At 66.5% G+C, this 55920-nt stretch carries 56 protein-coding genes and 3 pseudogenes (1 of these 59 cut by a window edge); 29 read left to right on the top strand and 30 right to left on the bottom strand.

Translation table 11 applies throughout. From position 1 onward, the window contains the following. The 5 genes from MBENS4_RS25795 to pspF all read right to left on the bottom strand — a co-directional run. On the bottom strand, window positions 1-128 hold the start of the coding sequence (locus MBENS4_RS25795) for a JAB domain-containing protein (protein ID WP_052322182.1). 271 nt of this gene lie to the left of the window's left edge; the window shows 128 of its 399 coding nt (coding positions 1-128); the start codon lies at window positions 126-128; the stop codon falls past the left edge of the window. Window positions 129-139: 11 nt separating this feature from the next. Then, window positions 140-616 carry a hypothetical protein gene (locus MBENS4_RS25790; RefSeq protein WP_159108044.1) on the bottom strand — a complete coding sequence of 159 codons (477 nt, stop codon included), beginning with the start codon at window positions 614-616 and terminating at the stop codon, window positions 140-142. A 20-nt stretch (window positions 617-636) separates the two neighbouring features. Next, on the bottom strand, window positions 637-990 hold the full coding sequence (locus tag MBENS4_RS10205) for a hypothetical protein (RefSeq protein ID WP_199904368.1): 354 nt from the start codon (window positions 988-990) through the stop codon (window positions 637-639). Between the two features lie 112 nt (window positions 991-1102). Continuing rightward, window positions 1103-1639, bottom strand: coding sequence for a sigma factor-like helix-turn-helix DNA-binding protein (locus MBENS4_RS10200; RefSeq protein ID WP_242404862.1), 537 nt, complete (start codon window positions 1637-1639; stop codon window positions 1103-1105). Window positions 1640-1847: 208 nt separating this feature from the next. Next, entirely contained in the window at window positions 1848-2909 is a 1062-nt protein-coding gene (gene pspF, locus MBENS4_RS10195; RefSeq protein WP_039390527.1) for a phage shock protein operon transcriptional activator, read from the bottom strand. 167 nt (window positions 2910-3076) lie between these two features. Between pspF and MBENS4_RS10190 the strand changes: the two genes are divergently transcribed. From MBENS4_RS10190 to MBENS4_RS10155, 8 genes are all read left to right on the top strand, one after another. Then, window positions 3077-3283 (top strand): hypothetical protein, encoded by a 207-nt coding sequence (locus tag MBENS4_RS10190; RefSeq protein ID WP_039390526.1) that lies wholly within the window; start codon window positions 3077-3079, stop codon window positions 3281-3283. After that, window positions 3280-4134, top strand: coding sequence for a phage shock protein PspA (gene pspA / locus MBENS4_RS10185; RefSeq protein WP_039390524.1), 855 nt, complete (start codon window positions 3280-3282; stop codon window positions 4132-4134). Before MBENS4_RS10190 ends, pspA begins: the two co-directional genes overlap by 4 nt. A 154-nt stretch (window positions 4135-4288) precedes the next feature. Beyond that, complete coding sequence (locus MBENS4_RS10180) at window positions 4289-4675, top strand: PspC domain-containing protein (protein ID WP_039390522.1); 387 nt, start codon at window positions 4289-4291, stop codon at window positions 4673-4675. A 43-nt stretch (window positions 4676-4718) separates the two neighbouring features. Beyond that, a complete protein-coding gene (locus MBENS4_RS10175) occupies window positions 4719-5009 on the top strand; it encodes a hypothetical protein (RefSeq protein WP_039390520.1) in 291 nt (96 codons plus the stop codon). A gap of 13 nt (window positions 5010-5022) precedes the next feature. Next, window positions 5023-5361 (top strand): hypothetical protein, encoded by a 339-nt coding sequence (locus MBENS4_RS10170; protein WP_052322181.1) that lies wholly within the window; start codon window positions 5023-5025, stop codon window positions 5359-5361. Between the two features lie 32 nt (window positions 5362-5393). Continuing rightward, window positions 5394-5753: a hypothetical protein gene (locus MBENS4_RS10165; RefSeq protein ID WP_239026244.1), complete on the top strand. Its 360-nt coding sequence runs from the start codon at window positions 5394-5396 to the stop codon at window positions 5751-5753. After that, entirely contained in the window at window positions 5750-6031 is a 282-nt protein-coding gene (locus tag MBENS4_RS10160) for a hypothetical protein (protein WP_052322180.1), read from the top strand. Before MBENS4_RS10165 ends, MBENS4_RS10160 begins: the two co-directional genes overlap by 4 nt. A gap of 12 nt (window positions 6032-6043) precedes the next feature. Further along, a complete protein-coding gene (locus tag MBENS4_RS10155; RefSeq protein WP_039390519.1) occupies window positions 6044-6295 on the top strand; it encodes a hypothetical protein in 252 nt (83 codons plus the stop codon). 231 nt (window positions 6296-6526) lie between these two features. On the opposite strand, the gene MBENS4_RS10150 is transcribed toward MBENS4_RS10155, so the two are convergent. Continuing rightward, complete coding sequence (locus tag MBENS4_RS10150; protein WP_039390517.1) at window positions 6527-8605, bottom strand: NAD(+) synthase; 2079 nt, start codon at window positions 8603-8605, stop codon at window positions 6527-6529. A gap of 306 nt (window positions 8606-8911) precedes the next feature. On the opposite strand from MBENS4_RS10150, the gene MBENS4_RS10145 reads away from it, so the two are divergent. Together MBENS4_RS10145 and MBENS4_RS10140 are read left to right on the top strand one after the other, a co-directional pair. Continuing rightward, a complete protein-coding gene (locus tag MBENS4_RS10145; protein ID WP_039390515.1) occupies window positions 8912-9328 on the top strand; it encodes a SufE family protein in 417 nt (138 codons plus the stop codon). Between the two features lie 31 nt (window positions 9329-9359). Then, window positions 9360-9719 (top strand): YbaN family protein, encoded by a 360-nt coding sequence (locus tag MBENS4_RS10140; RefSeq protein ID WP_039390513.1) that lies wholly within the window; start codon window positions 9360-9362, stop codon window positions 9717-9719. Window positions 9720-9741: 22 nt separating this feature from the next. Here the strand turns inward: MBENS4_RS10140 and MBENS4_RS10135 are convergent, their stop codons facing one another. Beyond that, the gene (locus MBENS4_RS10135) at window positions 9742-10701 is read right to left on the bottom strand and encodes a formate/nitrite transporter family protein (protein WP_239026245.1); all 960 of its coding nucleotides are present in this window, start codon (window positions 10699-10701) and stop codon (window positions 9742-9744) included. A 79-nt stretch (window positions 10702-10780) separates the two neighbouring features. Beyond that, window positions 10781-11299: a sterol desaturase family protein gene (locus MBENS4_RS10130; RefSeq protein WP_039390512.1), complete on the bottom strand. Its 519-nt coding sequence runs from the start codon at window positions 11297-11299 to the stop codon at window positions 10781-10783. 193 nt (window positions 11300-11492) lie between these two features. Between MBENS4_RS10130 and leuC the strand changes: the two genes are divergently transcribed. From leuC to MBENS4_RS10100, 7 genes are all read left to right on the top strand, one after another. Then, window positions 11493-12932 carry a 3-isopropylmalate dehydratase large subunit gene (leuC, locus tag MBENS4_RS10125; protein ID WP_039390511.1) on the top strand — a complete coding sequence of 480 codons (1440 nt, stop codon included), beginning with the start codon at window positions 11493-11495 and terminating at the stop codon, window positions 12930-12932. Between the two features lie 14 nt (window positions 12933-12946). Further along, the gene (locus MBENS4_RS26115; protein ID WP_199904367.1) at window positions 12947-13114 is read left to right on the top strand and encodes a hypothetical protein; all 168 of its coding nucleotides are present in this window, start codon (window positions 12947-12949) and stop codon (window positions 13112-13114) included. 13 nt (window positions 13115-13127) lie between these two features. Next, on the top strand, window positions 13128-13730 hold the full coding sequence (gene leuD / locus MBENS4_RS10120) for a 3-isopropylmalate dehydratase small subunit (RefSeq protein WP_039390510.1): 603 nt from the start codon (window positions 13128-13130) through the stop codon (window positions 13728-13730). A gap of 191 nt (window positions 13731-13921) precedes the next feature. Continuing rightward, window positions 13922-14257 (top strand): DUF1476 domain-containing protein, encoded by a 336-nt coding sequence (locus tag MBENS4_RS10115; RefSeq protein WP_039390509.1) that lies wholly within the window; start codon window positions 13922-13924, stop codon window positions 14255-14257. A 130-nt stretch (window positions 14258-14387) separates the two neighbouring features. Further along, window positions 14388-14621, top strand: coding sequence for a BolA/IbaG family iron-sulfur metabolism protein (locus tag MBENS4_RS10110; protein ID WP_039390508.1), 234 nt, complete (start codon window positions 14388-14390; stop codon window positions 14619-14621). Window positions 14622-14651: 30 nt separating this feature from the next. After that, window positions 14652-14981, top strand: coding sequence for a Grx4 family monothiol glutaredoxin (gene grxD / locus MBENS4_RS10105; RefSeq protein ID WP_039390507.1), 330 nt, complete (start codon window positions 14652-14654; stop codon window positions 14979-14981). Between the two features lie 411 nt (window positions 14982-15392). Then, window positions 15393-16178: an NUDIX hydrolase gene (locus MBENS4_RS10100; RefSeq protein WP_039392198.1), complete on the top strand. Its 786-nt coding sequence runs from the start codon at window positions 15393-15395 to the stop codon at window positions 16176-16178. A gap of 22 nt (window positions 16179-16200) precedes the next feature. Here the strand turns inward: MBENS4_RS10100 and MBENS4_RS10095 are convergent, their stop codons facing one another. The 4 genes and pseudogenes from MBENS4_RS10095 to MBENS4_RS10080 form a co-directional block, all read right to left on the bottom strand. After that, window positions 16201-16524, bottom strand: a complete 324-nt coding sequence (locus MBENS4_RS10095) for a PilZ domain-containing protein (RefSeq protein WP_084592033.1) — start codon at window positions 16522-16524, stop codon at window positions 16201-16203. 59 nt (window positions 16525-16583) lie between these two features. Continuing rightward, on the bottom strand, window positions 16584-17891 hold the full coding sequence (locus MBENS4_RS10090) for a sugar MFS transporter (RefSeq protein WP_039390506.1): 1308 nt from the start codon (window positions 17889-17891) through the stop codon (window positions 16584-16586). A gap of 131 nt (window positions 17892-18022) precedes the next feature. Continuing rightward, a pseudogene (gene glpK, locus MBENS4_RS10085) lies at window positions 18023-19511 on the bottom strand (glycerol kinase GlpK). A gap of 42 nt (window positions 19512-19553) precedes the next feature. After that, window positions 19554-20387: an MIP/aquaporin family protein gene (locus tag MBENS4_RS10080; RefSeq protein WP_039390504.1), complete on the bottom strand. Its 834-nt coding sequence runs from the start codon at window positions 20385-20387 to the stop codon at window positions 19554-19556. A gap of 171 nt (window positions 20388-20558) precedes the next feature. Between MBENS4_RS10080 and MBENS4_RS10075 the strand changes: the two genes are divergently transcribed. From MBENS4_RS10075 to MBENS4_RS26605, 3 genes are all read left to right on the top strand, one after another. Continuing rightward, window positions 20559-22100 (top strand): glycerol-3-phosphate dehydrogenase, encoded by a 1542-nt coding sequence (locus tag MBENS4_RS10075; RefSeq protein ID WP_039390502.1) that lies wholly within the window; start codon window positions 20559-20561, stop codon window positions 22098-22100. Between the two features lie 65 nt (window positions 22101-22165). Next, a complete protein-coding gene (locus MBENS4_RS26610) occupies window positions 22166-22555 on the top strand; it encodes a DeoR family transcriptional regulator (protein WP_242404861.1) in 390 nt (129 codons plus the stop codon). Beyond that, window positions 22441-22971, top strand: coding sequence for a DeoR/GlpR family DNA-binding transcription regulator (locus tag MBENS4_RS26605; RefSeq protein WP_340140833.1), 531 nt, complete (start codon window positions 22441-22443; stop codon window positions 22969-22971). Before MBENS4_RS26610 ends, MBENS4_RS26605 begins: the two co-directional genes overlap by 115 nt. A gap of 327 nt (window positions 22972-23298) precedes the next feature. On the opposite strand, the gene MBENS4_RS25785 is transcribed toward MBENS4_RS26605, so the two are convergent. The 9 genes from MBENS4_RS25785 to MBENS4_RS10030 all read right to left on the bottom strand — a co-directional run bounded on the left by MBENS4_RS25785 (window position 23299) and on the right by MBENS4_RS10030 (window position 34661). Then, the gene (locus tag MBENS4_RS25785) at window positions 23299-23442 is read right to left on the bottom strand and encodes a hypothetical protein (RefSeq protein WP_159108043.1); all 144 of its coding nucleotides are present in this window, start codon (window positions 23440-23442) and stop codon (window positions 23299-23301) included. Between the two features lie 11 nt (window positions 23443-23453). Beyond that, window positions 23454-24080, bottom strand: coding sequence for an FMN-binding negative transcriptional regulator (locus MBENS4_RS10065; protein ID WP_039390500.1), 627 nt, complete (start codon window positions 24078-24080; stop codon window positions 23454-23456). 51 nt (window positions 24081-24131) lie between these two features. Continuing rightward, the gene (locus tag MBENS4_RS10060) at window positions 24132-25706 is read right to left on the bottom strand and encodes an amidase (protein WP_039390498.1); all 1575 of its coding nucleotides are present in this window, start codon (window positions 25704-25706) and stop codon (window positions 24132-24134) included. A gap of 31 nt (window positions 25707-25737) precedes the next feature. Continuing rightward, window positions 25738-27753, bottom strand: coding sequence for a S9 family peptidase (locus tag MBENS4_RS10055; protein ID WP_052322179.1), 2016 nt, complete (start codon window positions 27751-27753; stop codon window positions 25738-25740). 93 nt (window positions 27754-27846) lie between these two features. Then, window positions 27847-30789, bottom strand: coding sequence for a TonB-dependent receptor (locus tag MBENS4_RS10050; protein ID WP_242404860.1), 2943 nt, complete (start codon window positions 30787-30789; stop codon window positions 27847-27849). Between the two features lie 189 nt (window positions 30790-30978). Next, window positions 30979-32040 (bottom strand): FecR family protein, encoded by a 1062-nt coding sequence (locus MBENS4_RS10045; protein ID WP_052322178.1) that lies wholly within the window; start codon window positions 32038-32040, stop codon window positions 30979-30981. Then, window positions 32037-32597 (bottom strand): RNA polymerase sigma factor, encoded by a 561-nt coding sequence (locus tag MBENS4_RS10040; RefSeq protein WP_052322357.1) that lies wholly within the window; start codon window positions 32595-32597, stop codon window positions 32037-32039. The genes MBENS4_RS10045 and MBENS4_RS10040 overlap by 4 nt, the downstream gene beginning before the upstream one ends. Continuing rightward, window positions 32530-33597 (bottom strand): citrulline utilization hydrolase CtlX, encoded by a 1068-nt coding sequence (gene ctlX / locus MBENS4_RS10035; RefSeq protein ID WP_199904366.1) that lies wholly within the window; start codon window positions 33595-33597, stop codon window positions 32530-32532. Before ctlX ends, MBENS4_RS10040 begins: the two co-directional genes overlap by 68 nt. Window positions 33598-33629: 32 nt before the next feature. After that, entirely contained in the window at window positions 33630-34661 is a 1032-nt protein-coding gene (locus MBENS4_RS10030; protein WP_039390497.1) for an ornithine cyclodeaminase, read from the bottom strand. 117 nt (window positions 34662-34778) lie between these two features. On the opposite strand from MBENS4_RS10030, the gene MBENS4_RS10025 reads away from it, so the two are divergent. After that, window positions 34779-35207 carry an Lrp/AsnC family transcriptional regulator gene (locus tag MBENS4_RS10025; RefSeq protein ID WP_039390495.1) on the top strand — a complete coding sequence of 143 codons (429 nt, stop codon included), beginning with the start codon at window positions 34779-34781 and terminating at the stop codon, window positions 35205-35207. A gap of 406 nt (window positions 35208-35613) precedes the next feature. On the opposite strand, the gene MBENS4_RS10020 is transcribed toward MBENS4_RS10025, so the two are convergent. The 3 genes and pseudogenes from MBENS4_RS10020 to MBENS4_RS10010 form a co-directional block, all read right to left on the bottom strand. After that, the gene (locus MBENS4_RS10020; protein ID WP_052322177.1) at window positions 35614-37194 is read right to left on the bottom strand and encodes a carboxylesterase/lipase family protein; all 1581 of its coding nucleotides are present in this window, start codon (window positions 37192-37194) and stop codon (window positions 35614-35616) included. 75 nt (window positions 37195-37269) lie between these two features. After that, window positions 37270-38265, bottom strand: coding sequence for a bile acid:sodium symporter family protein (locus MBENS4_RS10015; RefSeq protein ID WP_039390493.1), 996 nt, complete (start codon window positions 38263-38265; stop codon window positions 37270-37272). A gap of 15 nt (window positions 38266-38280) precedes the next feature. After that, a pseudogene (locus tag MBENS4_RS10010) lies at window positions 38281-38901 on the bottom strand (gamma-glutamyltransferase); the annotation flags it as partial. On the opposite strand from MBENS4_RS10010, the gene MBENS4_RS26600 reads away from it, so the two are divergent. Both MBENS4_RS26600 and MBENS4_RS10000 read left to right on the top strand, forming a co-directional pair. Further along, window positions 38857-39516: an LLM class flavin-dependent oxidoreductase gene (locus tag MBENS4_RS26600; RefSeq protein ID WP_340140812.1), complete on the top strand. Its 660-nt coding sequence runs from the start codon at window positions 38857-38859 to the stop codon at window positions 39514-39516. The pseudogene MBENS4_RS10010 and the gene MBENS4_RS26600 overlap by 45 nt on opposite strands. An 88-nt stretch (window positions 39517-39604) precedes the next feature. Beyond that, window positions 39605-40864, top strand: a complete 1260-nt coding sequence (locus MBENS4_RS10000; protein WP_039390491.1) for an MFS transporter — start codon at window positions 39605-39607, stop codon at window positions 40862-40864. Between the two features lie 134 nt (window positions 40865-40998). On the opposite strand, the gene MBENS4_RS09995 is transcribed toward MBENS4_RS10000, so the two are convergent. The 4 genes from MBENS4_RS09995 to MBENS4_RS09980 all read right to left on the bottom strand — a co-directional run bounded on the left by MBENS4_RS09995 (window position 40999) and on the right by MBENS4_RS09980 (window position 44028). Then, window positions 40999-41496 (bottom strand): flavin reductase family protein, encoded by a 498-nt coding sequence (locus tag MBENS4_RS09995; RefSeq protein WP_039390490.1) that lies wholly within the window; start codon window positions 41494-41496, stop codon window positions 40999-41001. Between the two features lie 4 nt (window positions 41497-41500). Continuing rightward, window positions 41501-42265 (bottom strand): SDR family NAD(P)-dependent oxidoreductase, encoded by a 765-nt coding sequence (locus MBENS4_RS09990; protein WP_052322356.1) that lies wholly within the window; start codon window positions 42263-42265, stop codon window positions 41501-41503. A gap of 197 nt (window positions 42266-42462) precedes the next feature. After that, window positions 42463-42825, bottom strand: coding sequence for a hypothetical protein (locus MBENS4_RS09985; protein ID WP_039390487.1), 363 nt, complete (start codon window positions 42823-42825; stop codon window positions 42463-42465). Window positions 42826-42846: 21 nt separating this feature from the next. Further along, a complete protein-coding gene (locus MBENS4_RS09980; protein WP_084592027.1) occupies window positions 42847-44028 on the bottom strand; it encodes an acyl-CoA dehydrogenase family protein in 1182 nt (393 codons plus the stop codon). A 355-nt stretch (window positions 44029-44383) separates the two neighbouring features. Between MBENS4_RS09980 and MBENS4_RS09975 the strand changes: the two genes are divergently transcribed. Next, on the top strand, window positions 44384-44851 hold the full coding sequence (locus tag MBENS4_RS09975; RefSeq protein ID WP_039390485.1) for a MarR family winged helix-turn-helix transcriptional regulator: 468 nt from the start codon (window positions 44384-44386) through the stop codon (window positions 44849-44851). A gap of 123 nt (window positions 44852-44974) precedes the next feature. On the opposite strand, the gene MBENS4_RS09970 is transcribed toward MBENS4_RS09975, so the two are convergent. Together MBENS4_RS09970 and MBENS4_RS09965 are read right to left on the bottom strand one after the other, a co-directional pair. Continuing rightward, window positions 44975-46012 carry a FecR family protein gene (locus tag MBENS4_RS09970; protein WP_039390484.1) on the bottom strand — a complete coding sequence of 346 codons (1038 nt, stop codon included), beginning with the start codon at window positions 46010-46012 and terminating at the stop codon, window positions 44975-44977. After that, on the bottom strand, window positions 45927-46523 hold the full coding sequence (locus MBENS4_RS09965) for an RNA polymerase sigma factor (RefSeq protein ID WP_159108042.1): 597 nt from the start codon (window positions 46521-46523) through the stop codon (window positions 45927-45929). The genes MBENS4_RS09970 and MBENS4_RS09965 overlap by 86 nt, the downstream gene beginning before the upstream one ends. 195 nt (window positions 46524-46718) lie before the next feature. Here MBENS4_RS09965 and MBENS4_RS25345 point away from each other — a divergent pair, with 195 nt between their 5' ends. The 5 genes and pseudogenes from MBENS4_RS25345 to MBENS4_RS09945 all read left to right on the top strand — a co-directional run. Further along, window positions 46719-48551, top strand: a complete 1833-nt coding sequence (locus MBENS4_RS25345; RefSeq protein WP_052322174.1) for a TonB-dependent receptor — start codon at window positions 46719-46721, stop codon at window positions 48549-48551. A 24-nt stretch (window positions 48552-48575) separates the two neighbouring features. Then, window positions 48576-49993, top strand: a pseudogene (locus tag MBENS4_RS27575) (TonB-dependent receptor domain-containing protein). A gap of 103 nt (window positions 49994-50096) precedes the next feature. Beyond that, window positions 50097-52556, top strand: coding sequence for a DPP IV N-terminal domain-containing protein (locus tag MBENS4_RS09955; protein WP_039390482.1), 2460 nt, complete (start codon window positions 50097-50099; stop codon window positions 52554-52556). 78 nt (window positions 52557-52634) lie between these two features. After that, a complete protein-coding gene (locus tag MBENS4_RS09950; protein ID WP_052322171.1) occupies window positions 52635-54188 on the top strand; it encodes a M20/M25/M40 family metallo-hydrolase in 1554 nt (517 codons plus the stop codon). Between the two features lie 287 nt (window positions 54189-54475). Then, window positions 54476-55920, top strand: a 1445-nt coding sequence (locus MBENS4_RS09945) for an amidohydrolase family protein (RefSeq protein WP_242404858.1), incomplete at its 3' end; no start/stop codon positions are given.

Here is a 55920-nt window from a genome sequence, read left to right as displayed (position 1 = left end):
TCCTCGCCCCCCAGAAACACGTGGCCAAGCGCATGCCCGTGCGTATCGAGATAGGCGATCAGCAGGACCTCACGCGCCAAGGGCCCCATCATGTCGGCAAGGAGCGGCGGGAAATCACGGCTCAGCACCCGCACCCGGGCTAGCTGGTCGGCCAGCTCTGCCAGGCGATGTCCGTCCCCTCGCGGCGCACACGGCGCATGTGGCACAAGGTGCCGATCAGGAGCGCGATCATGACCACGAAGGTCGGACCATCGCGCATCAGCGCGTAGACAATCGCGGGAATGTCGAGGTCCGCCCAGCGGGCGAAGTGCGCGCTCAGACTCAGCAATTGCAACGCGGCTGCCCATAACGGCCAGACCCTCCTTGCATTGAGCGCGATGATGCCAAAGCCCAGCATACCGACCACGTCGGTCAGGAAGGCCACGGGATCGACCGCGTAATACTGGCTGGGAAGAACGAATTCTCCGACCGACTGGAGCGCCCACATGGCCAGTATGACCATGCCGCCCCAGCGTTCCGGCTCGCCCCCCTTCCAGGCCGCCAGTCCGGGACTGACGACCAGAAGCAGGAAGAACGCGGGCAGGAAGATGCCCGAGAGCATCGCAGATTCCCCCATTACAGCCGCACCCGTGGGTGTCAGGCGGCGCGCTCCACGGCAACGTCACCTTCCAGATCCTCGCCCGCGGTGCTGGCAAGGCTTCCCTCTTCAGGGCACCCGGCTACCGGAATACCCATGGTTTCGGCAAGCTGCGAGAGGTCGCCGTGGGCGCGCAGCAGTTCGCCGCGGGCAGCCATGAGGTTCTTCTGCATGGCGGCAATGCGCATCATCGGGCGCTGGCCGGCGTGCGCGGCTTCGGCGGTGGCGACACGGGCGCGGGCCATTTCGGCCATGAGATCGCCCGAGCGGGCAAGCAGTTCGTCCATGGCATCCTCGAGCGAGGTCACCGAACGGCCGATACGCAGGCTGGCAACTTCAGGGGTCATGGTCATGTCGTCGTCTCCGGTCCTAATGCCGGGGCCACACGAGAAAGCAGGGCCGCGGCGCGAGCGGCCGACCTGAAGGAGGTCGACCAGGGTCTGGCGAAGACCCCGGCACGAACTGTCAGATAAGGCGCTCCAACGCGTCGGCTACCGCCAGCGAGGTGGCCAGCGTCATCGCCATGACCATCGCAAGAACGAGGATCGCGGCAACGCGGCCAATACGCCCGAACTTCTGGTCCAGGGTCTCCAGGCCCACCGGAGCGGTCACGACAGGCTCGCGCTCCTCCTCCAGCCACTCGGGAAACCCCATCATGGGGCGGGCATCGGAGAGAACGAACTGCGGCGTTTCCGGCAGGTCCTGGAGCAGACTTTCAACGTCTGCCCCCGGTTCGTCGACACGCGAAAAATCACATGTGGGTTTTCCACATAGGTCGCACAGACGGGCGTAGAAACGCGCGGTTTCCTTGCGGTTGGAGGTCCCCCACTTGTCGCGCACCCCGGCAATGCGCTGGTCGACCGTGTTGGGCGCGATACCCAACTCGCGCGCGATCTCCTTGGTCGTGCGGTGCAGGACCAGCAGATCGAGCACCTCGCGCTGCTTGGCGGTCAGGCCATCCAGCAGCGCCCGGGCGCGGTGTTCATCCATCTCAGCAGGCATGGCTCACGTTACAATCGCTCATCGTCGGGGCACGGACTGTAGCAAAATCGCCACGGGACCGAAATTCCCCATGTGTCCGATATTGCAACAGAGCCATCAACAAGAACAGCCGCCCCTGCCCGATCATCGTCAAAACGGCTATCCCTATCGACAAAGTGCGCGGATTCGCCCCCTGCTACGATCCACCCCGGCCCACAACCGCCCTGCGCTAGGTGCCCGGAGCAAGCGCATGACGCTTCATCGCGTGGCGCAGCTGGTCGTAACTGAGCCCCAGCGCTTTGGCCGCGCGCCGCTGGTTCCAGCGATTCGCCTCGAGCCCCCGGCGCAGCAGATCGCACTCGAAGGCATCGACCGCGGCGCGCAGGTCGTCCGGGAGCGGGCCGGAGGCGAGCACCCTTTCCTCGGCGCTCCGGACCACCGCGCCTGGAGCGGCAGTCGGCACCTGCAGGGAAGATGCAGGCGCAAGCTGGCCGGGCTCGGACGCGTCCTCCACCCGCCAGGGGCTGCCGAAGGGGTCGAAGACGACCTGCCCGATCGGCTCCTCCGGGATATCCCAGCGGTAGACCGCGCGCTCGACCACGTTGCGCAGTTCGCGCACGTTGCCCGGCCAGGCGTAGGCCTCCAACTCGTCCAGCGCCGGGCGGGCAAAGCCGGGCCACCCCTCCCAGGCCAGTTCGGCCGCCATGCGCCGCCCATAGTAATCCGCCAGCTCGAAGACATCGCCTTCGCGCGCGCGAAGCGGCGGAAGCGTGATCACCTCGAAACTCAGCCGGTCGAGCAGGTCGGAACGGAACGCCCCCTCGCGCGCCATGCGCGGCAGGTCCGCATTGGTGGCCGCAACGATGCGCACGTCAACCGTGATCGGACGCGAGGCGCCAATGCGCGCAACCTCGCCATATTCGATCGCGCGCAGGAGGCGCTCCTGCGCGGCCATCGAGAGATTGCCCAGCTCATCGAGGAACAGCGTGCCCCCGTCGGCCTCCTCGAAACGACCCGCCCGGGCGCGCGTCGCGCCGGTAAAGGCGCCCGCCTCGTGACCGAACAGCTCAGCCTCGATGAGAGTTTCGGGCAGCGCGGCACAGTTGAGCGTGACGAGCGGCTCACCCCAGCGCGGCGACAGGCGGTGCAGGCGCTGGGCGATCAGTTCCTTGCCCGTGCCGCGCTCCCCGATGACCAGCACGGGACGGGTGATCGGAGCCGCGCGACTGGTGCGCTCCACCGCATCGAGAAAGGCGACCGACTGGCCCACGAACTGAACATCACGATCCATTGCCAATATTTGGCGTATTTTGCCATTATTTGGCAATATACAAAATGTGGTTCATCGGCCAGACAGTTAGCAAAGGCTGCAATTCAGCCATTTTTCGCATTTGGCACGGCTCCTGCAATGTCTTGGGCGACACGCCGAAAGGCACACTGCAACAGGGATTTTTCGCCATGCCGCTGCGTACCGCCAGCTCCGACCAGACCGGTTCCGACCTCGCCGCCCGCCAGCCGCGTGCGACCCTTGCCCGCACCAAGCTCGACTGGGCAATCATTGCCAGCCTGCTGGCGATGGGCGCTCTCAACCTGATGGCGATGGCCGACCAGCTCGGCCCGGCCAAGGCCTATGCTGCCCCCATCTGCGGAGTACCCCTCGCATGAGCCGCCTCGACACCGAAATCGAAATCCTTCACGCCTCCGGCGATGCGTGCGATGATCGCGGACAACGCCAGGGCGGTCGCACCTGGCACGCCGCCAACGACAGCCACGCCTCGTTCACCACCACCACCCGCCGCCCGAGCCACAACAAAGGAATAGCCAGCATGGGTATCTTCTCGCGCACCCGCGATATCATCGCCGCCAACTTCAACGACATGCTCGACAAGGCGGAAGACCCGGCCAAGATGATCCGCCTGATCATCCTGGAAATGGAAGAGACCCTCGTCGAGGTGCGCACCAGCTCGGCCCGCACGATTGCCGACCAGAAGGAACTGCGCCGCCACGCCGACAAGCTCGACGCGCTCCAGGCCGACTGGGCCGACAAGGCGCAGCTGGCGCTGAGCAAGAACCGCGAGGACCTTGCCCGCGCCGCCCTCCTTGAAAAGAAGAAGGCCTCCGACATGGCCGAGCAGCTGCGTTCCGAGATCGCGGTGCTCGACGATTCGCTCGGCGCCTACGAACAGGACATCGAGAAGCTGCAGAGCCGCCTGCGCGAAGCCCGCAGCCGCCAGAGCGCGATTGCCGCGCGCCTCAAGAGCGCGGAGAACCGCGTGAAGCTGCGCACCCTGCTTGCCAGCGAGCGCGTCGACGAGGCGCTGGCCCGCTTCGACCAGCTCGAACGCCGGGTGGACTATGCCGAAGGCCGCGCCGAGGCGATGAACATCGGCGACGACAGCCGCCAGCCGACGCTCGCCGATGAAATTGCCGCGCTCGCCGATGGCGACTCGATCGAGGCCGAATTGGCGCAGATGAAGAAGACGATGGGCCAGGGCTCGGACACCACCGGGCAGTAGACCAAAGGCCACCGGGCCCGCGGCAGACACCCGGATCGCCGCGCGAGCCCTCATCAAGGGCCCTCAGCCATCCGTGGCAAGGGGCCATGGTCCGGGGGCGCGGGAGACACGAAGGTCTCCTGCAAGGGACAACCCAAGGGAAGGGACCAGCACAGTGTCACGTGGACATTTCTATCTCGACAAGTCGAACGCCAAGCTTGCAGGCGTTTGCGCGGGCATCGCCGACTTCACCGATGTCGATGCGCTCTGGATCCGGCTCGGCGCCGTGCTCCTGCTGCTCTTCGGCTTCCCCATCGTCATCGCGATCTACATCGCGGTCGCGCTCATCGCCGACAAGCGCCCGCTGTCCGACTACAGCGCGCACGAGGAAGAGCGCCTGCTGCGCCGCATGGAACGCCGCCGCGCGAAGAAGGCCGGGATCGGCCGCGGCGAACGCCTGCGCGGCGAGCTGAGCGACATCGACCGGCGCGTCGCCGACATGGAAGCGCACTACTCCAACAGCAACTCGCGCCTCGCGGCCGAGATCGAGAGCCTGCGCTAAGGCGCATCTCTTCTACCGGGCATCAGACAGGGACACGATCATCATGGACACCAGCTCACTCGCGCTTCTCATTCCCCTTGCACCGTTTCTGGTCGGCGCCCTCGTCGTCTGGACCAAGCACCAGCGCAAGATGGCCGAGATCCAGGTCGAGGCGACCGCGGAGAAGGCCGCCCAGTACGCCTCGAACGCGCGCGAACTGGAAGAACGCGTCCGTGTCCTCGAACGCATCGTGACCGATGGCAGCTACGACACCGCGCTCCAGATCGAAGCCCTGCGCGACCAGCGCGAGGCCGACGCCCAGCGTGCGCCCGCCCCCGCCAAGCGCGTGAACTGAGGGGAGAGCGAGCATGAACTGGGGAAGCCCCGAATTCGTCCTTGCCATCATCGCCCTTTCGACCGGCGGATGGATCTTCAACAACTGGATCCGCGCGCGCCACGGCTACGCGCTGGAGGATGAATGGTTCGGCAAGACCGAGAAGACTGACCCGGCTGCCGCACGGCACCAGACGCAAGCCCATGCCAAACTCCTCGAACGCGTGGAGTATCTCGAAAAGCGGACCGCCGCGCTCGAAACCATCGTCACCGACAGCGGCTACGACCTCGCCCGCCAGATCGAGGCGCTGAGCGCGCTCGACACCGCCCGCAGCCCGGCCGCAACGCCCGCCCCTGCCTCCCGCGCGCGCTGACGCCGGCCACCGTTTCCCGAAAGGACACCGTCATGGCTCTCGATATCGCGACCATCGAAATGCTCAGCCCGGTCATCATCGTGGGCACCGCCGTCGCCACGGCGGGCTGGATCTTCAACAACTGGCTGCGCATGCGCCACGGCTATCCGCTGGAGAATTCCTGGGGCAAGAGCATTTACCCCAGGACCGACGGCGAGGCGCAGGCCCGCGTTCAGCTGCTCACCCAGGAAAACGCGGAACTGCGCGCGGAGATGAGCGCGGTGAAAGACCGCCTCGCCGCAGTCGAGAGCATCGTCACCGACAAGGGCTATGACGTGGCGCGCCAGATCGAATCGCTGCGCGAAGCGCGCGATCTCGCCCGCGCCGACGTGCCTGTGGAGACGCGCCAGTGAATCTGGGAGACCTTCTTACCGTCACCATTGTCATGGGAACGGTGGTGCTGCTCTTCGCAACGCTCGCCAGCGCCTACAAGCGCTACCTCGCCTACCTGGAACGCAAGCTGGAACTGGCGGCGGACACCCACGCCCTCAAGGCCCGCGAAAGCGACCTTGAAGAACGCCTGCGCCACCTCGAAAACCTTGCCTCGCCCCGCCGCGATGCGCAGGATAGCGAGCACCAGCTGACCCACCCGACCGAGGAGCAGGCCATGCCCCTCCTCGCGCATACATAAGGTACCACGACAATGAGTTTCTGGACGGCCGTGGTGGTCATGTTCGTCATCGGCTGCATTACCTGGCTGCGCGCCAAGAAGCTGCACCTGCCCTCCGAACGCTCGGACCATGGTCGCACCATCGGTCGGCGCGATCCCCACGAGCAGGAACTCGAGGACGAGATCGCCCAGCTGCGCGAACGCATCAATGTCCTTGAACGCATCGCCACCGACGAACGCCGGGGCAAGGATCTTGCGAAAGAGATCGAGAGTTTAAGGGATTGAAGGTAAAAGAGTAGGTCCGAGGGCCATCGCCCTCGGGCTCCCCGAACTGTCTGGGACCGTTCACGCCGCCACCTGGCGTCGGAATGGTGAGGTCGGGGAAAAGGTATTGGGGGCGAAGCCTCTTTTTCTTATCCTGTGGCTTCGTCTTTCAACGCCGCACTGCCCGCAAAGCCCCCCTCACCGATTCCGGGAGCCCGAGGGCGATGGCCCTCGGAACCTCCCCTTATCTTCCTACCCTTCCAAAGGCACCTTCGCATCCAGCTCTGCCAGCCACACCTCGGCGCGGGCATCGGACGGCGCGCGCCAGTCGCCGCGTGGGCTGAGCGCTCCGCCCGAAGAGACCTTGGGTCCGTTGGGGATCGCCGAGCGCTTGAACTGGCTGAAGGCGAAGAAGCGGCGCAGGAACTTCTCCAGCCATGCGCGGATCACCGGCAGGTCGTAGGCCACGCGCCGGTCGGCGGGATAGCCGTCGGGCCATTGGCCCTGGGCGGCATCGTGCCAGGCGTGCCAGGCGAGGAACGCGACCTTGGAGGGCGTCTGGCCGTAGCGCATGATGTGGTGGAGGAAGAAGTCGTTGAGCGCGTAGGGCCCGATCTTCTCCTCGGTGCTCTGGATCGCGCCGTCCGCGCCGGCGGGCACGAGTTCGGGCGAGATCTCGGTATCGAGGATGGCGTGAAGGATCGCCCCGGCCTCGGCCGCAAAGTCCTCGCCATCCGCGCACCAGCGGATGAGGTACTGGATCAGCGTCTTGGGCACGCCCGCATTGACCGCGTAGTGGCTCATCTGGTCGCCCACGCCGTAGGTGCACCAGCCCAGCGCCAGTTCGGAAAGATCGCCCGTCCCGATCACGAATCCACTGTGCTGGCTGGCGAGGCGGAAGAGATAGTCGGTGCGAAGCCCCGCCTGAACGTTCTCGAACGTGACGTCGTAGACCGGCTCGCCATCGGCAAAGGCGTGGCCGATGTCCTCCAGCATGCGCGTTGCGGCCGGGCGGATGTCGATTTCCTCGGCCGTGATGCCCAGCGCATCCATCAGCTTCCAGGCGTTCGACTTCGTCCCCTCGCTCGTCGCGAAGCCGGGCATGGTGTAACCCCGGATGAAGGTGCGCGGCAGGCCCAGGCGATCGCAGGCGCGTGCGGCGACGATCAGCGCGTGGGTGGAATCGAGCCCGCCCGAGATCCCGATCACCATCGACTTGGAGCCCGTCGATTCCAAGCGCCGCATGAGGCCATCAACCTGGATGTTGAACGCCTCGTAGCAGTCCGCATCGAGCTTTTCCGGGCGGTTGGGCACGAAGGGGAAGCGGCGGATCGGACGCTGGAGGCCGATATCCCCGCGCACCGGCGCATGACGGAAGGGAACGGTTCGGAACGTCTGCGCGGGCGATCCGGCAAGTTCGGCCGCGTCGGCGAAGGTCGGCAGGCGCAGCCGGTCACCGACGATACGTTCGCAGTCGATATCGGCGATGCACAGCTGCGGCTCCAGCGCAAAACGCTCGGACTGCGCGAGACATTCGCCCAGTTCGTAGACGATGCCCTGCCCGTCCCAGGCCAGATCGGTCGTGCTCTCGCCGTGCCCTGCGGCGCAATAGACATAGGCCGCGGAGGTGCGCGACGACTGCGCCTTGCACAGCGCGTGGCGTTCGTCCGACTTGCCGATGGTGATGTTGGAGGCCGAGAGGTTGCACAGGATCGTCGCCCCGGCGAGCGCGCCCAGCGTGCTTGGGGGGGTGGGCGCCCAGACATCCTCGCAGATCTCGACGAAGAAGCGGAAATCCTTGAGCACTTCGGATGCAAAGACGAGGTCGACGCCGAACGGCACGTTCTGCCCGGCCACCGTGATCGACTGCCCGCGCACCGCCTTGCCGCTTGCGAACCAGCGCTTCTCGTAGAACTCGCGGTAGTTGGGCAGGAACGACTTGGGCACCACGCCCAGGAGCTTGCCGTGCGCGATCACCACCGCGCAGTTGTAGAGGCTGGAGCCGTGGACCAGCGCGGCCCCCACCAGCAGCACCGGCGAAAGCGAGGCGCTGGCCGCGACGATCTCGGCGAGCGCGGCATCCACCGCCGCGATCAGCGCGCCCTGCAGGTGCAGATCATCAATGGCGTAGGCCGAAAGGCACAGCTCGGGAAAGACCAGAAGATCGACATGCGCTTCATGCGCGCGGCGCACTTCGGCCAGAATCGCATCGCGGTTGAAGGCGACATCGGCGGGCCGCACGTGCGGGGTCGAGGTCGCGACGCGCACGAAACCATGCTCGTGCAGCGAGAAGAAGGGATGGCTGCGGTCGGCGGCGGCAGAAGCGTTCATGGCCTTTTCCCTGACAGGAACCGCGCGCCGGTGCAATTGGCGTGATGCCGAAAAACAGGAGGAAGCAGGAAGATAATCCCGAGGGCCATCGCCCTCAGGCTCCCCATACCGTCGACCTCACCTCCCACACGCCACCCTGGCTGAGCAAGGTGAGGTCGCCCGTTTGGGGGTCAAGAGGTGATGCCCCCTTGAATCAGTCCTTTCTTTGTCTCTGCCTGTCTCTTTATTTCGATTGCAGCCCTATCGGACCGCGCCCCACGCCCAAGCCCCCTTGCCCTGTGGCGACACGGCCCTAAATGACGTTGCATGCGCAGCCTTGATGACATCCGCGAAGAGTATGAATTCCTTGAGGGCGATGAACGCTATCGCCTGCTGATCGAGTTGGGACGCGAGCTCGACCCGATGCCCGACGCGCTCAAGACCGACGCGACCAAGGTGCGCGGGTGTTCGGCCTCGGTCTGGGTCTACCCCACCGAAGCGGAAGGTGGCACGCTACATTTTCTGGCGGACAGCAACGCGGCGATCACCAAGGGCATCGTCGCACTCGTCATTGCAGGCGTGCAGGACAAGCCTGCCGCCGAAGTCGCCGAGACCGACATCGTCGCCGCGCTCGAGCCCTTCGACCTCAGGAACCAGCTCTCCTCGAACCGCACGCAAGGCGTTCCCAACATGATCGCTCTGATCCGGGAAACCGCGGCGCGCTACGCGGACCCGCAGTCTTGACCCAGCCTTCCTCCGACCGGAGCGCGCGAGCTTGAAGAAGGTCAAGCGCTCGGTCTGGATGCTTGGCGGCGTACTGTTCGTGGCGCTGGGCACCATCGGCATCTTCCTGCCGGTCATGCCCACCGTCGTCTTCTACATCGCGGCGGCCTGGTGCTTTTCCAAGAGCCACCCGGAATGGGCCGAGCGGCTCTACAACCATCCCAAGCATGGCCCCCATCTCGTCGCCTGGCGCGACCGGCGGGCGATCAGCCGCAAGGGCAAGGTCTCGGCCATCCTCGCGATGAGCGCGAGCATTCCCTTCACCTGGTTCGTGGTGGGCTTCCCGCTGGCCTTCATCCCGGTTGGCGTGCTCGCCCTACTGGGCCCGTGGATCTGGACCCGGCCCGAGTAATCCCCCGGGCCGGTGGTCCTGCTCAGATCTCGGCGTGGATCTGGCCGTAGGAGAGCATCGCGAAGAGCCCGGTGCCCCCGATCACGTTGCCCGCGAACGTGGGCAGGAGATAGCCGGTAAAGGCGGCCTCGATGGACTTCTGCCCGTCGATCACGAGCATGAACATCTCGGTCGATCCCGCGATGACGTGGGTAAAGCCGCCCGCCGCGATGAGCGCGGTGAAGACCATGATGACCCACAGCTCGAAACCCTTGGAGCTGGGCAGCATCCAGACAAGGCCGGCAATGAAGAAGCCTGCCGGAATGCCCTTTACCAGCGCGGTCCAGCCTTGCGACTGCGCGGCGTGTTTCGAGACCTCGAGCATGGCGGTCACATGGCTGCTTGCCTCGGCATCGCCCCCATCCGACATCACCATCACGAAGAAGGCGGTGAGGAAGGTGCCGATGAAATTGGCGGTGAGAACGATCGCCCAGAGCCGGGCGGAAAGGCCCAGCTTCCCCCAGCTCGGCTCGGAGAGCATCGGCAGGACCACGCTCAGCGTGTTCTCGGTGAACAGCTGGAGGCGCGAGAGGATGACGAGGATGAAACCCACCGAATAGCCCAGGCTCGAGACAACCCAGCGGTTGGGGCTACCTTCCAGCGCCTCGTAGAGAAGCGCCTGGGCGAAGACCGAGGTCGAAATGCCGATGCCAGCGGCAATGCCCGACCACCACAGTGAGGAGGTCGGACGGCGCAGTTCCTCCTCGCCCTCGCTGCGGATGATCGAAAAGACGGTGAGAGCGGACAGGCGGCTGTGCGCGGACACACGGCGGCGTTCGCGGCGGGTCAGGGTGGAATTGCCGCTTTCGATTTCACGCTCGACGTTCTCGCGCTCGGCCTTCTGTTCGGCGCGGCGCAGTTCCTCCTCGCGTTCTTCTTCGGTTTGCTCCGCCTCGGCAGGACCGGAAGAGGTCCCTGCACCGGAGCCGGCGGTATCGATCACGTTCGGATGTCTCCTGAAAGATCTGGAACGCCTGTAACGCGCCAGATCGTGGCAGGTTGCCGCTTGTGTGACCTTCTGCTCAGTCCTCCACCGCCTCGCGCACCACCGCGATGCCCCGGCGGCGCTGCTCCTTGAGCTCCTGCTTGAGCCGGACCGGATCGCGCGCGACGACGAACCCGAAGCTGACCCCGCCCTCCTTGCCGATCGTCGCATGGTGCAGCTTGTGCGCCTGGACCAGACGCTTGGCGTAGCCGCGCTTGGGCACCCAGCGGAAGTAGCGCTGATGGACGAGGCCATCGTGGATCAGCGTATAGATGATGCCATACACGAGGATCCCCAGCCCGATCCACGTCCCCGGCCACCAGGCGTGCTGGCCCATGACGAGCGGCGAGCCGAGCGCGAACATCGAAATGCTCATCCCCGCGCCGACCAGCGCGTAGAGGTCGTTCTTTTCCAGGAGCTTGTCATGGGGCTCGTGGTGGTCGCGGTGCCAACCCCAGCCAAAGCCGTGCATGATGTACTTGTGGCTCGACCAGGCGACCAGCTCCATGGCGGCGGCGCTCGCAAGAACGATGAGAATGGCGATAAGAACAGTCACCCCCTTCTCCTAGACCGATGCGGCGCCCGTGTCAGCGCCTGATCGCACGCCGTTCACCGCATCTTCGTGGCGCAACTTGCCCCCTTACCGGGTTGAAAAATACGCCGTTCGTCCTCCTGCCGGATAAATCGAACACATGCCCTGCGCTGTACTGCTTGAATTGCAAAGCGCAGGGGCCTAATCGGCTCGCATCATGACCACACAGCCGCGCACACTCTACCAGAAGATCTGGGACGCCCACGTTGTCGACACCCGCGACGACGGTACCTGCCTCATCTACATCGACCGGCACATCGTGCACGAGGTGACGAGCCCGCAGGCCTTCGCGGCGCTACGCGCGAACGGGCGCAAGGTGCGCCGTCCGGACCTGCACATCGCGGTCCCCGACCACAACCTGCCGACCACCGCGCGCCGCGATGCAGCCGGCAAGCGCGTTCCCATCGCCGACCCGCAGAGCGCGCAGCAGCTCGACATGCTGGAGAAGAACGCGCCTGAATTCGGCATCCGCTACATTGGCGATGCCGACCCCGAACAGGGCATCGTCCACGTCGTGGGCCCCGAACAGGGCTTCTCGCTGCCGGGCGCCACGATCGTGTGCGGCGACAGCCACACCGCCTGCAACGGCGGCCTGGGCGCGCTGGCCTTCGGCATCGGCACCAGCGAGGTCGAGCACGTCATGGCGACGCAGACCCTGCTCCTCAAGCAGTCCAAGACCTTCCAGGTCAACGTCGAGGGCACCCTGGGTGCAGGCGTCTCGCCCAAGGACGTGATCCTGCACATCATCGGCAAGGTCGGCACCGCGGGCGGCACCGGCTACGTCATCGAGTACACCGGCAACGTGTTCCGTGAAATGTCGATCGAAGGCCGCCTGACGGTCTCGAACATGTCGATCGAGGCGGGCGCACGCGCGGGCCTGATCGCGCCCGACGAGACCACCTTCGCCTACGTCCAGGGCCGCCCCTATGCGCCCAGGGGCGCGGACTGGGACAAGGCCGTCGCCTGGTGGAAGAGCCTCGCGAGCGATCCGGGCGCGACGTACGACAAGTCGATCCACATCCGCGCCGAGGACATCGAGCCGACCGTGACCTGGGGCACCAGCCCCGAGGACACCGCCCCCATCGGCGCGGTGGTCCCCTCGCCGGACGATTTCGCCGACGCCTCCAAGCGCCAGGCGGTCCAGCACAGCCTTGACTACATGGGCCTGACGCCCGGCACCAAGCTGACCGACATCGAGGTCCAGAACGTCTTCATCGGCTCGTGCACCAACAGCCGCATCGAGGACATCCGCGCCGCAGCCCAGGTCCTCAAGGGCCGCAAGAAGGCCGACAACGTGACCTGGGCGATCGTCGTGCCGGGCTCGGGCCTGGTCAAGGCGCAGGCCGAGGCCGAAGGGCTCGACAAGATCATCATCGAGGCAGGCCTGGAATGGCGCGAGCCGGGCTGCTCGGCGTGCCTTGCGATGAACCCCGACAAGGTGCCCGCCGGTGAGCGCTGCGCGTCCACCAGCAACCGCAACTTCACAGGGCGCCAGGGTCCGGGTGCGCGCACCCACCTCGTCAGCCCCGCCATGGCGGCCGCAGCCGCCGTCACCGGACGCCTCGCCGACGTGCGCGAGCTGGCCGAGAACGCCTGAAGGACGAACGCAAGATGGCAGACGAACCCGATACCTCGCTCGCCGGACGCGCCGCGATCGCGGCCGGTGCGGCCATTGGCTCGGCGGCGGTTGCCGCTGCGCTGCTCTTCGTGAAGCGCCGCAAGTCGCGCGCCGAGAAGAACGCGCCTGCGCACCCCGAACAGGCCCACGAGACGGATTGAGACGAGCACACCCATGAACCCGATTTCCCAGGTTTCCGGCCGGGCCTACCCGTTCGGCCGCAAGAACGTCGACACCGACGTCATCATCCCTGCCCAGTGGCTCAAGACCGTGACCCGTGAGGGCCTTGGCCAGGGCTGCCTCGAATCGGTCAAGGCCGAGCCGGGCAACGTCTTCACCGACCCGACCTACGAAGGCGCGCCGATCCTGATCGCGGGCGACAACTTCGGCTGCGGCTCGAGCCGCGAGCACGCGGCCTGGGCGCTCCTGGACATGGGCGTGACCTGCGTGATCGCGCCCAGTTTCTCGGACATCTTCTCGGGCAACGCGTTCAAGAACGGCATCCTCACCGTGGCCATCCCGCAGGAAGCCATCGACCGCCTGATGGAGGTCGCCACGACCGATCCGATCAGCGTGGACCTGGAAACCCAGACGGTGACCACCCCCTTCCAGGATCGCTTTACCTTCGAGATCGACCCGTTCCGCAAGCACTGCCTGCTGAACGGCCTCGACGAGGTTGGCCTGACGCTGGCGCAGGACGCCGAGATCGGCACCTACGAGGCCAAGGCGCGCGAGGATCTGCCCTTCCTGGCCAGTCCGAAGCTCGCCGAGGCCTGAGCGCTTCGCATCCCCTTTGGGATACTTTTTCCGGCCCGGCGGGACCCTCCCGCCGGGCCGGTTGCCTTTGGGCCCCGCGCACGATGCCGGAATCGGGATTGAACCCGGCCCCGCTCGGCCCTATCGCAATGGGAACGAACCGTGACGCGGCGCGCAGGTGCGCCGGGCTCACGCTTTTGCGGGATTGTGTGATGAAGAGTTTCAGCAGCAAGGGGCACGGCGCAGATGGCGGCGAGCCGACCGGGCTCGAACATGACGCCGAGGTGCTTTTCCGCATCCAGGCGCGCCGCAACCGCCTCGTGGGCGAATGGGCCGCTGCGCGCATGGGCCTTTCCGAGGCCGAGACCGAAGCCTACGCCAAGGCCGTGGTCCAGGCCGACTTCGAGGAAGCGGGCGACGAGGACGTGATCCGCAAGCTCCTGGGCGACATCACCGCCGCCGGTGTCGATACGACCGAGAGCGAAGTGCGCGCTGCCCTTGAAGCCAAGCAGGTCGAAGCGCGCCGCGCCTTTCTCGGCACGGCCTGACCCCTCCCCGCCTTGCAAGCGCCGCGCCCGAAACGGCTCGAAACCGTGCGCCAGCGGTGCTAGGGCGAGGCGCAAGACCAAGGTGCCGGCCGCACCCTGCCCCCCAACGACGGCCATAGGAGAAGCCCATATGGCGATGCCCGCCAGCGAGATCGAGCGCCTCATTGCAGAGGCCCTGCCCGGCTGCGAAATCACGATCACCGACCTTGCCGGCGACGGCGACCATTACGCCGCGCACGTTATCGCGCCCCAGTTTGCGGGCAAGATGCGTGTCGCGCAGCACAAGATGGTCTATGAAGCGCTTGGAGGCCGCATGGGAGGCGAGCTCCACGCCTTGCAACTCACCACCGCCGTTCCCAAGTGACGCGCATACGCTTTTGAGGATTTGAATCAGATGTCCGACGTTAACGCCCGTATCGGCGACCTCGTGAAGGCCAACGATGTTGTCCTGTTCATGAAGGGCACGCCGCTCTTCCCGCAGTGCGGCTTCTCGAGCCGCGCCTGCGCCATTCTCGACCACATCGGCGTCCCGTTCGAATCGGTCGACGTCCTGCAGGACCAGGAAATCCGCCAGGGCATCAAGGCCTACTCGGATTGGCCGACGATCCCGCAGCTCTACGTGAAGGGCGAGTTCGTGGGCGGCAGCGACATCATGATGGAGATGTACGAGGCGGGCGAACTGCAGCAGCTCGTCACCGATGCGGGAATCGCGCCCCAGGCCTGATTCGCGTTCGCAAGCACCGTCACCCGACGCAAGAAGGGCCCGGAGACCACTACGGTGTCCGGGCCCTTCGTGCGTCTGTCGGGGAGGCAGGGCCAGGAGACATGATGGCCCTGCCCCATCGAGACTGCTTTGGGTACAATGGATACAAAGCATGGTCCGTGCCAAACTCGCGAAATTACGCAAAACCCGCATTCGAGCCTCCGACGCGATCATGCCTCAAGGCCGATGTGTAAGAAATCTCGACACAACGGAGACCCGTCCTGGCTCCGGGAGGCGCATCGGGACCAACGCACCTGCGGCCAGCGCCGCCGCCTTCTCCCTGGGACCCGGAGGGCGTCAACCGTGCGCGCGCCTTACCTGCAAGGCAACCGCCCTCTTGCCCCCGGCGGCACGGCGCGCGAAAGCTGTTCCATGACCGCGTCCCACGCTCCCACCGACCCGCCCGAGGACATGGTCCCCGCCGCGACCGTCGTCATCTTCCGGCGCAGCCCCCGGCCCGGCGGCCCGCCCGAACTGCTGATGGTCAAACGCGCGCCGAAGATGCGTTTTGCCGCAGGCGCGCTCGTCTTTCCGGGTGGGCGCGTCGATGCCGAGGACACCGCCCTTGCGCGCCGCCTCCTGCCAGATGAGGACGAAACGCTGGGAGCGGGGCGGATCGCCGCCATTCGCGAGACACTGGAAGAGACCGGCCTGCTCATCGCCAACCCGGCCGCCGTCTCGCCGCAGGCCGTGCGCGAGGGCCGCGAGCTGCTGCTGCGCGAGGGCGCCCTTGCCCCGGTGCTCGAACGGATGGGCTGGGAGCTCGATCCCGGGCGCCTGACATTCTACGCCCACTGGTGCGCGCCGGGGACCAGGCCCTTCGACACCCGTTTCTTCCTGACCGATCTTGGCCGCGGGCAGGTCGATATCGCGGTCGACGAGACCGAAAACACGTACCTGTTCTGGGCCAGCGCGCGCGACACCCTGGCGCTGTGCGAGCGCGGCGAGGGACGGGTCATATTCCCCACCCGCCGCAACCTGGAGCGCCTCGCCGGACATGCCACCTTTGCAGAGGCCAAGGCCGACGCGCAGGCCCATCCCCCGCGCCGGATCCGGCCCGTGATCGAGCACCGCGAGGATGGGGACTGGCTGACGATTCCGGAAGGACGTGGCTACCCGGTCTGCGCCGAGGCCATGGCCAGCGTCCAGCGCGGCTGAGCGCCGCGCCCATACGCGCGGATCAGAAGCCGCGCGGCATGCCCTTGGACGGGTTGTGCAGCGCCAGGTGATCAACCACCGGGCCATAGAGCGGCCGGTCGAACTCGACCCCGGCAAAGTCGCCGCTGATCCAGCGCACGACCCCGCTGAAGGCTTCCAGCCCGGCCGGGCGCAGCACGATGCGCCCGCCCACCTTGAAGAACATGCCCGTGATCTGGATGCAGCACCCCTCGGGCGAAAGATCGTAGATCTCGCCTGTGTCCCGCAGACCGCTGTGGGTCCGGCACTGTACGGTCATGGAGACCGGCTTGCGCACGGAGCGCCGGGGGATGATCGGACGGCTCATTCAGGTATCAATAACCCTGTTTTCTTGACCTTCCATTAACCTCTTGCGACGCGCCCGGTTCAGGCCGGACGGCGTGCGTAGAGGCCAAAGCCGGCGATCACCGCATAGCACAGCGCCGGGATGATGAAGGCGATCGAGAGGTTGCCGCCCGTCGCATCGGCCAGCGCGCCGGTAAGGACCGGGATCACCGCCCCGCCGCAGATGGCGACATTGATGATGCCCGAACCATCGGCCGCGCGCGTGCCCAGCTTCTCGCAGGCAAGGCTGAAGATGGTGGGGAACATGATCGAGTTCATGAGGCCCACGGCCAGCAGGGTGTAGCCCGCCAACGGTCCGGTGCCAGTGGTCGAGACCGCGATCAGGACGATGGCCGCGCAGGCGTTGAAGGCCAGCACCTTGCCCGGGCTGATGAGGCGCAGCACCGCCGAACCGAGGAAACGGCCGACCATCGCTCCGCCCCAGTAGAAGCCCAGGAGCTTGCCCGCGCTCGCCTCGGGCAGCGCCATCACGTGGTCCTGCATCAGGTAGTTGACGATGAGCGAGCCGATGGTGACCTCGGCGCCGACGTAGAGAAAGATGCAGAGCGCGCCGTAGCCAAAGCGCAGGCGCGCAAGGAGATCGAGACCGAAGCGTTCTAGCATACCCTTGCTGGCGTGCGCCTCGTGCTTCTCGACGGGAAGACGATTGCGGAACATCCAGACCGCGAGGGCAACCAGCGCCAGCGCCGCGGCAATGCCGAGGTAGCCATGGACGATCGCCTGGCTTTCCTGCCGGCGGTAGGTGTCGAGCGCCGCGCCGGTCAGTTCACCGGCCGAGACATTGGCGAGGCTTCCCAGGATCAGCACCGAACCGGCAATGGGGAAGAGCGTGGTACCCAGCGAGTTGAAGGCCTGCGCGAACGTCAGGCGCGAGGACGCGGTCTTGCGCGGGCCCAGCAGGCTGATCAACGGGTTGGAGACGACCTGGACGATCACCACGCCCGCGGCCAGCACGAAGTAGGCGGCCAGGAACAGCGGGTAGTAGGCCGTCTGCGAGGCCGGAATGAAGGCAAGGCAGCCCGCAATCATCACCACCAGGCCCACTACGGCGCCGCGCATGTAGCCCAGCTTGCGCACCAGCATCGCGCCCGGAATGCCGATCACCGCATAGGCAGTGAAGAAGCAGAACTGCACCAGCATCGCTTCGGTGAAGCTGAGCGTGAACAGCTCCTTGAGCTTGGGAATGATGACATCGTTGAGGCTGGTGATGCCCCCGAAGATGAAGAACAGTGCAAACACGAAGTAGCGCAGCTCGGGCGCGTCGACGTGGCCGCCCGGGACTTCTTCCCCGAACGTTTCAGCATCGCCACTGGGGCTGGTATCGATCATTGCGGCCACGGTGCTCTTCTCCCGGTGGGGTGGCTGTTCAGGGCGCAACGATCTGGTGCATTTTTTCACTCAGGGCAAGAAATTGCGCACGTCTGAGAGATACATGCCGTGATGGCTCATTTCGGGCCAGATCATTTGGAGATCGTGCGGCGCACAGCATCTTTCCAGCCAGCGGCAAGATCCCGGCGGCGCTCGGCTTTCATCGCCGGGCGGAACAGCTCGCCCTGCCGCCAGGTGCGCGAGAGCGCGTCGAGATCGCTCCAGACGCCTGTCGCAAGGCCAGCGTGAAAGGCCGCGCCCAGCGCCGTCGTTTCCAGGTGCACCGGACGCTCGACCGGCACATCGAGCATGTCGGCGAGGAACTGGCACAGCCAGTCGTTCGCGGCCATCCCGCCATCAACGCGCAACCGCTTGGGCGTGCGACCACCATCGGCGACCATCGCATCGGCCAGATCCATGGTCTGGTAGGCCACCGCCTCCAGCGCCGCGCGGGCAAGATGCGCCTGCCCGGCCCCCAGCGTCAGCCCGTAGATCGCGCCGCGCGCGTCGGGGTCCCAGTGCGGAGCCCCCAGACCGACAAAGGCCGGGACCATGTAGACGCCATGGTTATCGGGCACCTGCGTCGCCATGTCGTTGGTCTCGCGCGCATGGGTGATGACCCCGATGCCATCGCGCAGCCACTTGATGGCCGCCCCCGCCACGAAGATCGAGCCTTCGAGCGCGTAGGTCATCTGGCCATTCAGGCGATAGGCGGGCGTGGTGATCAGGCGGTTGTCCGAGGCCAGCGCCTCCTCGCCCGTGTTGAGCAGCATGAAGCAGCCCGTGCCGTAGGTCGACTTGGCCATGCCCGGCGCGAAACAGGCCTGGCCGAACAGCGCGGCCTGCTGGTCGCCCGCCATTCCCGCGATGGGAATCTCGGCCTCGAACAGGCCAGGCGCGGTCGTACCGAAAACGTGGCTGTTGTCGTGGACCTCGGGCAAGATCTGCATCGGCACGCGGAACAGGCGGCACAGTTCCTCGTCCCACCCTTGCGTGCGGATGTTGTAGAGCATCGTGCGTCCGGCGTTGGTGACGTCGGTCGCGTGGACCTTGCCGCCCGTCAGGCGCCACAGCAGGAAGCAGTCGATGGTGCCGAAAGCAAGCTCCCCGCGCTCGGCCGCGGCGCGCGCCCGCCACGTTGTCGAGGATCCAGGCGAGCTTGGTCGCCGAGAAGTAGGGATCGACAAGGAGCCCGGTGCGCGCCCGCACGTCGGCCTCCACCCCCTCGGCCTTGAGATCGGCGCACAACCGCGCGGTGCGCCGGTCCTGCCACACGATGGCCTTGTGGATCGGCGTGCCCGTCGCCTTGTCCCACACCACCACGGTCTCGCGCTGGTTGGTGATACCGATCCCGGCGATGTCGCGCGGCGCGACGCCGCTTTGGGCCATGGCCTCGCGCGCGGTCTTCACCACATCACGCCAGATGTCCTCCGGGTCGTGCTCGACCCAGCCCAGTTCCGGGTAGTGCTGTTCGAACTCGCACTGCGCGGTTGCGACTGCGCGCGCCTCGGCGTCGAAGACGATGGCGCGGGTCGAGGTCGTCCCTTGGTCGATAGCAAGTAGATGGCCGGGCTGGGACATGCGGGAACTCTCCGTCGGGGTAACTGGGGTAACGGGGCCGGCTTATTCAGCGCCGGTTTCAGATGCGGTTTCGGTTTTCGCGTCGGGGCGCAGGTAGGGCTTGATCGCGAAGTGATAAAGACCTGCGCCGACAAGGCCGCCCACGAAGGGCCCGGCAATCGGGACCCAGAAGTAGAAGCCCGCCCCCGGCAGCGCCGAGGATCCCCATCCGGTAAACGTCGCGAAGAGGCGCGGCCCGAAATCGCGTGCAGGGTTGATCGGCCAGCCTTCGAGATAGCCGCCCGAGGCGCCGATGGCCGCGACGAGCAGGCCGATCATCAACGCCCCCGAATTCGCCCGCGGGGCCATCTCGTTGTACTCGTCGGTGATCGCAAAGATGCCCAGCAGCAGGAACGCGGTCAGGATGACCTCGTCCCAGAAGGCGTGCCAGGGGGTGATGTGCGCGCCGGGCAGCGTGAAGAAGACCCCGGCCGCGCCGCCTTGCGCCCGGGTCAGGCCCTGCGCGGCGTTGAACGCGTCGATCACCGGATGCCACAGCTGAAGGACGAGCGCAGCGCCGATCACGCCGCCTGCGACCTGCGCGGCCATGTATGGAAGAACCTTGCGCCGGGGAAAGCCGCGATAGACCATCAGCGCCAGGGTCACCGCCGGATTGGCGTGGGTCCCCGAGACCGAGCCGGTCACGTAGATCGCCAGCGTCACGGCAAGGCCCCAGGCGATGCACACGCCCCAGTAGGCCTGCGCATAGGGGCTGGGGTCATAGAGCGTGATCATGGCCGCCGCGGAATCGCCCAGCGTCACGATGATCATCACCGCGATCATCTCGGCAATCAGTTCGCCGCGCAGCTTGCGCGAATCTTCGGTCCCGGCAGGCACGATCCGAGATCTCCCCTCTATTGGTCTTCGTTTTCGGCCCCTCCCTGCACGCACCTTCATACGAAGGTCAAGACTTTCGTTTGAATTTTCGTTTTTGGCAAACTATACGATGAAACGAAATTCACCGGGATGTGTTTCCCGACCCGGCCACACCGAAGTGGAGTCCCCACCTTGCCATCTGCAACGCCCCTTCCCTCGCAAGAGCCCACCTACGACCTGCTGATCGTGGGCGGCGGCATCAATGGGGCTGGCATCGCGCGCGATGCGGCCGGGCGCGGGCTCTCGGTGCTGCTGGTCGAACAGGACGACCTTGCCAGCTACACCTCATCTTCCTCGACCAAGCTGATCCACGGCGGGCTGCGCTACCTCGAATACTATGAATTCCGCCTCGTGCGCGAAGCGCTGATCGAGCGTGAGCGCCTGCTGTCCATGGCCCCGCACATCATCTGGCCGCTGCGCTTCGTCCTGCCCCAGTCGCAGTCCCCCCGCCCGGCCTGGATGGTGCGCCTCGGCCTTTTCCTCTACGACCACATCGGCGGGAGAAAGAGCCTGCCGGGCACCGAGACGCTCAACCTCGACACCGCGCCGCAGGGACGCGGCCTCTCTCCCGTGTCGGACACGGGCGCTCACAAGGGCAAGGGCAAGGCCTTCGTCTATTCCGACTGCTGGGTTGAGGACAGCCGCCTCGTCGTCCTCAACGCAATGGACGCGGCCGCGCGCGGCGCGCGGATCGAGACGCGCACCCGCCTCACGGGCGCGACCAGCGCAAATGGCACCTGGAACGCCACTGTCGAAGGCCCCGATGGCGCGCGCGAGGTGCGCGCGAAGATGCTCGTCAACGCGGCCGGCCCCTGGGTCGACAAGGTGCTCCAGCGCCTGGGCCGGGCCAAGAACGATCGCGGCGTGCGCCTCGTCAAGGGCAGCCACATCGTCGTGCCCAGGCTCTACGAGGGCGATCACGCCTTCATGCTGCAGAACCCGGACCGCCGCATCGTCTTTGCCATTCCCTACGAACGCGACTTCACGCTCATCGGCACGACCGACGAGCCCTGGACGCAGGAGCCCGGCAAGGCCGAGATCAGCGAGGCCGAGACCGCCTACCTGTGCGAGACCGCCAACCGTTATTTCGATCGCGCCATTACCCCCGCCGACATCGCCTGGAGTTACGCCGGGATCCGCCCGCTCTATGACGATCACGCCGCCAACGCCTCGGCGGTGACGCGCGACTACGTGCTCGACTTCGACCGGCCGGAGAGCGGCGCGCCGATGCTCAGCATCTTCGGCGGCAAGATTACGACCTTCCGAAAGCTCGCCGAACACGCGCTGGAGCATATCGCGCAGGTCTTCCCGCAGGCGAAGACCGCCTGGACCGGCGGCGCAGTGCTGCCCGGCGGCGATATCCCGAACGGCGACTTCGCCCGCTTCGTGCAGGACCTTACCCGCCGCTTTCCGCAGATGCCCGGCGCCCTTCTCCACCGCCTCGCGCGCGCCTACGGCACCTGCGCCGAGACGATCCTGTCGGGCGCGCAGAGCCCTGCAGACCTGGGCGAGGATTTCGGCGGCGGCCTGCATGCTGCCGAGGTCGACTATCTGGTCGCCCACGAATGGGCCCGCAGCGCCGAGGACATCCTCTACCGCCGCTCCAAGCTGGGCCTGCATGTTCCTGAAGGTACCGCCGCCAGGCTTGCCACCTATCTTTCGCAGGACGCCTGAGCGCCTGCGCTTTGCACGGCGCGTGCGCGCCGCTAGGGTGGCGCCATGACGGGGGCAGCAGGCGCATGAGCGCGCACACGAGCATCGAGGACAGCCAGGGCGATATCGTGACGCGCCGGCGCACGCGCATCCTGGAGATCGCGCGCGGCGCGGGCCGCGTCGAGGTCGACGATCTCGCCACACGGCTCGATGTGACCCCCCAGACCATCCGCAAGGACCTCAATGTGCTGGCCGAGCAGGCGCTGCTCTCGCGCGTGCACGGGGGCGCGGTGGTCACCTCGGGCGCATCAACCTGGAATACGAGGCGCGCCGTTCGGTCGCCTCGGACGCCAAGGCCCGGATCGGCGCAGCTGCCGCCGCGCTGGTACCCGACGGAGCCTCACTGTTCGTCAACATCGGCACCACGACAGAGGCGGTCGCGGCCAGTTTCGGCAACCACCGTAACCTCATGGTGATCTCGAACAACCTCAACGTGATCGACACGCTCTCGGTCCACCCGTCCATGGAACTGGTGTGCGTGGGCGGCAAGGTGCGCACCGCCGACCGCGCGGTGGTGGGCGCCCTTGCCATGCGCTTCATCGAGAGCTTTCGCGTGGACTACGCGCTCATCGGCATCTCCGCGCTCGATCCCGACGGCAGCCTGCTCGACTTCGCCATCGACGAGGTGGAAGTCTCGCAAACGATCATCCGCAACGCGCGCAAAGTGATCCTCGTTGCCGACAGCTCCAAGGTCGGCCGCTCGGCCCCGGTGCGGGTCTGCGGAATGGAAGCGATCGACTATTTCGTGTGCGACACCCTGGCCGACCCGGACCTGCGCCAGGCCTGCGCGGACAACGGCGTCACCCTGATCGAGACCCTGACGCACCCCTGATCGATGAGGGGCTGAGATTTCAGCTTCAAATTTTTACGAATGAACGATTTTTATAATCGCATTCCGCAAAGCACCCCCCCCATTTGCCCCCCAAGTCCATGAAGTGGCACCAACTTCCGTCACAGCAGAGGCCGCCGCCTTGCTTGCCGACAAAGGCCATGATGGCGACCGCTTGCGCGAGAACCTGCTCCGGAGCATCCGAACTATCGACACGATCGCAATCGCGTCGAGCGCATGTTCGGCTTCCTCACGCACCAAGCAATGAGAAGAATTGTCGACCTGCCCGGTATCCGCAGGATGTGGTGGCGATGGTAGGCTAGGCTGGCCTCAATCACGCAGGTGCGGTGCGATGCCCTCGAGGCCCTTCAGCGGGACATCGTTGCCGGCTGCGGTTTCGGCCTGCAATCTTGGCAGCCAGCGGCGATGCCGGTGGCGACGGCGCAGCAACCGGTGACGCGCCGCGTTTTCCAACGGAGGCTCCTTCACCAACGGGGCGAGCCCTGCAGGTCAGTGCCGAGGCGCCCCGCGTTCGCGCGCTGCATCGCGGCGGCAAGCCTGGTCCCTTCCAGCCCGGCGAGGATTTCACGCAAGGTGGGCAGGTCCTCGTCCTGCCCCAGCTTGAAGCGCAGGTCCCGGTCGGTGATCGCGGCGCGAAAGCCGATGATCCGTGACAGCATCTGCGGCGCGCGCGATCCCGCATCCTCCATGCGCCAGGGCCCGGGCCGGTCGGCCTCGGCCTCGTCGACCAGCTGGCGCACGGCCTCCTCGGTGCCCTCCTCGCGCAGTTCGACCTCAAGCGTGAGCACGGCGACGGCGTAGTTCCAGGTCGGAACCCAGTGGGCCCTCGACACATGGCCGGGCGAGACATAGCCCTGCGCCCCCATGAACAGCGCCCAGGCGCGGGGCTGCTGGCGCAGGGCCGCGACCTGCGGGTTCGTGCGCGCGCAATGGCCGATGAGCGCACTGACCTCTCCGTCCGGGCCGGTCTCGGCGACGAGCGGAAGCGCAGATGCATCGAAACCCTCTGCGCCCGAAGTGACGAGCCAGGCCAGCGGGTGGGAGCGGATGAGGTCGGCAAGGTCGCCCGGGGCGCCTGTCGGAAAGGTCATGTCGAAAGCCTTGTCGGGAAGGGGCGCGCGGGCGCGTCCCGCATGGGAAGATCAGGCGCGCAGCACGGGCGGGCGGGCCTGCGCGATCCAGGCGCTGGCCTGCTCGTAGGCGTGACCCAGTTGCAGGACGGCCAGGTCGGCGTTGCGCGGGCCGATCAGCTGGATGCCGATGGGAAGCTTCCCCGCGCCGCCGAAACCGGCTGGAATGGCGAGGACCGGCAAAGCGGCCATGGTGGCAGGCAGGGTAACTTCCATCCAGCGGTGGTAGGAATCCATGCGCCGTCCGGCGATCTCATGGGGCCAGTGCTGGTCGACATCGAAGGGGAAGACCTGCGCGGTCGGAAGTGCAAGGAAATCATGGCGGGTGAACGCCTCCTGGAACGCCTTGGCGATGCGGGTGCGGCCTTCGCTCGCGGCGACCAGCTGCGGCGCGGTCTGGCGTTTGTAGCCTTCGACTTCCCAGATCGCCTCGGGCTTCATCAGACGGCGCGTTTCGGGATCGTCGTAGAAGCCCTGAAGGTCGGCGCCTACTGACCAATGGCGCAGCGTGACGGCGGTCTGCCACATCGCCTCGGCGTCTTCGGACAAGCTCGCCTCGCCCACCTCCATACCCAGGGATGCGAAGGCACCCAGCGCCTTCTCGCAGGTCTCCAGCACACCCGCTTCCATGGGTAGTGCTCCGCCCAGATCGCCCAGCCATCCGATGCGCGCGCCCTTCCAGTCGCGCGCGAGCGGCTGCGCGAAGAGGGCCGGGTCGTCGTCCTGCGCGAAGGGGGCGCGTGGATCGGGGCCGGACTGGACCGACATCAGCAACGCCACGTCCTCGACATGGCGGCCCATCGGTCCTGACGTTGCGAAGTTCTGCCAGAACAGGTCGGTGTTGGGGAGCGAGGGAACCCGGCCCCAGGATGGGCGGAAGCCGAACACGTTGTTCCATCCGGCCGGGTTGCGCAGCGAACCGCCGAAGTCGCTGCCATCGGCCAGCGGCACCATGCGCAGCGCCAGCGCCACCGAGCCGCCCCCGGTGCTGCCCCCGGCGGATTTGCGCGGATCGTAGGCGTTGCGCGTGATCCCGAAGACAGGGTTGTAGGAATGCGAGCCCAGCGCGAATTCGGGCACGTTGCTCTTGCCCACGAAGATCGCTCCGGCTGCGCGCATGCGGGCGACGACCAGCGAATCTGCATCGGGAATGTTGTCCTTCAGGATCGGCGAGCCTTGCGTGCTGGCGATGCCGCGGGTGGAGGCGGTGTCCTTGACCGCGTGAGGGAAGCCATGGAGAGGTCCGTGAAAGCGGCCCTTGGCGGCGTCCTCGTCCAGCCTGCGGGCCTGGGCGAGCGCGGCATCTCCATCGATCCGCGAGACGATGGCGTTAAATCGGGGGTTGAGGGCATCGACCCGTTCGAGATGCGCGGACATGACTTCGCGCGCAGAGAGTTCCTTACCGCGCAAGGCCTTGGCGAGCGAGACCGCGCTCATGTCGAGGATGTCATTCACAGGCGCATTCTCCCTGGAAGCGGCCAGCACGGCCGGGGCGGTGAGGGCAGAGCCCAGAGCGGGGGCCAGCGCGGCGGAGCGGGTCAGCACGTCGCGCCGGCGCAGACCCACAGGGGTGGTTGCTTGTGTCATGCCGAAGTCTCCTTGTCACAGGGGTACAGGGTCACAGGTGCGCATCGAACCAGGCGAGCACGCGCTCCTGGATGTCGCGTTGATGATCGGGTCCGCCTATCCGGTGCGGCTCGCCCGGATAGGTGACCATGCTGGCCGGCTTTCCGAGCAGTCGCAGGCCGCGATAGAAGGCGAGCCCCTGCGAAAGGGGGACGCGCGCATCCTCTTCGCCATGAAGGACGAGCACCGGCACCGCGACCTTGTCGAGCGCGCCCAAGGGGGCGGATCGGTCCATCCGGGCGATCGCTTCGGGCGGAAGGCCGAAATAGGCCGTCACGAAGTCGGGCGTGTCAGTGGCTAGCGCGAGGGTCAGCGGATCGGTGGGGGCCGCGCCGATCACGGCTGTGCGAAAGCGGCGGTCGTGGGTCACCGCCCAGGCCGAAAGGAAGCCGCCGTAACTCCAGCCTCCGATACCCAGACGTGCCGGGTCGGCGATGCCGCGCGCCACCAGCATGTCCACGCCGTCGGTCAGGTCCTGGTAGTCCCGCGTGCCCCATCCTGAGATAACCCCGCGCGCATAGGCGTTGCCCTGACCTGCCGAACCGCGCGGATTGGGCAGGAGGACTGCATAGCCGTGGCTGGCGAGAAGCTGCGCCCAGTCGATCCAGCTGCCCTGCCAGGCCGTGGCCCAGGCTTCGTGCGGGCCACCATGCGCGAGGACGACCGTCTTGCGCGGGCTGCCCGGCACGTGGTCGGGGGGGAGCACCAGCACGCCATAGATCGTCTGCCCGTCACGCTGGCTGGTCCATTGCACTTCCTCGACGGTGCCGAGCGCAATCCCGCGGATCTGGGGGTTGAGATCGGTGAGCGAGGTAAGCCTGGCGTCCCCGTGTATCCAGATATCGGCAGGACGCTCGGGCGTACTCGCCGCAAGGGCAATCTGGCCGTCCGTCGCCACCGAAAAGTCCGTGATGCGTCCCTCAAAGGGGACGAACGGGCTGGCCCGTCCGGTCCTGGCGTCGATGCGGACGATCTGTTGGCGGGTATGGACGACGGCGCGGGCGAGGAGCGTGTCGGCCTCGCCCGACCATGCGATCTGCCGGATCGTACCGTCGAGATCGGCACCGACTTTGCGCACTCTGCCTGAGGCGACGTCGGCGACGAAGGCGTCGATTCCAATGGTCCCTTGGGCGGGTGCGGTGAAGGCGACCTTGCGGCTGTCCGGCGACCAGCTGGCTCCGCTGTAGGCGCTCTCGCGCAAGGTGCGCAGGCTCGTGCTGCTGGCAACATCCAGCACGCGCAGTTCGGAATGGTAGAAGCGGTCGTTGAGGCCCGAGGTCGCGGCCGCGCGAACCGCGATGCGCGTCCCATCGGGCGACCAGCTGACATCGGACAGCGTGCGCCCCTTGACCGCGATGCGGCGCACGGCGCCCGAGGCGAGGTCCTGGATCCACAGGTCGACAGGGGTACCCGGCGCATCGACCTCCTGGATCGGGTGGGCGGTGTCCTCGTGCGGTGCGCGCGCCAGCACCGCGAGGCTCTGGCCGTCCGGGGCCCAGGCAAAGCTGCGCACGCCATCTGCAAAGCGCGTGACGGGGCGAGGTCCCTCGCGGCCGGGGCGCACGATCCAGATCTGCCGCGTGGCGGTGCCGGTCGCATCGTCAGGTGCCTTGCGGTTCGAGAGATAGGCGATGGCCGTGCCATCGGGCGACCAGCGCGGGCTCCCCTCCTTCCACGTGCCCTGCGTCAGGCGCACCGGGGGCGAGGCGCGGTCGCGCGCCGCGATCCAGATGTCCGAACGATCCGGCGCGCCCGTCGCCAGGCGGGGCTGGGTGACGTAGAGAACCTGCGCGCCATCGGGCGCTATCTGCGGGTCGTGGACTCCGGTCAGAGCCTGGATGTCGTCCGGCGTGATCGGGCGCGCGTCCTGCACCTTGGATGCGGGTCGGGCCGTGTCGTCTGGCTCGGCGGTCTGGGCCGGGGATGCCATACCGAGGCTGGCGACCAGTGCGCCGGCCAGCAGAACCTGCCGGAGCTGCGCGCTCGCCGCGCGTGAAAGGTCCTTCACTTGCAATGTCCTCATGCGCGGGGTGGAATGTTCAAGGCGCGAAAAAGGACTGCGGGGCAGGTACGCGTGCCCCGCAGTCCGGTCGGGACCCGATCAGAACTCGAGGCGGGCGCCGATCGTCATGTACCGACCGATCACGTCGTAGTACGGCGTGAAGGTGGAGTAGATCGGCGGGTCCTTGTCGAACAGGTTGGCGACGTTGCCGTAGATTTCCAGCGACTTGCCGCCTGCTACCGCGACCTTCTGGCTGAGGTTGAGGTCGAAATACATGAAGGCGGCGTAGTCGTTGTTGGTCAGCGTGGGACGTGTGCGGTCCCAGTAGCCGGCCGAGATGAAACGCCCGCGCACGAGGCCGCTGAACCCGTCGCTGGCGTAGCCGACCGAAAGGTTGGCGCGCAGGCGCGGGGTGCCGTCGGTGAAGGCGTAGCCCTGCGTCTTGACGTACTCGATCTTGGTGATGTCATCGTCGCGGGTGAAGCTGTTCACCCAGGTCCCGATGAGACGCACGTCGATCCGACCGTTCGCCGAATTGTTGAGCGGCAGGCTATAGGCGACTTCGGCGTCGATCCCGTCGGTCTTGAACTGCGCGAGGTTCACCTGCGAGGAAGTGATGCTGGTGATCCGGCCCGCGCTGTCCCGGTTGATGTAGCCGCACAGGTTCGTGTTGCCCGCCTCGCAGCGGTCGACGATGTTCTGTCCGCCCAGCGTCGAGATGACATCGTTGATCGCGATGTTGAAGTAGTCGATCGAGGCGGTCAGGCTAGGAAGGGGAGCCATCGTCAGGCCCGCCGTCCAGGTGTTCGCCAGCTCGGGCTGCAGCTGCGGATTGCCGCCGCCGTAGATCAGCGTGCTGGTGGTCCCGGCATCCGGATTGCGCGGATCGACGATGCCGCCGTAGCTCATCGTCGGGGTGGTGTAGAGCTCGGTGAGATTGGGCGCGCGGATATCGCGCGAACGGGTCACGCGGCCGATAACACCCGGAAAGAACTCGTTGGTCAGCCCCAGCTTCCAGGACCAGATCGTGCCGCTCGTGCTGTAGTCGGAGGCGCGCACCGCGCCGTTCAGCTGCAGATTGCGCAGCAGCGGGGTGTCATGGACGAGCGGCAGGACGACTTCGGCGAAGGCTTCCTTCACGTTGTAGCTGCCCGAAAAGCCGCTGAAGTTGAAGGTCCGGAAGGCACCGGCTGCGTCCATCTCGCTGATGTCGGCGCGGGTGGAAAGACGGCGCCCCTCGACGCCCACGGCAATCGAGACGGGGCCTGCGGGCAGGTCCACCGGCTCACCGCGCAGCGAGGCGCCATAGGTGTCGAGCTTGTCGAGCCCGTTGAAGCGCGGAGTTCCGGTCGTGTAGTTGATCGCGGCCTGGCTGGGCGCGCCCTCGCCGAAGAGGTTGAGCGGCACGCAGCCGCTGTCGCCCTGGGTCAGCTGGACACGGCAGACCGGCGCGCCGGTGGCCGGGTCGATGACGGCGTCGACCGCGTTGGCGAAGTTCTCGGCGATGAGGAAGCCGGGCGTGCGCAGCTTGTTGCGGTATTCGCCGTGGCTGTAATAGGCGCCATAGCGCCAGCGTCCGTCGCCGAAGCTGCCATCAAGGGCGATCGTGCCCTGGATATTGCGGCGGTCGACGTCGATGTCCGCGAAGGCAAGATCGCCGTTGAAGCGCGACAGCGTGAAGCTGTCCTGCCCGGCCGCGGCCAGCGCCTGGCGGATATCGTTGTTGAGAAAGGCGTTGTCGGCCTGGATCGTCCAGTTGTCGATGTGGCTGCCGAACCAGGCATAGGAATTGTAGAAGCGCGAATAGCGAAGGTCCGCGCTGATCTCCAGCGTATCGGTCAGTTCATAGGAAGCCTTTCCCATGATCGCGTAGCGGCGCTGGGGCGTGACGAGCACGCTGTAATCGTCGTTCGAGGGGCCTTCGCCCCCGATCATGTTGCTGCCGATGACCGTACCGATGTCGGGGGTGCGCAAGGTGCCGTCCGGGTTGAAGCCCTGCCCCTGCAGCACGCCCGAGGTGATGTAGCCGCCCTTGAGGCGCGTGGCATAGCCTATGTCCGGCGTCAGCGTGGTGTTGCCAAGGCTCGACCAGCGGCCGGTGTTGGCCCGGTCGGTGCGCCGGGGAATGCCCTTGTTGTCGACGTATTCCCCGCCGATCACGAAATGGCCCCGACCATCTGCGAAGCGCGTCCCGAACTTGCCCGAGAAGCCGTACTCCTGCGCGTCCCCGCGCGAGGAAATACCGCCGTGGGCGCCCAGACGTACGCCTTCGTAGTCGCCGTCGACGATGAGGTTGACGACGCCCGCGACCGCGTCCGAACCCCAGGCGGCCGAAGCGCCGCCCGTGACCACATCGACGTTGGCGATCATGATCGAGGGAACCGAGTTCAGGTCCCCGTCGACCAGGCGGCGGCCATCCATGAGCAGGAGCGAGCGCTGCGCGCCAAGGCCGCGAATGTTGATCGGAAAGCGCCCCGCGCCGGTGTTCGTGCTCGACGTCACCGGGGACTCGGCGGCCTTGAACTGGGGCAGGTCGGCGAAGGCGGCGCCCAGGTTCGGACGGCTCACGACCTGGAGGTCCGATTGGGTCATGCGCAGCAGCGGAGTGGGCGATTCGTAGCCCGGAAGATCAATGCGCGAGCCCGTCACGACAATGCCTTCACCCGAAGAGCCCGGCGTCGTGGCGGCGTCCTGGCGGGTCGCGGAGGGCGCACTGTCCGCGCGTTCGATGCGATATCCTCCGCGCGCGTTGGCCACCGCGCGAAGGCCACTTCCCCGCAGCAGGCGGGCGATGGCTTCTTCGCTGGCATAGCGACCGCGCAGCGCAGGCGCCGTCCGGCCCGCGGCAAGATCGGGCGCGACGACGACCATGATGTCGGACTGGCGCGAGAACTCCAGCAGGCTGGAGGCCAGCGCCTGGGCCGGGATATCGAACTGACGCACCTGCGTCTGCGCCATGACCGGCGTGGCCGTGGCGAGTGCCGACACGGAGACCCCGAGCGCCGAGGCCAGCACCAGACGCGACTTGAATAGGCTCAACATTTGCATTTCCCCCTGATCCGTCCCTGAACGGTGGCGCTGCCCGGTGCCGCGACGCAGTGTCCGCATGCACCGACCAACACCCCGATGACGCACGCGGTCAGGCGATCGTCAGGGGGTGGGTGAAATTTTTTTTGTCACAAGGGAGCCCCGCGCGATGCAATATGTCGGAAAGACGGGGTCGGGAGGTTCTCAGCGGTGGGCGCGGTCAAGGCGGAAGGCGCCGTCCGGGGCCTCCCGTGCCGTGACCGGGATGACCCCATCGAGCGCGCTGATGAAGGCGGGGATCTCGCTGACCTTGAAGGCGGCCGTGACGCGCAGGCCCCCAATGGCCGGATCGCGCATCGTCACCCCCGGCGCGTAGTAGCGGTTCACATCGGAGACGAGATCGGCAAGCCGCACGTTGTCATAGACGAGGCGCCCTTCGCGCCAGGCCCCAGGGGAGGGGGCAGGCGATGGCGGGGCTGGACGCGATGCTCCGGCGGACATTTCGCGAGATGGGCCCGGTGCTGCCGGGGCTGCTGCGGCAGCGGCGAACTGGACCTCGGTGCGCTCCCCGGCGCGAAGCCGGGTGGCGCGCAAAGGCGCTCCATCGCCTCCGGGATTGGCCACTTCGACCCTGCCCTGGAGCACTGCGACGCGCACCGACTGGTCGGTGAAGTTGACGTCGAACTTGGTGCCCAGCACGCGCACACGTGACTGCCCGGCCTCGACGGTGAAGGGCCGACTGGCATCATGGACGACCTCGAAGAACGCTTCGCCGCGGGTCAGCGCAACGCGGCGCTGCGCATCGGCAAAGCGCACCTCGAGCGTGGAGGCCGGCGCGAGCGTCACCTGCGAGCCATCGGGCAGCGTGATGAGCCGCGTCTCGGCAAGGCGGGTCTCGTAGCGTTCCGGCGCAAGCGGGCGCAGCAGCAGCGAGATGGCCACGACGGCGACAAGCACGGCGGCCATCGCGGCCCATGCCATCGGGTGCCGTCCGAAACGGGCAAGGGATGAGTGCATAGGCGCGCGGTCCGCCTCGGCTTCGGGCGGCGGCGGGGCCAGATCGGCGAGGCCTTCCAGGGCGGCGATATCGCCCCAGGTGCGCGAAAGCTCCTGCCAGGTGCGTTCGTGGCGCGGGTCGGCCGCGCGCCAGGCATCGCGTTCACGCCGTTCTTCTGCGCCAAGCTCGCGTTCACTGGCGAGCACGACCCAGTAGCTCGCCTGCTCGTCGATACGGTCCCTGTCTTCGCGGGCGGCCTGCGACGTCATGTTTCTTCCTCCGCCTCCCTCAGCGCGCGCTCGCACTGCACGAGTGCCTGGGCCGCGTGCATCTTCACCAGGGTCGGCGAGCATTTGAGTTGGCGCGCTATCTCTGCGTAGCTTACGCCGTGAATGCGGTTCATAATCAAGACCTGTTGCCGGCGGGGATCCATCGCGCGGATTGACCGCTCGAGGATCTGCCATCGTTGCTTTGCCGATAAGACGCGCTCGGCGTCGCAGTCGTCATGCAGCGCGCCCAATATCTTTTCGCCCTCGGCATGGTCGCTGCGCACTTTCTGGCGGCGGCGCTGGTCGAGGACGTAGTTGCGCGCCGAACGGGCCAGAAAGGCCTCCGGGCGTTCGATGGCATGGCGGTCTTCGCGCACCGCGAATTTTTCGAAGGCGATCTGAACGACGTCGTCCGGGTCGGGAGGGCCGGGGCCGAAGTTCGCCGCGACGTAGCGGCGCAGCCGGTCCCGGTAACTGCGGTAAAGCCGCTCAAGCTCCTCGCCCGAACCGGTCGGGGCGGGCGTAACGACGTCTTTCGATGTGGATTTGGAACTCATGAAGACGCCGCTTCCCTTCACGCGCGAGGGGACCAAATCCCGGACCGGGATGCAAGTGCGCTTTTTCTACACCGCCACGATCCGGGAGATAGGGGGCATCAGGAGGCGGGACGCGGCGCGAGGTGGATACCCGCCAGCATGCAGCGCACCGACCTCCGGCCATTTCGATGGTCGGTACGTCCAGCGGGACAAGGCGCGCGGCCCGCTCCAGCCGGGCGATCTGCCGGGCATCGAATGCGCGCAGGGCGCGCGACGACAGCGCGATGACCGGCCCGGAGCGCCCATCAAGCTCGATCAGGTTGCCGCAGAATTCGCCGACCTGGTGCTGGCTGATGGCGATCAGCTCGCGCCCGTTGCCGGTCAGCCGCGCGTGCAGTTCCTCGCGCCGGCGCGCATCGCGCAGCGTGTCGAGGCCCGCGACGCACAGCCGCGTACCGATGCTGAGCATGACGTTGGTGTGGTAGATCGCCATCCCGTCCGCGTCGGTTGCCTCGAACATCATCGGCTCGAAGGCGAAGCGGGTGCAGAAGCGTTCGAGCAGGACCTCGCTGGCGCGCTGCGAGCGGGCGGCATAGGCCACGCGCTCGCAGTGGTCGAGCACGATGGCGCCCGTGCCTTCGAGATAGAGGCCATCGTGCTCCAGCCCCGACCAGTCGGTCACTTCCTGGACGCGGTATTCGCGCTTGAGAAACGCGACGATGTCCTCGCGGCGCTCAGGACGGCGGTTGGGCGCGAAGAGCGGGAAGATCGCCAGATGTCCGCCCGAGTGGGTCGAGAACCAGTTGTTGGGAAAGACCGAGTCGGGCGTCGTCGCGGCATGGTCCTCGAACAGGTGGACCCGGATACCCGCCGCCTCCAGCCGGTCCGCCGCGCGCGAGACCTCGGCATGGGCGGCTTGGGCCAGTGCCGCGCGGGCCTCGGCCCGGATGGCCGCCGTACTCTGGAAGGCGTTGTCGCCGCGGGTCTGCGGGTTGGGCGCGAAGAAATGGGGGCGGATCATCACGACCGCCCCGGGCGCCTGAACGGAGGGCATCAGGCGTGTGCGGGCTGGCGCGGCGCGAGCAGGCCGAACAGGTCGCGCGGGTCCTGCGGTTGGGCAATGAGGTCGAGTTCGGAGTGCGGCGCGTGTTCGGGCAGGAGGTCGTAGAGATAGCGCAGCGCGGAGAAGTCCTCGATGCCAAAGCCCACCGAATCGAAGATCGTGATTTCCTCGTCGCTCGTGCGCCCCGACGCCTTGCCGGAGAAGACCGACCACAGCTCGGTGACCTCGAAATCGTCGGGCATCTGCTGAATCTCGCCTTCGATGCGGGTCTGCGGGGTATATTCCACGAAGACACGGCCGCGCTCGAGGATCTCGGGGGCCAGTTCGGTCTTGCCCGGGCAGTCGCCACCCACCGCGTTGATGTGCAGCCCTGCGCCGGTCATGTTGGCGCTGAGGATGCGCGCGTTGACCTTGTCGGCGGTGACGGTGGTGACGATGTCCGCGCCGATCACGGCCTCGTCGGCGGACGGGGCGATCACGACCTCTATACCGCTGTCGGCGAGGTTCCGGGAGAACTTGCGCGAAGCGGCCGGATCAATGTCCCAGGCCTGCACGCGGGTGATGCCCAGCAGGGCCTTGAACGCGGTCGCCTGGAATTCGGACTGCGCGCCCTGTCCGATCATGGCCAGCACACGCGAGGCGGGCCGGGCGAGGTAGCGCGCGGCAAGCGCCGACATCGCGGCGGTGCGCAGCGCGGTCAGCAAGGTCATCTCGCTGACCAAGACCGGGTAGCCGGTATCAACGCGGGTCAGTACGCCCAGCGCCGCGACCGTCTGAAGGCCCGCGGCGGTGTTGCCGGGGTGGCCGTTTACCTGCTTGAAGGCGAAATAGTCGCGGTCGGCCGCGGGCATGAGTTCGATCACGCCGCCGGGCACGTGGCTGGCGTAGCGCGGGGACTTGTCGAATTCCTCCCAACGCTCGAAATCGGCCTCGATCCGCTGCGCGAGGCCGCGCAGGAAGGTCTCGAGGCCGACCGCTTCAACGATCCCGGCAAGATCTGCAACGCCAACGAAAGGTACCATGCTGTGTCTCCTGATTTTCGCTCAGGATAGGCAGGCAGGTTTCATGGTGTATGTCGAAAATGGCTACATTTGTGGCATAATTCAGGCTATTTGCATGGCCGTTATGAGCAATTTGACATGATAAGTCTCGACAAGCTGGACCAGAGCCTGATCGGTATCCTGCGCACCGATGGCCGCGCGCCCGTCTCCAAGATCGCGCAGATCCTGGGTGTGTCGCGCGCGACGGTGCAGACCCGGCTCGACCGGCTGGTGCAGAGCGGCGCGATCCTGGGCTTCACCATCCGCGCGCAGGAGGAAGCGCCCACAGGGGCGATCCGGGCGATCATGCTGGTCGAGGTCGCCGGCCGTTCGACCGATGCGGTGATCCGCCTCCTGCGCGGGATCCGCGAGATCCATGCCCTGCACACTACCAACGGTGCCTGGGACCTTGTCGCCGAGATCGTCAGCCCGACGCTTCCCGACTTCGACCGGGTCCTGCGCGAGGTGCGCATGATCGAAGGCGTGCTCAACAGTGAGACGAGCATCCTGCTGCGCTCGCTGGCATAGCACTGGCGATCTGCCAGGTATCCGACCTTTGTGATTTCGAAGTAGAAGCGCAGGCTTTGACGTCCGACACGCTGTGTACGCTTGGGCCGTCCACCGTCACCGGGAACCAGGAGCCCATGTTCCTGCAGGACGGAGGCGGCTTCCCCTGGATCGCGGCCGGTCAGGACTTCATTCCAGCCGCTATGGAGATAGCCTAAAGGTGTGAGCGAACGGGCTTCGCGCTCCCGGTTGCTGGCCGCCGCGCCATCATCATCTGAGTTGCTAGCGCATGACGAATGCTCTTTCGCCCTGGGAACGCGGCCAGAGCGTGACTGTCCGGCCTGTATGGCGTTGCGGACTCGTTCCAGAGCAGGCGGTTGATCCAGGCTCGCGCCAGCGCGCCACTTCCTGCCCCTCCCGCTTGATCCTATCCGATCGGGCTGCGCGTCTGGGCAGGCACTGCTTCAAGCAGGTCGAGCTTGTCACTTCGGAAATGCAATTGCATTTCAGGCTCTTCGTCTCTGAAGGTGAGAAAAGCATCCTCGGGCGTGATCGGCTTCCATTCCACGCCGTCGACCGCACCGGGCGAACCATCCCGCGCGAAATTCACCCAATAGCCAATTGCGGCCTTCGCGATTGCATGGTCCTGCGCCGTCGCAGGCGGCTGCGGCGCGCCGTAGAACGTGAAACCTTCGTCCGTCAGGTTGTCGAACACGAAAGGAATTTCACTGCCATGCCCGGCGCCGGGAAACTGCGCGCGCAGCGCCTTGGGCACGTAATCGAAGAAGTAGGCATAGGATGGCTGCCCGTTCGCCGCGTGCAGCCGCGCCAGGTGGCGCACAGGTTCGGTGCTGGTCACGTCGGTGCGAACATCCTGGGCCATGGCCAGACGGTCGCCTGAACGCGCATACGCTGCCTCTACCTTGCTCTGCAGCGGGCCCAGCGAGGTCAGGGCCCGTTCCGGGTCCTGCGCGATACTCTCGCGCATCAAGGAGGCTTCCCAGCTGTTGCTTCCGGTGATGAAGGGAACCGGTGCTTCGTGCCCCGCCGCAAAAGCCTCCTCGGGCTGCTCGGGCAGGGTGTAACCATCGATCATGGGAAGGGCCATGCCCAGTCCGACCTCAGGGCTGGCAAAGAGCTCTGCGGGCAGCGCGCGCAGGGCCTCGGCCGCCGTGGCATCGCGCCCTTCAATGGCCTGCCCTGCGGCAAAGCGCATCGCCGTCGCCTCGCCGGTAAATGGTCCATCACCCAGCGCCGGCGGGGCGGAATTGCGGTTGAATCCACTTTGCGAGATCGCCTTGTGAAAGAGACCGCGCGCGCGCGGACTGACCATGAGGTCATTGACCATTGCCGCGCCCGCACTTTCGCCGAAGATGGTCACATTGTGCGGATCGCCTCCGAATGCAGCGATGTTCTGCTTCACCCATTCAAGCGCAGCCACCGTATCGAGCAGCCCGAAGTTACCGGTCGGCGCATCGGGTGACTGCGCCAGCAGCGCCGGGTGGGCAAAGAAGCCGAGCAGTCCGAGCCGATAGTTGATCGACACCAGTACGACATCGCGCCGGGCGAACTGCGCGCCGTCATAGACCGGCATGGCGTTCGAGCCGACGACAAAACCGCCGCCGTGAATCCAGACCATGACCGGCATCGGCGCTGCGCGTGATCCGGCCTTGCGCGGTGTCCAGACGTTGAGGTTGAGGCAGTCTTCGGACTGGTCTGGCGCGCGTTCCTGCCACATCTCGGGCTGAATGCAGGCCGGGCCGTAGCGGCGTGCGTCGCGCACGCCCTGCCAGGCCGGAGCGGGCTCGGGCGGGGACCAGCGCCGCGCGCCGACGGGCGGCGCCCCATAGGGTATGCCGCGATAGGCGGTGACGTCCCCCTGGGCCTCTCCGCGCACGGCACCTTGCGCGATCTCGACGGTCTGGGCCAGGGCCGGCATCGCTGCCGCACCCCCAAGCCCGAACGCGAACAGCAGGGCGACACGGCGAACAGGCGAGAGCTTAGGCATGGCGATATGGCTTCCATTCTGGCGGCGGCCCCTCGGCACACCGGGAAATGGGATCAGATCAGATCAGGCAGGGCCTCAGCGCTGCGCGGCGGGGAGCGGCGCTTCGCCGCCCTCCCCCGATGGCGCGGCCGCCATGTGCCGGGCCTGGATAGCGCAGGTGATCAGCTGCATCTGGTGGAAGATCATCAAGGGAAGGATGATAGCCCCCACACCAGCTGCCGGGAAAAGCACGCCTGCCATCGGAACGCCTGCGGCGAGACTCTTGACCGACCCGCACATGAGCAGAACGACCCGGTCCTCCTGCGCCAGTCCCAGCATGCGCCCGGCGAGGTGAATGACCAGCTGGATCGCGGCCAGCAAGACCGCGTTGAGGCACAGCAGCCAGACCAGGTCGGCCAGTCCCACTTCGCTCCAGATACCGCCCACAACGGCCGCGCCGAACGCGCTGTACACGACCAGCAGGATCGAGCCGCGATCCACCATCGTCGTGGCCTTCTTGTGTCGGGCAATGAAGTCGCCGACGAGCGGGCGCAGGAGATGGCCCGCCAGGAACGGCAGCAGCAGGTTCAGAACGATCTTCTGGACCGAGGCCATGATCGAGAGCTCTCCGGCCCCTCCCAGGAGGAGGCCCACCAGCAGGGGTGTGATGAAGATCCCGGCAAAGTTGGAAAAGGTCGCGCTGCAGACCGCAGCAGCCACGTTGCCGCGCGCGATCGCCGTGAGCGCGATCGAGGATTGCACGGTCGACGGCAAGAGCGCGAGGAAAAGGAAGCCGGTGGCCAGCGACGCGCTGAGCATCGGCAGGCTCGACAGCGCCAGTCCAAGGACCGGAAAGACCAGGAACGTGCACGCCAGGACTGCCAGTTGCAGGCGCAGATTGCGCCCGCCATCGATCAGGTTGCGCCGGGAGAGCTTCGCGCCATGAATGAAGAAGAGCAGGACGATGCCGATATCGGCCAGGACATCGACCCGATCCGCCCAGGCCCCCCGGGCCGGAAGCAGCGAGGCAAGTACCACCGTGCCGACCAGGAAGCCGATGAAGGGATCGAAAAAGCGGGTAAGACGAGCCATCGTGCAATCCAGTTCCTAGTATGCCGCGACGCAGCCGTCGCTGCGCGGGTCCTGCGCCCCTTCGAGGAGCCCGGTGTCATGCCGCACGATTGCCCCGGCATGCCCCATCATCGAATTGAAGGAAGGCACCGCTTCCACGTCGTGGCCGGCGCTGGCCAGGGCTTGCAGAAGGTCCGGCGCGAAACTGTCCTCCAGCTTCAGGGTGTGCGTTTCCTGCCCCCAGGTCTTTCCCAGGAGCCAGCGCGGCGCGGTCACGGCTTCCTGCAACGCAACGCCGCGGGCATAGCGTGCGAAGATCGCGGCCTGGGTCTGGGGCTGGCCTTCACCGCCCATCGTGCCGTAGGCCATGACGCGGCCATCGGCGAAGCGCGCAAGCGCGGGATTGAGCGTGGTGAAAGGCTGGCGCCCCGGCTCCAGCGCGTTCCAGCCCGGTGCCAAGCGGAAGCTGGAGCCACGATTTTGCCAGATGATGCCGGTTTCGGGCAGGACCAGCCCCGAGCCGAACTCGAAGTAGGTGCTCTGGATGCAGCTCACGACCTGCCCCCGGCCGTCCGCAGCGGCGAACCAGGTGGTGTCGCCGGGCGCCGCCTGATGGGGCCAGGGCAAGGCGCGGTCCGGATCGATCCTGGCCGCAACTTCGCTGCCCGCTGGGCCGAAATGATCTTCACGCTGCAGAACGACCTGCCCGAAATGCAGGCCTTCTATACCGACGTGAAGGGCCGCATGGCCAAGGCCGGACGCGATCCCAACGACTGCGCGATCCTCGTCTCGGTTGATCCCATCGTGGGCGAGACCGAAGAAATCGCGCTTCAAAAGCAGTTCTACATCAACAATCTGGTCGACGACGAGGTGGCGATCTCACACGCCTCCAAGCACCTTGGCATCGATCTCAGCCAGTATCCGATGGACAAGCCGCTTGAGGACCTCGAGATCGAAGGCGGTTCGGTGGGCGCGCTGGAAGTGATGAAGAACGCGGCAAAAGCCAAGGGCCTTACCCTGATCGAGCTATGCCGGACGTATTCGATCAGCGAATCCTGCCCGCAGCTGGTCGGAACGCCCGAGCAGATTGCCGATGCCCTGTGCGACATGTTCGAGAACAAGGGCTGCGACGGCTTCATCATCTCGCCGGCCACGATGCCCGGCTCGATCGAGGAGTTCAACCGCATGGTCGTTCCCATCCTCCAGCAGCGCGGCCTGTTCCGCACCGCCTATGAAGGCACGACCCTGCGCGCCTCGCTCAAGGCGAGCTGAGCCGGGCAGCACCTGCCAATCTTCCGGCCGCGGGGCGTCAATCTTCGCTCCGCGGCCGCTTCGCACTCCGGCATGAAGGCCCGTCACCATGCACGCACCCGTTCCCGAACCGGCGCGCACGCGCCGCTCCGACCTGCCCTACCGGCTGCTCCTGCTCGGACTGCTCTCGGCGGTCTACATGCTCAACTACACCGACCGCATGGTGCTGCCCCTTCTCATGCCCGAGATGAACCGCGAACTGGGTTTCTCCGACAGCCAGATCGGGCAGATCACGGGAAGCCTGTTTCCAATCGTCTACAGCGTGATGTCGATCGTCTTCGCCATCCTTGCCGACCGGGTCGACCGTATCCGCCTGCTCGCCTTCACCACGATCCTGTTCTCGCTCACGACCGCCGCGTGCGGACTGGTTGAGGGCTTCTGGACACTCATGCTGGTGCGCGTGGGCGTGGGCGCGGGCGAAGCGGGTTCGGCGCCGCCCTCGCTTTCGCTGATCGCCGACCACTTCGAGGGCCCTTCACGTCAGCTTGCCAACTTCGTCTACGTCAGCGCGCTGGTGGTGGGCATGCTCTTTGCCTACGGCGGCGTAGGCGCGGTCAGCGTCTGGTATGGCTGGCGCATGGGCTTCTATGCGGCGGGCGTGGTGATCGGGCTGTGCGTGCTCGTGTTCCTGCGCGACAACCGCAAGAGCGCACCAGTTCTTAGTGACGTCCCGCGCCGCTCGGGTCGTTTCCGTGACCTAGCCCGCAACGGGCCGTTCATCTGGGCCGTGCTTGTCGCCGCCTTCAGCACGATGCTGTCGATGGCCCCTTCGCAGTGGCTTCCCCTCTACCTTTCGCGCTCGCTCGACATGAGCCAGGCCGATATCTCGCTCTTGCTGGGCACCTATTTCACGCTCTTCAGCTTTGTCGGACTCGTGCTCGGCGCCTGGCTCGCCACGCACCTGCGCCGTATGTCGGTGGGCATGCCGCAGCTGGCCGGCGTGCTGATGATCGTGGTGACGACGCTGGGCTATCTCTGCGCCTTCACCTTCCACGACATCACCGTGGCCCGCGTCTCACTGGCCCTAGTCAGCCTTGTCTCGCTGCTCGCCTACGGGTCCCTTCTCGCCTACGTTCAGGACGTGACCGAGCCGGAGAATCACAGCAAGGCGAGCGGGATCATGTTCGTGGCCATGGCGCTGGGCTTCTCCCTGGGCACGATGGCCACCGGCTTCCTCAGTGACCTTCTTAAGCCGGCTTACGGCGCGGACGCGCTGGGTGTGGCCGTCCTCCCCGTCATCGTCGCCTCCGGCCTGATCGCGGGCGTCGCGTACTACATGATGTACCATACGACCCGGAACCGTCACTGACGCGACGTCGGGGCGGGGCGGGCCGGACCGCTCCCACCCTTCCGCACAGGCGGCTTGCGCGCTCATGAAAAAGGGCCTCGGATCTATCGATCCGAGGCCCTTTTCGCAGTCCTCTTACGCCTGCAGGGGCAATGTCAGGCGGCGGCTCCCGCAACCGGCAGCGCATGGTAGCGCCGGGCGAAATAGGCCAGACCGTCCGCTTCCGAGCCGAGGGCGAGATGCTCCACGGTGCCGAAGAAGACGCTGTGGGTGCCCACCTCTGCGACGCTCTCGACCGAGCAGCCCAGCACCGCCAGAGCCTCGCCCAGTCCCGGCAGGCCGCCCGTCTCGATCCACGGGCCGCACCCCTCGAAGCGCTGATCCATGGTCAGCGCACTGTCCGAAAACGTGCGCGAGTGCCCTTCCTGGGCCGCCGTAAGCACGTTGACGGCAAAACGGCCATTGGCCTTCAGATACCGGTTCATCCGCGCCGAACGGTTGATGCACACCAGCAGCGAGGCGGGCTCGTCGCTCACGCTGCACACCGCCGACGCGGTCATCCCGAAGCGGCCCTCGGGACCATCGGTCGTAATGATGCTCACCGCCGCTCCCAGACGCGACATGGCGGTGCGAAAGTCCTGCATCTCAATCATAAGATCACCTCATCAACAGGCCGCCGTTGATGTCCCAGACGGCACCATTGGCAAACGCGGCCTGTGCAGAGGCCAGATGGACGGCGGTCTCGGCCACGAAATCGGGCGAGCCGAGATGGCGCACGGGAATGCCTTCGACGATCCCGGCCAGCTTGTCGGCCGGGACCAGCGCGCGCACGGACGGAAGGTCCAGCGGGCCCGGCGCAATCGCGTTCACGGTAATGCCGAAGGGCGCCAGATCCCGCGCAAAGACCTTGGTCAGCGTGATGATACCGCCCTTGGAGGCGGCATAGTGCGCGCCCGTCGCCGTGCCCCCGTTCTGCCCTGCCAGCGAAGCGATATTGACGATGCGCCCGACCCCGCGCTCCTTGAAATAGCGCCCGAAGACCTGGCAGCCCACGAAGGTGCCGCGAAGGTTCACCGAGACAACCTGGTCGAACTCGTCGGGCGCGATCTCCAGAACCGGGCGCACGATGGTGACAACCGCGTTGTTGACCAGCGCATCGACACCGCCCCAGCGCGCGACAAGCGCATCGCGGGCCGCCTCGAAGGCGGTCTGCTCGCGCACGTCGAGGGCCAGGCCAATGGCGCTCTCACCTGTGGGATCGAGCGCGCGCGCCGCAGCGCAGGCCCCCTCCTCGTCGATGTCGGAAAGGCCCACGTTGTAGCCCGCGCGGTGGAAGGCCCCGGCGATCGCAGCGCCCAGACCCTGGGAGGCGCCGGTCACAAGGACCGTGCGCGAACGGGAGGAAGAGACAGTCGTGTTCAAAGCAAGCACCTGACAGTGTGTTGAAAATCGCCGAGTTCACGCCCGGCCAGACCCTTCGGTCACGGCCATGCCCTGCCCCTCGGGGCACGTGCCAGGCCCATGTGCCGCACAGGCGCGAAAGGGCCGTGGCGGCACGGCGCAGCGCGTCCCGGGCCACGCAAGCGGCCCGACCCGAGACGCGAGCTACTCCGTCCCGATCATTCGGGAATGACCAGCTCGCGGCCAATGCGCGCTTCGACCCGGATGTACTTCCACAGGCGGTATTCGCCCACTTCGACGGTGCGGAAGAAGTTGCAGGCCGCCTTCACGGTGTCGCGGTCGGGCGCTTCGGCCAGAATGTAGAAAGTCCAGGGCCAGCCATTGGGGGAGGTGCCGACCATCGTCTCGTCATCGTCGAGCGTGCCGAGCACCTTGACGCCGGGCAGATCGCGGATGCCGGTCAGCATCTCGGAAACGCCCGCCCAGACCTTGCCGATCTCGGCGGCGGGAAGGTCGAAGAAATTCTGGAGGACCGCGCCGCAGAACAGGACGCGAAGGGGCTTGGGGGCTTGGTCTGTCATGATAGGTATCCTTGTCTGAAATCAGGGAAAGCCGGGGCCGACATCGCGGCCCAGGAAAACGCCCCCGGCCTTTTGCCAGGTGCCTTCGGAGAGAAATGCGTGCTGGGAGACGACCAGGGCATCCTGGACGAACCCCGACAGCGGGTGGTCGTTGAAGATACCGGTGGTCCCGGTCATCTGGATGGCGAGCCGGGTCACCTCCGCGCCGGTTTTCGCGGCATGCGAACAGGCAAGGCGCAGAAGGTTGGCCTGCTGGGCGGAGACCGGGTCGCCCGCGCAAATGGTGCTCCAGGCGTCCTGCGTCGCCTCGTAGAAGAACGCGCGGGCCGAACGAAGTGCGGCTTCGCCCTTGGCAAGGTCGCTCTGGACGTAGGCACGGTCGGCCAGAGTGGGCGCCCCGGTAATGGAGCCGCGCGTCCCGGCCATCTCGGTGACGGTATCAAGCGCGGCCCGGGCCACACCCAGCCCCACGACCGCAAGCACCTGCGCGGCAAAGGCCATCGAGGGGTAGCGATAGAGCGGCGAATCGAGCGTGGGTGCGCCGCCACGCACGAAGGTCCAGTCCTCGGGCACGACCACGTCCTCGACCACGATGTCATGGCTGCCGGTACCACGCAGCCCGATGACGTCCCAGTTGGGCTCGATGCGAGCGGCCGAGGCCGGCATCACTGCCATGCGCGGCAAGCCGCCGTCGTCCGCTCCGGTCACCTTGACCCCGACCCCGATCAGGTCCGCTCCGGTCGCGCCGCTGCCAAACTGCCAGCGCCCGCGCACCTTGATACCGCCGTCCACGCGCTCGGCCGGCTGCGGCGGGAAGAGGGCTCCTGCGAAGATCACGTCGGGACTGTCGGCGTAGAGCCGGTCCAGGGTCTCCTTTCCGAGCGAGGAAAGGTACATGCACGAGACCCCGAAGCTGGCCACCCATCCGACCGACCCATCGCCGATGGACAGGCGCTCAATCGCGCGCAGGAACTGCTCGGGCGAACACTCGTCGCCGCCGTAGGCCCGCGCGACGAGTGCGCGGTAGATGCCCAGTTCGCGCAGCGTTTCAACCACATCGGCGGGCAATTGGCCAAGCGCATCGAATTCGCGGCGCCGTGCCTTGAGGGATGCGAGAAAGCTATCGGGTATCGCCTGCTCTGCAGGCAGACGTCCCACGCCCGCAGGCGGCGCGCCGGTGTCTTTGGCTGTGACCATATCCATCGCGTAATCCTTAAGCCGGATCAGTGTTGAGAACGACCGTGCGCCTTGGCGCGCAGGGTCGCATCGGCACCGGGGAGTGCCACGAATTGTGCCGCGAAGAAGCTGTCCCTGGTGCGCACGCAGCGCCGTGCAGTGCCGTGCGCGCGATGGCCGACCCGCTCATGGAGATACTTCCCTCCATGGTGCGTGGTCGTTCCCGAAAGGCGTTGGTTTCGCGTTCCTCACCCTGCAATTGGTGTATTTTTCGCGTGAAATGTCAACTAATTTCTCAAGCAATTGTGTATTCCGCCAAAGAGCGTATGAAGCGCATATATCCGAACCTTCAGGTTCGGATGCAAAAGGGAGACATGACCAGGTGAATGCAGACGAGGCCGTCCAGAACGGAACTGACGTGACCAGCTTTCGCATGGAGCAATGGCCCTTCTACTGGATGACGCAGTTCACCGGGAGCTATCTGCGGCGTATCGAACTGGGCCTGAAAGGCATTGGCCTCGACATTCCACGCTGGCGCGTGCTCATGTCGCTGCGCGGTCGAGAGTCTCTCAGCGTGAGCGAAATCGCCGATCATGCTATCGTCAAACTTCCCACGATGACCAAGATCATCCAGCGCATGCAGGCAGAGAACCTGGTTATTGCGCAGCAAAGCCCGACCGATGGCCGCGTGACCGAGGTGCGCCTGACAAGCCAGGGGCATGAGGCTGGAGAGAAGGCCTGGGCGGTGGCGAACCGGATCTACCGGCGGGCATTCGAAGAGGTCAGCGAAGCCGAGATCGCGAACCTCAACGTCCTGCTACGCAAGATCACTGCAAACTTGGCCGACTAGCCCGTCCTATTCTTCCGCCCGTGTTCTGAAGGGTTGGGGGGAGCGGTGCAAGGCTCTGACTTCACTAGAAACGGATCACCTCGACGCCATCCTTCGGGCCCGCATGGTCGCGATCGCGCGCGGCTACTCGCGTAGCACGCTGCCGTTTTCACGGCCCGCATCGCCCTTGCGCACGACCTCGATCCCGCTTGGCCCCGTGCGGGTAACGAGTCCGAAGCTGCTTTCCAGCGCCTGGAGGAATTCGCGACTTTCGTTGACCCCAAAGCGGCCCGTGATCGACAAGTCGGCAAGGTCACCCGAGGCCACATGCAGCGGTTTGGCGCGGTAGCGGTTGAACTGGGCCAGCACGTCGGCAAGACGCTCGCCGTCGAACTGGATGAAACCCTCGCGCCAGGCGATGCTGCGTTCCACCGCGAAGGCGTCGTTGTGGCGGATCGCAACCGAAGAGGCGGTGATCTCGGCAAGACTGTTGCGGGTAAGCTGGTGCACGGTCCCGTCAGGGCCGGTGACGGCTACGCTTCCCTCGGTCACGGCCACGCGCGTGGTATCTCCACTGCGGCTGACGTTGAACTTCGTGCCGAGCACACGCACACGCACATCCGGCGCCTCCACCGTGAAGGGGCGGTCGGGGTCGCGGGCGACCTCGAAAAAGGCCTCGCCCTTCTCGAGAACGATCGCGCGCTGCGTGCGGCCAAGCGCGATGGTCAGGCTGGTCTCGGTGTTCAACGCGATGGTCGAGCCATCGGCCAGCGACTTGATCGCGCGTTCGCCAAAGCCGGTGCTGCGCCGTTCGGCCGGGGTGTAGCGGTACCACCCCAGCGCGGCGATTGCGGCCACCGACGCGGCCGCCGCCAGCGCCCGGCGCCGGGTCAGGAAAGGGACCGCCGCGCCTGCCCGCGCGGCCACGGAGCGCACGGGCGGATGCCCGGCATCAGGGGCAAGGGGATAGTCCGCATCCAGACGCACCCGAGGCATTGCCTGCCAGTTGGCGTCCGCGCGGGCAAAGGCCACGGCATGGGCCGGATCGGCCTCGATCCAGGCGCACAGTTCGGCCTCGAGCGCTGCGCTTGGCGCGCTATCGCGGCGAACGACGAACGCGGCCGCCTTCGCGTCGATGCGCGCCTGCTGCTCTGCCCTCTCCGTCCGATCCTGCTGCGACATACTCTGAGATTTCCAACTTGATACGGGCCAGACCTGAAAGCGCCCGGGTAAGATGAGTTTCCACGGTCGACACCGAAATGTCCATTATCGCCGCGATCTCGGCCCGCGAATGGCCATGGACACGCCGCAACAGCAAGGCCCGGCGCTGGCGCTCGGGCAATTGCGCAATGGCGCTTTCCAGGCGTCGTAATTCGTCGCGGGCATTGAGCAGGGGTTCCGGAGAAAAGCTGCGTTGCAGGTCCTCGATGTCGGCCATGTAGTCGAACGAGACCACCTGGTCGCGCCGGGCCTGATCGATCAGGATGTTGCGGGCAACCCGCGTGAGAAAGCGCAGGCCCTGGTGCATCGTGCGCCAGTCGGCGGCCTCGTAGGTGCGCTTGAGCGATTCCGCAACCAGATCGTCAAGATCGGCCTCGCTCGTCACCATGCGGCGCAATCGCGCCCGCAACGCCGGTTCACATGGGAGTATAACCTCCTGGAACCAGGCAATCTTCTCAAGTGTCTCGTTCATCGGCCCCGTCATGTGCCCCCTGAGGCACGCCTTCCTGAGCGGCCTGCTGTGCAGGTCCGTTTGGCATATCCTTACGCCAAATTGTGCACTGCGCAAAAAAAGATCAAAAAACCGTCACACGGTGTCGGGGTGTTTTGCGCGTCACTCGTTCTGGGGGGCAGGGACGATCCGTCCGAAGACACCAACGGGGCAACGATGTTCAACACTTTCGGCAAGACACTCCTGGCCTGCGCCAGCCTTTCGGTCATCGCGGCGACAGGCGGCATGGCGCAGACCGCCACGGCCGCGGCGCGCATTCCCGACGAGGGCACCCGCATCGCCTTCGAGATCCCGGCGCAGTCGGTCAGCCAGTCGCTGCAGATGTTCGCGCGCCAGTCGGGCTATCGCATCCTGTTTTCCGAAGAGAGCGTGCGCAGCCTGCGCGCATCGGCGGTGACCGGCAGCCTTTCGCCGCGCGCCGCGCTCGACCGTATTCTTGCCGGAACCCGCCTCGAAGTTGCGTCGGTCAACGGCAAGGTCATTGCGCTGGGGGAGCGCAAGACCGCCGCAGCGGGGGCGCGCCGTGCGCTTCCCGCGACCCGCATGGCCCCGCAGAGCGAGACCGCGCCCGTCGCTAGCGGCGACACCCTCGCCGCGGCCGAGCCTGCCGCCGCCGAAATCGTTGTTACCGGCACGCTGATCCGCAACCCCGCGCTGACTTCGGCGACGCCCGTCCAGTCAACCGGGGCCGAGGAAATCCAGCTGCGCCAAGCCAACACGGCCGAGGAACTGCTGCGCGAACTGCCCGGCGTCGTTCCCAGCCTGGGCAGCGCGGTCAACATCGGCAACCCGGGCTATTCCTTCGTCGACCTTCGCGGCCTGGGCTCCAACCGCAACGTCGTCCTGCTCGACGGCCAGCGCATCGCGCCCGCCGACCTCTACGGCCGCGTCGACCTCAACAACATCCCGCTCGCCCTCATCGAGCGCGTCGACAACCTGACCGGCGGCGCCTCCACCACCTATGGTGCGGATGCGGTCTCGGGCGTCGTCAACTTCGTCACCCGCAAGGACTTCGAGGGCGTCGAGATCAACGTCTCCGACCAGATCACGAGCCGCGGCGATGGCAACTACTTCAACGCCGACATCACTGCAGGCCACAACTTTGCGGACGGGCGCGGCAACATCGTGCTCTCCTACGGCTACCAGAACGCCAACCCGGTCTACCAGGGTGACCGCTCGTTCGGCGAGGCGGCCATCGATTCGTTCTCGGGCGGCGTCTCGGGTTCGGGCACGACCACGCCTGCGCGCTTTACACTGCTGGGTCAGAACGGCGGCAACGTCCAGGTGAACCCGGAGACGGGCGGCTTCAACGAAGGCTACGTTCCCTTCAACTATGCGCCCTACAACCTCTTCCAGCTGCCCTTCGAGCGCCACAACGTGTTCGGCGCGGCGCATTACGAAGTGGCCGACGGCATCGAACTCTACGGGCGTGGTCTCTATTCCAAGAACACCTCGACCACCATCGTCGCGGCCTCGGGCGTATCGGGTTCGGTGGTTTCGATCCCGCTCTCCAATCCGTTCCTGGGCGATGGCCAGCGCAGCATGTTCTGTGCCGACGCCGGGATGACGTCCGTCCAGTGCGGCGCGGCGGCGGTCGCGACCGATCCCAACGACCCGAACTTTCGCGCGGTCGACCAGCAGCTGTGGTACCGCTCGGTGGGCCTCGGGCCCCGCGTCGATGAATACCAGACCGAGCTTTACGACTTGCGCGCCGGCCTTCGCGGAGCGCTTACCGACACGATCAACTTCGATGTCTCGGGCAGCTACGGCGAGAGCATGAACAAGCACATCCAGGATGAAGGCTTCATGTCGCTTTCGGCCACCCGCGATGCGCTCATGGCGACCAGCACGGGGGCCTGCCTCAGCGGCAATCCGGGCTGCGTGCCGATTAACATCTTCGGTGGCCCGGAGGCGCTGACCCCCGAGATGGCCGAGTACGTCACGGTGCGCCCCTACAGCGAGACCAAGGCCTCGCTGCTGCAGTTCTAGGGCCAGCTCGATGGTGACTTCGGTGTGACCAGCCCCTTCGCCAGCGACCCCATCGCCTTTGCGGCGGGCGCTTCGTACCGCAAGTACAAGGCCTCGCAGGATGGCAACGAGGCCAAGACGACGCCGGGCGAGGTTGGCCTCGATGCCAGCATCATGCCCTTTTCGGGCGGCTACCACGTGGTTGAAGGCTTTGGCGAAATCATCGCGCCGCTGGCCTCGGACCGTCCGTTCCTGGAGAGCCTGACTTTCGAGGCGGGCCTGCGCTACTCGCGCTACTCGATCGATTCCGAGGAGGGCCGCAGCTTCGGCACCACCACCTACAAGATGGGTGGCAACTGGGAGCCGGTCATGGGTCTCAAGCTGCGCGGCATGTACCAGCACGCCGTGCGCGCGCCCAACATCTACGAGCTGTTCCAGCCCGCATCGGCCGGCTTCGGCAACCTCCAGACCGACCCCTGCGCGGGCGCGGCGCCGCTCAACAACTCGGCCCTGGCGGCGGTCTGCATGGCGCAGGGCGCTCCGGCCGGGCGCCTGGGCAGCATCGTCACCCCGCAGGCCGGCGAGATCAACACCACCATTTCGGGCAACCTCGATCTCTCGCCCGAAACCGCCGACAGCTTCACGCTGGGGTGGTGCTGCAGCCGCTCGCCGTGCCGGGCCTGACGATCACCGCGGACTACTTCAACATCCGCATCAAGGACGCGATCGCCTCGATGTCCTCGTTCGACGCGATCGAAGCCTGCTTCGGCGATGTCACCGACGCCAGCGCCACCAACCCGGCCTGCCTTGCCATCCGCCGCAACCCGAACACCGGCGGCCTTTCGGGTGACCAGTCGGTGACGCCGGGTCTGGCCCTGCCGCTCACCAATGCGGGACGCCTCAAGACCGACGGCATCGATCTCAACGTGACCTACCGCCGCGATGTCGGCCCGGGCACGCTGACGCTGAACTTCGCGGGCACCTGGACGAGCCGTTCGCAGTTCCAGTCCGGCCCCTCGGCGGCGGTGCGCGAATGCGTGGGCTACTACAGCGCCAACTGCGGCACGCCGGCCGCCCCCGAAGTCGGTTCGCTCCAACCCGAGTACGTCTGGAACCAGCGCGTCTCGTACAACTGGGATCCGGTCATGCTCTCGCTGCTGTGGCGCCACACCAGCTCGATGCGCTACGAGCCCGCGGCCGAAGCCTCGACCGGCCCCGCCTATGCGGCCGATGGCGTCGACTTCGGGCGCATCGGGGCGGCCAACTACTTCGACCTCACAGCACGGGTCGACGTGACCGAGCAGCTCCAGTTCACCCTCGCGGTGCAGAACCTGGCCGACAAGACGCCGCCCTTCGTGGGCTCCAGCATCGGTTCGTACTTCTTCAATAGCGGGAACACCTTCCCCTCGACGTACGATCCGCTTGGCCGCCGCTTCTCGGCCGCGGTCAAGATGAAGTTCTGATCGAACCACCCTGGCGAGAGTGCCGTTGCCGCAAGGTGACGGCACTCCCGCTCTTTTTACGGTCCCCCACACGCACAGCCACATCGCCAGACCGGAGATCTCCGTGCCACGCATCCTGCCCGCCCTGGCGAGCGTCGCCGCCCTCGCCATCGTCCTTGCCGGAAACGCCCCGGCACGGGCCCAAGCACCCGCGGACGATCTCGACGCGCGCGTGGAGCGTGGCCTCGGGTTTACCAGTCGCACGCTCGACGGGCTGACGCGCAACACCCAGCTTTCCTTCCACTGGTTTCAGGAGGGTGAGCGCGTCTGGTACAAGCGCGAGGAGGCCGATGGCACGGCCCGTTTCGTTGCGATCACGGCCGCGACCGGGGCGAAATCCGACCTCTTCGAGCCTGCGGCCATGGCCCGCGCACTACGCGCCGCAGGCGCCGGGGTGGCCACGGACGCATCGGATCGGACCACCGGCGATCCCCGGATTCACGACGTACATGTCGCCCCCGATGGTCGCAGCCTCGTCGTCGACGTGCCGCTGCCGGATGCTGAATGCCTCTGGCCCCAGCTCTACGATGTCTGCTCGCTTCCGGTGCAGAGTTTCGCCTGCGACCTTCCGGTCACCGCCTGCCGTGCGCAGGACGCCTGGCCTGCCGACCTCGTCATGGCGCCCGACCGGCGCCGCTACATCGCCGTCAAGGACCACGATCTGTGGCTGCACGACCTGCGCGGGGGCGCGGCGCGCCGCCTGACCTCGGACGGGGAGGACGGCTTTGCCTATGGCGAACTGCACGACCAGCTGGAAACCTTCGCCTTCTCGCGCCGGCGGGCGGGACTTCCCGAGCCCGTCAAGGGCGTGCTGTGGTCGCCCGACGGGCGCTATGTCCTGGCCCTTCGCCACGACGTACGCCCCTACCCCGACCGCCTCATCCTGACCGAATACGTGCCGCCCGAAGGCGGGCTTCCCGTGGTCCACACCAAGCGCGAGGCCGATGCAAGCGACGCGGTCTACCCGGCCGCGCAGCTCAGCGTGCTCTCCCTCGCCGAGGGGACCCAGATCGTCACCGACCTCGATCCGCACCTGATGGACGACCTCGCCAACCTGGGCTTCAACGCCGGGCAGGTCTGGTGGGATACCGACCACGCGCGCGCCTGGCTGATCGGCGCGCGGCGCGGTGGGCGCGACGTGCGCCTTCTCGAAGTGGACCTCGCCAGCGGCAAGGTGCGCACGCTGGTGCAGGACACCGGCGATTTTCCGCAGGTGCTCGGCCCCGGCCTTGGCCCTGCCAACGTTACCGTACTGCCCGAGCAAGACCGCTTCATCTGGTACTCCGAGCGATCGGGGTTTGGCCATCTGTACCTGGGCGAACTTTCCTCGGGCAGGATCCTGCGCCCGCTGACGAAGGGCGACTGGGTGGTCACCGAACTGCTGCAGGTCGACACCCGGGCAAACCGCGTGTTCTTTGCAGCTGCAGGCCGTGAGGCGGGCTCCGATCCCTATTACCGCCGCCTCTATTCGGTGCCGCTGAGCGGCGGCAGCCCCACCCTGCTCACCCCAGCCGAGGCCGACCATGCCTTTGCAATCGCGGGGCCGGGCGGTTCGGTTTCACCCGGCGGGCGCTATTTCATCGACGATGCCTCCACCGTCTCGCAGCCGGACCGCTACACCCTGCACAGCCAGGACGGCGCGGTCATTGCCGAGATCGACGCCGCCGACATTTCCGCCTTGCGCGCGGCAGGCTGGAGTGCGCCCGAGAAGGTCACCGCCACGGCCTCGGACGGGACAACGCAGCTCTACGGCGTCATCTACAAGCCCGCCGACTTCGATCCGGCCAGGCGCTATCCCACTGTCGAGATCACCTATCCTGGCATCTGGGCCAAGTACCATCCCACGACCTTCCGCGACCAGTTCTACGGCTCGGCCACGCTCAACGCCTTTGCCTTTGCCAATGCGGGCGCGGTGGTCGTCTCGCTCGACGGGCGGGGGACTTCCTACCGTTCGGCTGCGTTTCGCAACTTCGTCTATGGCAAGGACGATGCGACCGGCGCGCATGACCATGCCGCCGCGCTGCGCGAACTGGCCGCCAGCCGCCCCTGGATCGACCTTTCGCGCGTGGGCGTGACCGGCCATTCCTCGGGCGGGGACGGGAGCCTGCGTGCCGCGATGCTCTATCCCGACCTCTACAAGGTGGTGGTCTCGGGCGAAGGGCCGAGCGACTACCTGACGCTGCCGATGGACATCGCGGTCGAGCGCGCGCTGGGCGTCCCCGATACGAAGGAGGGCCTTGCCTATTACCGGCGCATCGCCACCCCGCAGTTGGTCGACCGGCTCAAGCCGGATCAGAAGGTCTTCCTCATCTATGCGGGCGCGGACGAGGAAGTCCCCCTCCAGCAGGGCTTCACCCTGTTCAAGGCCTTCCAGGATGCAGGCCGCCTCTACGATGAACTCATCATCCCCGATGCCGGCCACTGGGGCGGGCGCGGCGATTACGGCGTCATGCGCACGGTGCGCTATTTTGCCGAGAACCTGGGCGCGCCCGAACCTGCGCCAACGCCCGCCGCGCAGCCCTGACCGCAATTTCCCCCTACGGTCCGAGCCTGCATTCCCCCTCTTCGGACCGTAAATCTCACGATGAAACTGGAACCTGCCATGTCCCACACCTCCCGCTCCCTTCGCCGCGCGATGCTGCGCCTTGCCGGGGCCACGGGCCTTGCGCTCGCGCTGCCCGCAACCCTGGCCGCATCTCCCGCCGCATCCCCCGCCACTGCGACCGAAGTCGCGCAGGATGCCGCCATGGCAAAGATCATTGCGGGCCAGCATGACGAGATGATCGCGCGCCTGCGCGACTGGATCGCGCTGCCCACCATCGCGGCCGAGGGCCTCAACATCGAGGAAGGCGCGCAGATGATGGAGAAGGTCCTGCGCGATGCAGGCTTTGGCCAGACCCGGATCGTGCCGACCAGCGGCTCGCCGTCTGTCTTCGGCTACCTCGACGCGGGAGCTGAGCGCACCATCGCGGTCTACTTCATGTACGATGTGAAGCAGTATGACGCGGAGAAATGGACCACGCCCCCGCTCGCAGGCGAACTCGTCGCGCGCGAGGGGCTGGGCGAGGTCATGCTGGCGCGCGGCGCGATCAACACCAAGGGGCCGCAGATGGCGTTTCTCGCCGCGCTCCACGCCTACCGCAAGGCGAACCGGCTGCCGCCGGTCAACATTGCGCTGATTGCGGAAGGCGAAGAAGAAGTGGGCTCCGCGCACCTCGCCGAGGCGCTCGCCGATCCCGAAGTCAAGCGCCGCCTCGACCAGAGCATCGGCATGTTCTACTGCTCGGCCGCGCAGTCGAGCGACGGCTTCGTCTCGGTGGACCTGGGCTCCAAGGGCATGATCGAGGCCGAACTGACCGCCCACGGCGCCAAGGGTATCGGACCCGACCATGACATCCATTCGGGCTATGCGGCGGTCGCCGACAGCCCGGTCTGGCACCTTGTCAAGGCGCTGTCCTCAATGACGAACGCGGACGGTACGCAAGTCACCATCGATGGCTGGAACGATAACGTGCGTGCGCCCACCGCGCGCGAGGAAGAGCTGATCGACCTGCGCGCCGCCGAACTCGACGAGGGCCTCATGAAGGAGGAATTCGGGATCGAACGCTGGATCGCGGGCGTCGACTACCGCACCGCGCTCGACCGCATGGCCAACGCGCCCACGGCCAATATCGAAGGCATCTCGGGCGGTTACACCGGCGAAGGCGGCAAGACGATCCTGCCTTCCTCGGCCACGGCCAAAATGGACTTTCGCCTCGTGCCCGGACAAACCGCCGAAGACGCCAAGGCCAAGCTGCGCGCGCATCTCGATGCCCATGGCTTTGCCGACATCGACGTTACCTTCACCGGCGGGCTCGATCCCAGCCAAACCGCCGAGGACGCCGCGCTCACCCAGGCGCTGATCGCGAACCTCAAGGCACGCGGCGTTCCCTATTCGCTCGACCCGCGCAACCCCACCTCCGGGCCGACCTACCTGTTTACCGACAAGCTCTTCTCGCTGCCATTTGTCAGTGTCGGGCTGGGGCTTGGCGGGCGCTTCCACGTGCCCGACGAATTCTACCTCATAAACTCGACCAACCCGAACGTGGCCGGGTTCGACGAGGTCAGCGGCTTCTATATCGATCTTCTCGAAGACGTGGCCACGCGCCCGCTCTGAGCGCGCGGCCATAGGGGAAACGGTGCGCGTGCGTCCCTTCGCGCGCGTTTCCATTTCCCATCCACAGGGGCGGTGCGGGCAAAAGGGAAAACGGATGCGTGATCGGAACAAGAGGATGCGCCGTGGGATGGTGGCGGCAGGTCTTGGCGCTGCGCTGCTGACCAGTCTTCCGGTCTCGGCGCAACTGTTGCCGCCTCCCGAAAACCCGGTCGAGGACCCGATCCCGCCCCGTCGCGAAAGCGAAGGGCCCTATGCCCGCCTGATCCTGCGCGGAGCGACCATGGTCGATGGCACCGGGGGGGCCCGCGCAGGGCCCGGTCGATATCGTCATCGAAAACGACCGTATCGCCGCGATCACCCCTGTCGGCGCACCCGGGCGGATCGAGCCGAAATGGCGCCCGGCGCCGGGCGACCGCGAAATCGACATGACCGGCTATTATGTCCTGCCCGGCTTCATCGACACCCACGTCCACCTCCACTCGCTGAATGACCCGCAAGGGATACCCTCGGAATACGAGCTCAAGCTGTGGTTGATGAACGGAACTACCTCGGTGCGCGAGCTGGGCAGCGACCGGCCGCTCGAGTGGCTGCTCGACATCAAGGCGCGCAGCGCGCGCAACGCGATCACCGCGCCCCGCATCGACGTGTACCCCTTCCTTCTCGACATGAACCGCCCGCTGGTCACGCCCGAGGACGCGCGCGCACGCGTGCGTGAGTACAAGGCGCGCGGGGCCGACGGGATCAAGCTGGGCGGGATCACCGCGCCCCAGACCCTGGCCGCGATCGACGAGACGAAGAAGCTGGGCATGCATTCGACCATGCACCACGACCAGACGGCCGTGTCCGAGGCCAACGTGCTCGACACCTCGGCGGCAGGCCTCGAAGGCATGGAGCATTGGTACGGCCTGCCCGAGGCGCTTTTCACCGACCGCAGTCTGCAGCACTATTCGCCGGGCTATGTCTACCAGAACGAGCAGGACCGCTTCGGCGAGGCCGGACGTCTGTGGGCGCAGGCCGCGCGCCCGGGCTCGGCGCGCTGGAACGAGGTGATGGAGACGCTGCTGGAGCGGGATTTCATCATCACCCCCACTTTCGTGCCCTATATCGCCACGCGTGACCTTCAGCGCTCGATCCATGCGCCCTGGCAGGCCGACTATACCCTGCCCGCGCTGTGGGACTTCTGGCGTCCCGACCCGATCAACCACGGCTCGTTCTGGTTCGACTGGACCACCGAGGACGAGGTGGCCTGGAAGGAGAATTTCCGCCTGTGGATGCAGTTCATCAATGAATACAAGAACAGGGGCGGCACCGTGCCGGTGGGCGATGATGCGGGCTATCTCTACAACCTGCCCGGCTTCGGCTTCATCCAGGAACTCGAACTCCTGCGCGAGGCCGGCTTCACCCCGCTCGAGGTGATCCGCGCCGCAACGCAGAGCGGCGCCCGCGCGCTGGGCCACGAGGACCAGGTCGGTACCCTCGAACTGGGCAAGAAGGCCGACATCATCGCGGTCAAGGGCAACCCGCTTGCCAATCTCAAGTTGCTCTATCCCACAGGGACAATCCGCCTCGATCCCGCCGATGGCAAGGTCCATCAGGTGGGCGGAATCGACTACATCATCAAGGACGGTATCGTCTTCGAGGGCGCGATGCTGCGCCGCTCGGTGCGCGACATGGTCACCGCGGCCAAGGCCGAACGCGGTCTCGAACCGGGGGCCATGCCGGTCGCAATGCC

The sequence above is a fragment of the Novosphingobium sp. MBES04 genome, from assembly GCF_000813185.1.
GTDB classification, from domain to species: domain Bacteria; phylum Pseudomonadota; class Alphaproteobacteria; order Sphingomonadales; family Sphingomonadaceae; genus Novosphingobium; species Novosphingobium decolorationis.
The sequence above is the reverse complement of the archived record's forward strand: the minus strand, read 5'-3'. Positions and strand labels throughout refer to the sequence as shown.

What these genes read in the sequence shown, in the direction of transcription:
- MBENS4_RS25790 (WP_159108044.1), bottom strand. Translation starts at nt 616, where the DNA reads ATGGGGGAATCTGCGATGCTCTCGGGCATCTTCCTGCCCGCGTTCTTC.
- MBENS4_RS10205 (WP_199904368.1), bottom strand. Translation starts at nt 990, where the DNA reads ATGACCATGACCCCTGAAGTTGCCAGCCTGCGTATCGGCCGTTCGGTG.
- MBENS4_RS10200 (WP_242404862.1), bottom strand. Translation starts at nt 1,639, where the DNA reads ATGCCTGCTGAGATGGATGAACACCGCGCCCGGGCGCTGCTGGATGGC.
- pspF (WP_039390527.1), bottom strand. Translation starts at nt 2,909, where the DNA reads ATGGATCGTGATGTTCAGTTCGTGGGCCAGTCGGTCGCCTTTCTCGAT.
- MBENS4_RS10190 (WP_039390526.1), top strand. Translation starts at nt 3,077, where the DNA reads ATGCCGCTGCGTACCGCCAGCTCCGACCAGACCGGTTCCGACCTCGCC.
- pspA (WP_039390524.1), top strand. Translation starts at nt 3,280, where the DNA reads ATGAGCCGCCTCGACACCGAAATCGAAATCCTTCACGCCTCCGGCGAT.
- MBENS4_RS10175 (WP_039390520.1), top strand. Translation starts at nt 4,719, where the DNA reads ATGGACACCAGCTCACTCGCGCTTCTCATTCCCCTTGCACCGTTTCTG.
- MBENS4_RS10170 (WP_052322181.1), top strand. Translation starts at nt 5,023, where the DNA reads ATGAACTGGGGAAGCCCCGAATTCGTCCTTGCCATCATCGCCCTTTCG.
- MBENS4_RS10165 (WP_239026244.1), top strand. Translation starts at nt 5,394, where the DNA reads ATGGCTCTCGATATCGCGACCATCGAAATGCTCAGCCCGGTCATCATC.
- MBENS4_RS10155 (WP_039390519.1), top strand. Translation starts at nt 6,044, where the DNA reads ATGAGTTTCTGGACGGCCGTGGTGGTCATGTTCGTCATCGGCTGCATT.
- MBENS4_RS10150 (WP_039390517.1), bottom strand. Translation starts at nt 8,605, where the DNA reads ATGAACGCTTCTGCCGCCGCCGACCGCAGCCATCCCTTCTTCTCGCTG.
- MBENS4_RS10145 (WP_039390515.1), top strand. Translation starts at nt 8,912, where the DNA reads ATGCGCAGCCTTGATGACATCCGCGAAGAGTATGAATTCCTTGAGGGC.
- leuC (WP_039390511.1), top strand. Translation starts at nt 11,493, where the DNA reads ATGACCACACAGCCGCGCACACTCTACCAGAAGATCTGGGACGCCCAC.
- MBENS4_RS26115 (WP_199904367.1), top strand. Translation starts at nt 12,947, where the DNA reads ATGGCAGACGAACCCGATACCTCGCTCGCCGGACGCGCCGCGATCGCG.
- leuD (WP_039390510.1), top strand. Translation starts at nt 13,128, where the DNA reads ATGAACCCGATTTCCCAGGTTTCCGGCCGGGCCTACCCGTTCGGCCGC.
- MBENS4_RS10115 (WP_039390509.1), top strand. Translation starts at nt 13,922, where the DNA reads ATGAAGAGTTTCAGCAGCAAGGGGCACGGCGCAGATGGCGGCGAGCCG.
- MBENS4_RS10110 (WP_039390508.1), top strand. Translation starts at nt 14,388, where the DNA reads ATGGCGATGCCCGCCAGCGAGATCGAGCGCCTCATTGCAGAGGCCCTG.
- grxD (WP_039390507.1), top strand. Translation starts at nt 14,652, where the DNA reads ATGTCCGACGTTAACGCCCGTATCGGCGACCTCGTGAAGGCCAACGAT.
- MBENS4_RS10100 (WP_039392198.1), top strand. Translation starts at nt 15,393, where the DNA reads ATGACCGCGTCCCACGCTCCCACCGACCCGCCCGAGGACATGGTCCCC.
- MBENS4_RS10095 (WP_084592033.1), bottom strand. Translation starts at nt 16,524, where the DNA reads ATGAGCCGTCCGATCATCCCCCGGCGCTCCGTGCGCAAGCCGGTCTCC.
- MBENS4_RS10090 (WP_039390506.1), bottom strand. Translation starts at nt 17,891, where the DNA reads ATGATCGATACCAGCCCCAGTGGCGATGCTGAAACGTTCGGGGAAGAA.
- MBENS4_RS26610 (WP_242404861.1), top strand. Translation starts at nt 22,166, where the DNA reads ATGAGCGCGCACACGAGCATCGAGGACAGCCAGGGCGATATCGTGACG.
- MBENS4_RS10065 (WP_039390500.1), bottom strand. Translation starts at nt 24,080, where the DNA reads ATGACCTTTCCGACAGGCGCCCCGGGCGACCTTGCCGACCTCATCCGC.
- MBENS4_RS10060 (WP_039390498.1), bottom strand. Translation starts at nt 25,706, where the DNA reads ATGACACAAGCAACCACCCCTGTGGGTCTGCGCCGGCGCGACGTGCTG.
- MBENS4_RS10050 (WP_242404860.1), bottom strand. Translation starts at nt 30,789, where the DNA reads ATGTTGAGCCTATTCAAGTCGCGTCTGGTGCTGGCCTCGGCGCTCGGG.
- MBENS4_RS10045 (WP_052322178.1), bottom strand. Translation starts at nt 32,040, where the DNA reads ATGACGTCGCAGGCCGCCCGCGAAGACAGGGACCGTATCGACGAGCAG.
- MBENS4_RS10040 (WP_052322357.1), bottom strand. Translation starts at nt 32,597, where the DNA reads ATGAGTTCCAAATCCACATCGAAAGACGTCGTTACGCCCGCCCCGACC.
- ctlX (WP_199904366.1), bottom strand. Translation starts at nt 33,597, where the DNA reads ATGATCCGCCCCCATTTCTTCGCGCCCAACCCGCAGACCCGCGGCGAC.
- MBENS4_RS10030 (WP_039390497.1), bottom strand. Translation starts at nt 34,661, where the DNA reads ATGGTACCTTTCGTTGGCGTTGCAGATCTTGCCGGGATCGTTGAAGCG.
- MBENS4_RS10025 (WP_039390495.1), top strand. Translation starts at nt 34,779, where the DNA reads ATGATAAGTCTCGACAAGCTGGACCAGAGCCTGATCGGTATCCTGCGC.
- MBENS4_RS10020 (WP_052322177.1), bottom strand. Translation starts at nt 37,194, where the DNA reads ATGCCTAAGCTCTCGCCTGTTCGCCGTGTCGCCCTGCTGTTCGCGTTC.
- MBENS4_RS10015 (WP_039390493.1), bottom strand. Translation starts at nt 38,265, where the DNA reads ATGGCTCGTCTTACCCGCTTTTTCGATCCCTTCATCGGCTTCCTGGTC.
- MBENS4_RS26600 (WP_340140812.1), top strand. Translation starts at nt 38,857, where the DNA reads ATGGGGCCAGGGCAAGGCGCGGTCCGGATCGATCCTGGCCGCAACTTC.
- MBENS4_RS10000 (WP_039390491.1), top strand. Translation starts at nt 39,605, where the DNA reads ATGCACGCACCCGTTCCCGAACCGGCGCGCACGCGCCGCTCCGACCTG.
- MBENS4_RS09995 (WP_039390490.1), bottom strand. Translation starts at nt 41,496, where the DNA reads ATGATTGAGATGCAGGACTTTCGCACCGCCATGTCGCGTCTGGGAGCG.
- MBENS4_RS09985 (WP_039390487.1), bottom strand. Translation starts at nt 42,825, where the DNA reads ATGACAGACCAAGCCCCCAAGCCCCTTCGCGTCCTGTTCTGCGGCGCG.
- MBENS4_RS09980 (WP_084592027.1), bottom strand. Translation starts at nt 44,028, where the DNA reads ATGGATATGGTCACAGCCAAAGACACCGGCGCGCCGCCTGCGGGCGTG.
- MBENS4_RS09970 (WP_039390484.1), bottom strand. Translation starts at nt 46,012, where the DNA reads ATGTCGCAGCAGGATCGGACGGAGAGGGCAGAGCAGCAGGCGCGCATC.
- MBENS4_RS09965 (WP_159108042.1), bottom strand. Translation starts at nt 46,523, where the DNA reads ATGAACGAGACACTTGAGAAGATTGCCTGGTTCCAGGAGGTTATACTC.
- MBENS4_RS25345 (WP_052322174.1), top strand. Translation starts at nt 46,719, where the DNA reads ATGTTCAACACTTTCGGCAAGACACTCCTGGCCTGCGCCAGCCTTTCG.
- MBENS4_RS09950 (WP_052322171.1), top strand. Translation starts at nt 52,635, where the DNA reads ATGTCCCACACCTCCCGCTCCCTTCGCCGCGCGATGCTGCGCCTTGCC.